The following is a 54783-nucleotide window of genomic DNA, read 5'->3' on the forward strand; positions in this document are numbered from 1 at the left end:
GCGCGACCTTCCTGACCTTCATGGAGTACATGCACAACGCCGTGCGCATGGCGGCGATCATGAATCAGCAGGCGATCTACGTCTTCACCCACGACTCCATCGGCCTGGGCGAGGATGGCCCCACCCACCAGCCCATCGAACAGCTCGGGGCACTGCGCTCGACGCCCAATCTGGCGACCTGGCGCCCCGCCGATGCGGTGGAGACCGCCGCCGCCTGGGATGCCGCCCTCAAGCGGCATAGCGGCCCCACCGCGCTGGTGCTGTCGCGCCAGAACCTGCCCCACCAGCAGCGCGACAAGGCACAGCTGGCCAATATCCAGCGCGGTGGGTACGTCCTCAAGGACAGCCAGGGCACCCCGGAGCTGATCCTGATCGCCACCGGCTCCGAGGTTGGCCTGGCCATGGACGCCGCCGCCGAGCTGGAGGCCAAGGGCCGCGCCGTACGCGTGGTGTCGCTCCCCTCCACCAGCACCTTCGACGAGCAGGACGCCGACTACCGCGAGAGCGTGCTGCCGCGCAGCGTGACCCAGCGCATCGCCATCGAAGCCAGCCATGCCGACTACTGGTACAAGTATGTGGGACTGGATGGCCACGTGATCGGCATGCGCACCTTCGGTGAATCCGGCAAGGCGGAAGACCTCTTCGCCCACTTCGGTTTCACCGTCGACCAAGTGGTCGCCGAGGTCGAGAGGGCGATGCGCGACACATGCTGACGACGAGTCAGTTGTCGCCTGAGGATATCAGTGTGGCGGAGATCACGACCTCACGGCCAGTGGCCGTGGGGTCCTCGATCTGTTCAAAGAGCATGCGGAACGCCTCGTGCCCTAAGCGGTAGGTGTCATGGGCAGCACAAGGCACTGATACTTCGAAGATGTCGGCATAAGGCAAACGATCAACACCCACTACCATCACCTCATCCCGGGACACACGGGCATCATGCAGGGCGCGCATGGCGCCCAAGGTAATCAACTGATTGAAGCCAAAAACGGCGTCGGGGAGCTTACCCTGGCGTAGGTAATCAGCCATGTCACGGTAGGCTGGCTGCAGGGTGTAGTCCCCGGGGCGCTGTTCCACCGTGAGAGAGACTCCCGCTGCGTCAAAGGCTGTCTTTAGGCCGCTCAGCCGGTCTTGGGTGATACGCGATCCACGCGGGCCCGTCAAAGCCAGCACCCGGCGAATATCCTTCTTCACCAGCAGCTCACCAAGCAGACTCCCGGCAAGGCGGTTGTCCAGCACCGCACGGCTGAAATCCGGCACGTTCAAGGTGCGATCCAGCATTACCACTGGCAAGCGGGTAGCACGCAACCGGTCGAGATACGCGGGGCGATAGTCGGCAGCGTCGGAGACGGGCGAGAGGATGATTCCAGCCACCTGATAACTGAGCAGGGTTTCGATCGCCACTTCCTCCCGCTCCGGCGAGCCATCGGTATCGATCAGCATGATGGTGTAGTCACGCTCCTCGGCCGCACGGGAAACTGCCTTGATCACCTCACTGTAGAAGGGATTATCCACGCTAGCCGTGACCAGGCCGATCAGTCTATTCTTGCGACTCCGCAGATGGCTGGCAAAGGCATTCGGTACATAGCCCAGTTCCCTTGCAGCAGCCAGTATCTTCTCACGTGTTTCTGGCTTGACCTTATCGGGTTTATTCAAGGCACGCGACACCGTCATGTTGGTCAGGCCTACATGCCTGGCAATATCGGTAATCGTTACCTGGCTGCGTTTAGTCATGTACTACCCGTATGTCAAGACGCTAGATTGATATGGTAACTGAAAAGCTTTATTCGCGTGCTCAGTTCCGTCAGTCACCTGGCAGGCGGTGAACCTCATGGCAGTGCCGAGCAAACAACGAGGTAGGCACGTAAAAGTCATAGAGCTCTTGCTCGCTCTGGCCTTATCCCTGGTAAGTGAATTCAGGCAAACCGGGTATCGACGATATGCCTTGCCGCCAGCTGATCGGTGACCAGTCCCCTGAGCCAGCCACCGCGCAGCGCGGCGAGAATCGCCGGTGCCTTTTCGCGTCCCCCGGCCAGCGCGACGATCGGCTGGCTGCGGAACATCTCCAGCGGCAGGCTGGTGACGCGACGGGTGATCGAACACTCGACCACCTCGCCGTCGGCGGTCATCGGCCAGCCCAGCAGCTCGCCTACCGCCTGCATGCCGAGCAGTTCGTCGAGCTCAGCCTCGGAGATGAAGTGATCCTGGAACAGCGTGGCCTGTCGGTCGATGCGCCCTACCCCGATGAACGCCGCCTCGGCCTCCAGGGCGACCTGGGTGATGGCCTGGAACAGCGGCTGCTGCTGCAGCGATGCCTTCTCCTCCACCGTGCTTGCCACCACCGGCGAGGGCAGCAGGAAGCGCTGGCCGCCGGTCTTGTCGGCCAGCACCATCACCCCGTCGTAGCGGTTGGAGGAGCCGTCGCGAGCGACGTTGCCAACCAGCGATACGAAGCGGTGCTGGGGGCGCTCGATGCGGCTTAGCGCTTCCACGGTGGCGCGCACCGAGCGGCCGGTGCCCAGCGACAGGGTCAGCGGCTCGCTGCGCTCGACCAGCCGAGCTACCCGCTCGGCGCCGGCCACCGCCAGGTAGTAGGCAGCACCTTCCGGGGCGCTGGCCTCGGCCGGCACCACGTCGCAGTAGTCGAGCCCGAAACGCTCGCGAATGGCGCTGGCCAGGGTCATGCAAGCGGCGATAGGGTGATCGATGTGCACCTTGATCAGCCCCTCCTGGCGCGCCAGCGCCAGCAGCCGCTGCACTCCCGGGCGCGACACTCCCAGCTGGCTGGCGATCTCGTCCTGGGTGATGCCGCCAACGTAGGACATCCAGGCGGCACGCGCCGCCTGATCCAGTTTCACCTCGAACTTGTCCACGGATCGATAACCCTCTAGGCCGGTGGATGCTTTGTCGTCATCATACAAAGCTGACCGATATCCACAACGCGCCAATGGTGCCAAGCACCGGCGCCCAGTAAACGAGGAGTCCTGTATGCCTATCGCCCTGATCACCGGCGCCACCTCCGGCTTCGGCCGCGCCACCGCCTATCGCTTCGCCGAGGCCGGCTGGTCGCTGATACTCACCGGCCGGCGCAGCGAGCGGCTGAAAGCACTCGAAAGCGAGCTTGGCACCAAGGTCGATATCCTTACCCTGACCCTCGACGTGCGCGACGCCGAGGCGGTAAAAGCCGCCATCGACGGCCTCGATGCCCGGTGGCGCGAGATCACCTGCCTGGTCAACAATGCCGGCCTGGCGCTGGCCCTGGAACCGGCCCAACGCGTCGATCTCAACGACTGGCACACCATGATCGACACCAACATCACCGGCCTGGTCAACGTGACCCACGCCGCGCTGCCGCTGCTGATCGCCACCGGCAAGGGCGCCAGCATCGTCAATATCGGCTCGGTGGCAGGCAGCTACCCCTACCCTGGCAGCCATGTCTACGGCGCCACCAAGGCTTTCGTGCAGCAGTTCAGCTACAACCTGCGCTGCGACCTCAAGGGCAGCGGCGTACGCGTCACCGACGTCGCCCCGGGCCTGGCCGAGACCGAGTTCATGCTGGTCCGCTCCAAGGGTGATCAAGAGGCCTCAAAGGCGCTCTACGACGGCGCCAACCCGCTGCAGGCCGAGGATATCGCCGCCCAGGTGTTCTACGTCGCCACCCTGCCCGAGCACATCAATATCAACCGCCTCGAGATCATGCCCACCAGCCAGAGCTGGTCGCCGTTCAGCATCGAGCGGGAGTGATTCAGGCCGAGCCGAAGTAGCGCTCGCGGTCCTCGGCGGTGACGTCGCTGATATGCAGCGGATAGACGCCGTCGCGGCGGTCGCTATAGAAGTGGCGCAGGGTGCGCTCGATGGTCGGGAAGGCCAGCTCGTCCCAGGGGATCTCGTGTTCCTCGAACAGCGCTACCTCGAGGCTCTCCGGACCGGCGTCGAAGCCGCCCTCGAGATCGGCACGGAACATCATGTAGACCTGGTTGATATGCGGCAGGTTGATCAGCGTGTAGAGGCCATGAATGGCCACCTCGGCGCAGGCCTCTTCGCGGGTCTCGCGGGCCGCCGCCTCGACGGTGGTCTCGGCGTTCTCCATATAGCCCGCCGGCAGCGTCCAGTACCCCTTGCGCGGCGAAATTGCGCGGCGGCACAGCAGCACCCGGCTGCCGCTAACCGGCAGGGTGCCGGCAACGATACGCGGATTCTGGTAGTGGATGGTGCCACAGGCGTCGCACAGGTAGCGCGGGCGGTCATCGCCCTCGGGAATCGCGAAGCGGACGGTCTGGCCACAGTGGCTGCAGAAGTTCATGGTTCTCCTTCATGGCGCGAGTCAGGCCAGCGGCGGCGCGGCGTAGAGGGCAACTCACCGTTGGGCGCAGCGCCTTGACGCCTGTGCGGGAGCTGGGTACAACACATGAAACCCAGCGGATGCCCCATGTTAGAGAAACTGCGCGAGCGCCTGCAAGCACACCGACCTCAACGCCTGACACTCGCCATGCCCGAGGCGGCGGTGCTGATCCCGATCGTGACCCGGCGTGAGCCGACGCTGCTGTTCACCCGCCGCGCCGACCACCTCAACACCCATCGCGGCCAGGTAGCCTTTCCCGGCGGCAAGCGCGAGCCCCAGGACCGCGACCTGCTGGACACCGCGCTGCGCGAGTCCCAGGAGGAGATCGCCCTGCCGCGGGGGCAGGTCGAGCTGCTCGGCCAGCTCAGCGAGGTGGTCTCGCTGCACGGCCTCAAGGTCACCCCCTACGTGGGGCTGATCCCGCCGGATCTGCCGCTGACCCCGGATCCCAACGAGCTGGATGCGATCTTCGAGGTACCGCTGGCGCTGTTTCTCGACGACTGCCGCAGTCACACCGACGTGATCACCGTCGATGGCCGCCCCTACTTCGTGCCCAGCTACCAGGCCCAGGGCCAGGTGATCTGGGGCCTCTCGGCGATGATGCTGGTGGAGCTGCTCAGCGAAGGCTTCGGCTGTCCGGTGAGCCTCGACCGCGCCCCCGAGGGCAGCATGCTGCGACATCGCGCACCGCGACGCGGGCCGCGTCAAACACCATCATCCACCCACCACCAACAAGACTGAGCCGTATGACCCAAGCCGTTCTGATCAGCCTCGCCGTTGCCGCCCTGCTGGTGTGGTTCTTCATGCGTACCAAGGCCAAGGGCTTTCAGCTGATGCGCTGCGCCCTCTATCTACAGAACCTTCAGGAGGTCATCGAGGGCCACCCCGGCGACGACGACCTGGTGATTACCCAGGAGCAGGCCGAACAGGCCTACCAGACCGCCCGCGAGGAGTTTGCCGGCATGGCCACCCGCCAGGGGCAGGCCTACTGCGTGCATGTCACCCAGGCCCAGCTCAAGGCCTATGGCAACAAGAAGAGCGTGATGCTGGCCCGCGCCCGCGCCCATGGTTTCCCGGAGTGAAGACGCCATGAACCGCCCCGCCTTCGACCCGCAGCGGCTGGCGCCGCTGGTCGATGCCCTGGTTGCCCAGGGCTGGTTCGTGGGCGAGGCGTTCATCGACGCCGAGCTGTGCCAGGCGCTGTTCGCCGAGGTCAGCCAGCTTGCCGAACTCGACGCCCTGGCTGCCGCCGGTATCGGCCGCGGCAGCGAGCACCACCTGCGCCGCGACGTGCGCGGCGATGCCATCCACTGGCTCGACCGCCAGAGCCTGGCCCAGCGCCGCTACCTGGCGGCCATGGGCGACCTTCAGCAGAGCCTCAATCAGGCGCTCTATCTCGGGCTGTTCGAATTCGAGGCACACTTCGCCCGCTACCCGCCGGGCAGCTTCTACAAGACCCATGTCGACAGCTTTCAGGGCCGCGCCAACCGGGTAGTCTCCACGGTGCTCTACCTCAACCCCGAGTGGCCCACCGACGGCGGCGGCGAGATGGCGATCTACGCCAGCCAGGACTCGCAGCGAGAGGTCGCTCGAGTGCGCCCGGAGGCCGGCACCTTCGCCTGCTTTCTCTCCGAGACGGTGCCCCACGAGGTGCTGCCGACCCGCCTGCCGCGGGCCAGCATCGCCGGCTGGTTCCGACGCAACGCCTCGCTGGGCGGCCGGATCGACCCGGCAAGGTAGGTATTGGCCTCAGGCCTTGAGCACGTAGCGCAGGATCTCGACCACCTGGTCGGTGCTGGTGGCCCAGGCCATCGCCTGGGCGTCGACCTCCTTGAGCGGGTGCACGATGTCTTCGCCGTGCAGGGTCACGTAGGGCTTGCCCAGCGCCGCGCAGTAGCCGGCATCGAAGGCCGCGTTCCACTGCTTGTACTTGTCGCCAAAGCGCACCACTACCAGGTCGCTCTGTTCAATCAGGGTCTTGGTACGGATCAGATTGACCTTGGAGGACTTGTGGTCGCGCCAGAACGGCTGGCTCTCCTCACCCAGGTGGTCGCCGGCGGCATCGCTGGTGGCGTGGTCGGTCACCGCCGAGGTGAATACCACGTCGAGGCCCAGCGCCTCGGCGCCGCGCTGGATCTCATCGCGCCAGTCGGTGTGGATCTCGCCGGACAGGTAGACGTAAAAGCTCATCGGGGGCTCCATGGCATGACAAAAGGTCGGCCATCATAGCCCAGCGAGGCAGACGATCAAAAATCCCGCGACAGGGTCACGGCACCGAACACGTCGTGGCTGGTCTGGCCCTCGAACTCGTGGCTACGCCGCACCGCGGTGTAGCTCAGCTGCCAGGCGTCCCAGGCCAGCGCCGCGCCCCCCACCAGATCGCCGACCCATTCGCGGCGCTCCACCGAGTGGCTGCTCTTCACGGTGTTGCCGTCGAGGGTCAGGTTGTGGGCCATGTAGTAGCCCTCGATGCTGGCGAACAGGTACCAGCGCAGCCCCGAGCGCTGGGTGAACGCCTGGCGACCGCCCGGATTGGGCGTGACCGTGGGAATACCCGCGGCATCATCGCCGAAGCGCACCCCGTACCCGCCGCTGGCGTAGGTATAGAGGTTGCCCAGCGCCAGCCCCGCGCTGGGGCCATGGGCCAGGGTCTTGCCGGCCAACGGCGACTCGTGCCACCACTGGCGGCGCAGCGTGGCGTTGACGATCGGCTCATCGGCGAGCTGGTTGTCCCAGCCCCGCGGCCGGTCGCTGCGCGAGAAGCGGTGCGCCTCGCGCTGGATGCGCTCGGCCTGGGACGAGCGCCCCACCATGCCCACGTCGAGGTGCAGATCGGTGGCCTGGCGCCAGTCGCCGCGCGCCACGTCCTCGTAGAACGACACCCCGCCAAACACCAGCCCGGCATAGGGGCGGTCCTCCTCGATCAGCCCACGCTGCTCAATGTCATCCGGGGTATAGATCTGGTGGATCAGCCGGTAGGCTACCGCATCGGCCTGGCCGATCAGCGTATCGGGCAAGCGCGCGGCAACCCGCTGGCTCCAGTGCTCAGCGTCAGGCCGAAACGTCCAGTTGAGTTCGACGCCGCTGGTGAAGTGGCCATCGTCGCTGCTGGCCAGGAAGTCGTTTTCTACCTTGAGGGTAAAGGTGCCGTTGGCGGCGGCCGTCACAGGCAGCGCCGCCAGGGCTGCCGCTGCCAGCCAGCAGCAGAGTCTGCGATAGGTCATGTCTCGATCCTTGAGCATGCGAGTTAGAAACGGTAGCTGAGGAAGACCCCGGCTACCGGCTGCAGCGCATCGCCGAGGTCGTCGACAATGGGGCTGTCGGCGGCGTCACCGCTCAGGTAGGTAACGCCAGCCAGTGCGGTGAGCGACCAGGCCGGGGTCAACGCGTAGTTGATGGTGCCGCTCAGCCCATAGCGCAGGTAGCCGCTGCCGGGGTCATAGGCTTCAACCCCCGAGCGCGCGCTATCGTCGGCCGAGACGCCAAACATCGAACGCGTCCAGCTCGCGCTGGAGTAGCTCACGCTGGGGCCAAGGGTAACGAAGGTGCGCGCGTCGAGGGGCGCTCGCCAGCTGGCGCGGGCCTGCCATTCCGAGCCATTGACGTCACCGCTGACCGCCGACTCCCCGGACAAGCTGTAGCGCCACGCCCCCTGGTCGTAGCTGACGCGCAACCCCAGGGTGGCACCGCCGTCGACCTCCTCGAACGCCGCCAACTCGCCGCGATTGTCGCGACCGAAAGCATAGCCGAGATAGGGTGACACCACCCAGTTGCCCTCCCTCACCGCGTTCCAGCCAAGGCCTTCACGCGGATTGAAGTAGAACGCATCGCCGTAGCGCAGCTCCAGCGAGGGCCAAACCCGGGTGCGAAAATCATCGCTGCCCAGGTACTCCGGCGTTACCAGCACGCCGGCGCCGACGCTGCCCTGCCACGGGCTTTCCGCCATGGCCGGCGTCGCCGCCAACCCCACTGCTGCCACCGCCCACCATCCGCGCATCACCATGTGATTTCCTTGCAGTTATCGTCACAATTTAGCAAACATTTTTGATTGTATGTAATTGTGCAGTGACAGCGCAAGCATCGCGTGGCCGCCTTGCGCACGACGGCGCCATCTCACTGCTCGATACGGCGGATATCCCGGCAAGGGTTGCCGGCGGCGAAAACGTCGGCGGAAAATAGGGTGCGTGGAGGGCTTGCCTCCCTGCGGTGATAGCGGACCAAACGCCTGCGGGCGGCACTCGGCCGCCCGCACTGTACTGCCTAAGAGTATCCTCAGCCCGCCTGGATCGCTACCTTGAGCACACCATCGCGCTGGTGAGAAAACAGCTCGTAGGCGTCGACGATATCTTCCAGGGCGTAGCGGTGGGTGACCATGGGGCCAAGATCGAGGCGGCCGGCGGCGATGATGCTCATCAGCCGGCGCATGCGCTCCTTGCCGCCGGGGCACAGCGAGGTGACGATCTTGTGGTCGCCGAGGCCGGCGCAGAAGGCCCCCAGCGGGATGGTCAGGTCCTCGGAGTAGACGCCGAGGCTCGACAGGGTGCCGCCGGGCTTGAGCACGCGCAGCGCGGACTCGAAGGTTTGCTGCAGGCCGAGCGCCTCGATGGCGGCATCCACGCCGCGCCCGCCGGTCAGTTTGAGGATCTCCTCGACCACGTCGACCTTACGGAAATCCAGGGTCACGTCGGCACCCATCTGCTTGGCCATGGCCAGGCGCTCGTCGACCCCGTCCACCGCAATGATCAAGCCCGCGCCGCGCAGCCGCGCGCCGGCGGTGGCACACAGGCCGATCGGGCCCTGGGCGAACACCGCCACCGTGTCGCCAATCTTGATGCCCGCCGCCTCGGCGCCGGCGAAGCCGGTGGACATGATGTCCGGGCACATCAGCACCTGCTCGTCGCTCAGGCCGTCGGGCACCGGCGAGAGGTTGGCCTGGGCGTCGGGTACCAGCAGGTACTCGGCCTGGGCGCCGTCGATGGTATTGCCGAAGCGCCAACCGCCCATCGGCTTGTAGCCGTGGCCGTGGTGGCCGCCATCCTGGGCGCAGCAGTCGTCCTGGCAGGCGTAGGAGGTAAAACTCGGGCAGATCGCGCCGGCGATCACCCGCTGTCCTTCGCGGTAGCCCTTGACGTTGGCGCCGAGCTTCTCGATCACCCCCACCGGCTCGTGGCCGATGGTCAGGCCACGCTCCACCGGATACTCGCCCTTGAGGATATGCACATCGGTGCCGCAGATGGTGGTGGTTGTCACGCGCATCAGGGCGTCGTTGGGGCCAATCTCGGGGACTGGCTTGTCGTCGATCTCGATGCGGCCGGGCTCGACGAAAATGGCGGCTTTCATCATGGCGGGCATGGGGCAACTCCTCTGTGACGTGAGTCAGGGCACACCACCATCAAGCCACACGCCAGCGCCACGGATATTGCCCTGGATCAAGCCCGGGCGTTACGTTCAGGAATACCCCCAGAGCGACTGCATATCGAGCCTGAGCGACACGTCAGGCTGCTCAGCATGAGCCCGAGGCGCTATGCTGCTTCAGCATGCCACCGGGGAATGGAGCCCTCATCGCCATGTCGCGAACAATGCGTATGTTCGACCTGATGCAGTTGCTACGTCACCATCGGCGACCCGTGAGGGGCCAGCTGCTCGCCGAGCAGTTGGGCGTGTCGCTGCGCACCCTGTACCGCGACATCGCCGATCTCAAGGCGATAGGGGCCCAGATCGACGGCGAACCCGGTCTGGGCTATGTGCTTCAACCGGATTTCATGCTGCCACCCCTGATGTTTTCTGCCGACGAGGTGGAAGCCCTGGCACTGGGACTGACATGGGTCGAGCGCCGGGCAGACAGTGAATTGGCTGCTGCCGCTGCCGAGGTGCTAGCGAAAGTCTCGGCAGTACTGCCACGCGAACTGCACCTCCGCCTGGAAGATCAAGCCCTGCTGGTCGGGCCGGGCTGGGATAAACCCCAGGCGGTCGCATTGCGGGACCTCCGTCAGGCCATCCGCGAGGAGCGTAAGCTGCAGATCGACTACCACGACGAAGCCGGCAGAGCCTCGACTCGCGTCGTCTGGCCGGTCAGCCTGACCTTCTTCGAGTCGAGCCGCATCCTCGCAGCCTGGTGTGAGCTGCGCCATGACTATCGGCATTTCCGCACCGACCGCATCGCAGCGGCCACAACGTTGCCGGAGCACTATCCACGCCGGCGCTATCTGCTCCGACGCGAATGGCTGGCGACGCTCCCCTCACCCGCACCCTGCTGACAATACCTGTCAGCCGGTTCGCCTATGCTGGAAGCTCCCTCAACGGCTGACAGGAGTCGATCATGCAAACAACCATCACGTTTTACACCAATCCCTTCTCGCGCGGCGGCATCGTGCACTGGATGCTGGAAGAGATCGGGGTCCCCTACCGAGTGGAATATCTTGAATACGGTGCCTCGATGAAGGCGCCGGACTACCTGGCGATCAACCCGATGGGCAAGGTGCCTGCCATCCAGCATGGCGAGGTCGTGGTCACCGAGGCGGCGGCAATCTGCGCCTATCTTGCCGACGCCTTTCCCGAGGCCGGCTTGGCTCCCCCACCGGCGAATCGGGGCGACTACTACCGCTGGCTGTTCTTCGCCTCCGGACCACTCGAGGCCGCCATCGGCCTCAAGAGCTGCAACCTGGAGATGACCCCCGACCAGGAGATGCAGCTAGGGTGCGGGCGTATCGAAACGGTCCTGGACGTACTGGCCGACGCGGTGCGGGGGAAACACCATATCGCCGCCGACCGCTTCTCGGCAGCGGACATCTACGTTGGCAGCCATATTGGCTGGGGCATGCAGTTCGGCACCATCGACCGACGCCCCGAGTTCGAGGACTATTGGCAGCGACTGGAGCAACGACCTGCTCACCGCAGCAGTATGCAGCAGATCGAAGCGGCAATGGCCAAGTACCCGCTACCCAGCGCCATGACCTGAGTTGGTGCAAGGCCTCGAATCGGCGGCTATTCGGCGTAGTCAGCTTTTCTGCGTAACTGCTATATTGCCTCGACCACACTGCCGACGAGACTGGGCCATGACCAAACCGCCGCACGACGCTCCGGGCCAGCATTGGAACGCCGACGATTACGCACGCCACGCCGACTTCGTGCCCACCCTGGGGAGTGACGTGGTCAAGCTCCTGGCGCCCCAGGCCGGCGAGCGTATCCTCGACCTCGGCTGCGGCGACGGCGCCCTCACCGAGCGCCTGGCCAAGCTCGGCGTCGACGTTCTTGGCGTCGACGCCTCCGAGGCGATGGTCGAGGCGGCCCGTGAACGGCGTATCACCGCCCAGGTGATCGACGCTCACCAGCTGCCGTTCGACCACGAGTTCGATGCCGTCTTCAGCAACGCCGCGCTGCACTGGATGCTCGAGCCCCAGGCAGTGATTGCCGGGGTCAAGCGCGCGCTCAAGCCCGGCGGTCGCTTCGTCGCCGAGTTCGGCGGCCACGGCAACGTCGCCGCCATCTGCACCGCACTGCTGGCCTCGCTGCAGTTCCGCGGCATCAGCGCCCGCGGCCGCCACCCCTGGTACTTCCCCACCGCCGAGGAGTACCGCCGGTTGCTGGAGAACGCCGGCTTCCGGGTCGAGGAGATCGCACTGATACCGCGCCCAACAGCGCTGCCCACCGGCATGGCCGGCTGGCTCGAAACCTTCGCCAATCCCTTCCTGCACGGTCTCGACGAGGACGTGCGCGAGGCGATTCTGGAGAACACCCTGACGCTGCTCGCGCATAGCCTGCGCGATGACACCGGCCACTGGAGCGCCGACTATGTGCGCCTGAGAGTACGTGCCCGGGTGTGACAAGACGCCGCGAAATCAGCACAATATCGGCTCGATTTCTCGATTCGACCCAAGCGAGGCACTCCAGGGCATGGCATTCAAGGTCTACGTAGACGGGCAGGAAGGCACCACTGGCCTGCGGCTGTTCGAATACCTCAACGCACGCACCGACATCGAGCTGCTGCGCATCGACAGCGACAAGCGCAAGGATCCGACCGAGCGAGCGCGCCTGCTGAATGCCGCCGACGTGGCCTTCCTGTGCCTGCCGGACGACGCCTCCCGCGAGGCCGCGGCGATGGTCGACAACCCCGATACCTGCCTGATCGACGCCAGCACCGCCTTCCGTACCGACCCCACCTGGGTCTACGGGCTGCCCGAGCTGGCACCTGGCCAGCGCGACGCGATCCGCGCCAGCAAGCGCATCGCCAACGTCGGCTGCCACGCCAGCGCCTTCATCCTGCTGGTACGCCCGCTGGTCGACGCCGGCCTGCTGCCGCCCGACTACCCGCTCTCGGCCTTCTCGCTGACCGGCTACAGCGGCGGCGGCAAGCAGCTGATCGCCACCTACGAGGCCGACCGCGACGGCCGGCTGCAGGCACCGCGTCCCTATGCCATGGGCCTGGCCCACAAGCACCTGCCGGAGATGCAGCAGCACGGCCGGCTGGCCCAGCCGCCGGTGTTCTCACCGGTGGTCGGCCCCTTCCTCAAGGGGCTGGCGGTCACGGTGCCGCTGCAGTGCTCGCACCTGAAGCGCGGGGCCAGTGCCGAGCAGCTGCTCGATACCTACCGCGAGCGCTATGCCGGCGAGCCCTTCGTGCGCGTCCACGGCGTCGACGACATGGCCAACCTCGATAGCGGCTTCTTCGACGTCCAGGGCAGCAACGAGACCAACCGCGTCGACCTGTTCGTGTTCGGCAGCGCCGAGCGGCTGTGCCTGGTCTCGCGCCTCGACAACCTCGGCAAGGGCGCGGCCGGCTCCGCGGTACAGAACATGAACGTCCACCTCGGCCTAGACGAGAGCATCGGGCTCGACGCCTGACCCGCTGATTCGGTTCGTCACTCGGGCCGCGGAGATTACGCCGCGGCCCAGTCGTTAGCGCGCTTTCTTTCTCACCGCGCGGGTCGTAAGCTGAGTCGTTTCCGATTCACAAGGACACCGCATGTCTCCCGCCGATACCCTGCGCCTGCTGCTGCTCTCTTCGCTGTGGGGTCTGTCGTTTATCTTCATGCGCGTGGCGGTGCCCGAGTTCGGCCCTGTCCCGCTGGTGCTGGTGCGCATGGGCATCGGCGCCCTGCTGCTGATGCCGCTGCTGCTCGGGGCGCGCTACCTGAGCCTGGTGTGGCAGCACAAGCGTCAGCTGTTCCTGCTCGGCTTCGTCAACCATGTGCTGCCGTTCTGCCTGCTGGCGCTGGCCACCACTCGGCTGGAGGCCGGCTTCACCTCGCTGATCAACGCCACCACACCGATCTTCACCGCGCTGATCGGCGCGCTGTTCTTCACCACACCGGTGCGCCGCCAGCAGTACCTGGGGCTGGCGCTGGCCTTCGTCGGGGTCTATGTGCTGTCGGCCAATCGGCTCGATTTCGCGCTGGGCGGCGATGGCTGGTTCATTCTCGCGGTGCTGGGTGCCACCTTCTGCTACGGCATCGCCGGCAACTACTCCAAGACCCACCTCTCGCACCTACCCGTGCGGGTGCTGGCCGCGGGCAGCTCGGCGATGTCGGCGCTGATCCTGCTGATCCCCGGCTTGCTGCTGTGGCCCAGCGAGCCGATCAGCGGCCTGGCCTGGGCCAACGGCCTGGCGCTGGCGGTGCTAAGCACCACCGTGGCCTTCCTGCTCTACTTTGGGCTGCTCTCCAGCGCCGGCGCCACCGCCGCCTCCACGGTGACCTTTCTGGTTCCGGTCAGCGCCCTGCTGTGGGGCTATCTACTGCTCGGCGAAGTGCTCAGCGTGCAGATCCTGATCGGCATGGCGATCACCCTGACCGGCACCGCCGTGGCCACCCGCATGGTGCGCTTCAGGCGGCGGGTCGTGCCGACGCCGCCGCCCTAAAGGGCGCCGACACTCAGAAGGTGCCGGGATAATTACCCCCATCGATGAGCAGATTCTGACCGGTGATATAACTCGCCTGGGCACTGCACAGGAAAGCGCAGTAGCTGCCGAACTCTTCGGCAGTGCCAAAGCGCTGGGCGGGAATCGCCTGGGCGCGCTTTTCACGCACCGTCGCCAGCGGCTCGCCGGAGGCGGCCGCCAGCTTGTCGAGGGTGCCGGCCAGGCGCTGGGTATCGAAGGCGCCGGGCAGCAGGTTATTGATGGTGACATTGCTGCCGGCCAGCTGGGGCTGGCGGGCCAGACCGGCGACGAAACCCGTGAGGCCGCAGCGGGCACCGTTGGAGAGCCCGAGGATATCGATGGGCGCCTTGACCGCCGAGGAGGTGATGTTGACCACCCGCCCGAAGCCGCGCGCAGCCATGCCGTCCACCGTGGCCTTGATCAGCTCGATGGGCGTGATCATGTTGGCGTCCACCGCACCGACCCAGTCGTCGCGCTGCCAGTCGCGAAAATCTCCCGGCGGCGGGCCGCCATTGTTGTTGATCAGGATGTCCACCTGCGGGCAGGCATCGAGCAGCGCCGTGCGCACCTCAGGGGTGCCGATATCGCCGGCGACGCTGCGCACCTCGATGCCGGCGTTGAGCTGTCGCAGCTGCTCGGCTGCCGCCTCGAGCTTGTGCGGGTCGCGCGAATTGATGGCCAGATTGACGCCTTCCCGCGCCAGCGCCGCGGCACAGCCGAAACCCAAACCCTGGCTGGCTGCACAGACAATGGCCCAGCGGCCGGCTATGGCTAGATCCATGTTGCTCTCCTGTCGTCGTCATGGGGGTAGCACTATCGCTAGCCGAGCCTGCACCTCAACACCGCCTAGCGACAATTATCCTTTGCACTAACCGCCTGCTCGATCAGCTCGGCCAGCGCCCAGGCCGGCTCGCTGATCTGGCCGGTGGCGCGCTGCACCAGGCCGATGTCGCGATGGAAGGTGTCGGCGCCGAGATCAATGGCGCGGACCCCGGCGGGCCAGTGGCGTAGCGCCGCGGTCTCCGGCACCAGCGCCACGCCGACGCGGTTGGCGACCAGCTCGACGATGGCCTCGAGTTCGTCGACTTCGCACACCTCTCGCACGCCGAGGCGCCGTTCGCGCAGGAAGCGTTCGACCTGGCGACCGCCGAAGGAGGCGCGGTCGTAGCGCACGAAGGGCCGGTCGCTCAAGCACTCGCGCCAGTCGCTGCCGGCCTGGCCGGCGGGCACCAGCAGGCGGAAAGGTTCCCTCGCCAGCGTCGTCCAGCGCAGGTCGCTCTGCAGCGAGAACGGCGGCCGGATGCTGACCGCCATGTCGAGTTCGCCGGCATCGACCAGATCCACCAGCTGCATCGAGAGCCCCGGCATCACTCGCGTACGGCAGCCAGGGAAGTGGCGATGAAAGCGTGCCAGCACGCCGGGCAGCAGGCCGCGCTGCACCGAGGCAATCGCGCCGATGGAGACCAGCGCCGCGGCGGCCGGGCCAGCGTCGTCGGCGCCCAGGCTGGCATAGAGCTTGACCAGCTCCTGGGCCTGCAGCAGGGTGTGGCGCCCGCGGGCAGTGAGCCGCGCGCTGCGTCCGTGGCGCTCGAACAAGGCAACGCCCAGCGCCGCTTCCAGGCGCTTCATCTGGGCGCTCACCGCGGCCTGGGTCAGGCCGATGCGCTCACCGGCGGCGGCGAAGGTGCCGACCTCGGCCACGGCGATGAAGGTCTGCAGCTCACGAAGCATTCATCAATACTCTTTGTGTTTCTAACAAATATATATTGATTTTATTATGACTTCGCCTCTCCTAGGCTGTAGCTGATCCACTACATCCCACAGGAGCCGACCATGAGCCTCTCGCCCTTCCATCTGGCCATTCCCGTTCACGACCTGCCCGCCGCCCGCGCCTTCTACGGCGAAGTCTTCGGCCTGGCCGAAGGCCGCTCCAGCGAGCAGTGGGTCGACTTCGATTTCTACGGCCACCAGCTGGTGATCCACGAGCACCCCAAGACCTCCACCCAGGAGAGCGCCCACACCAATCCCGTCGACGGCCACGACGTACCGGTGCCGCACTTCGGCATCATCCTCGAGTGGGATCAGTGGGAGGCCCTGGCCGAGCGCCTGCGCGGCCGCGACACCCCGTTCGTGATCGAGCCCTATGTGCGCTTCAAGGGCGAGGTCGGCGAGCAGGCCACCATGTTCCTGCTCGACCCCTGCGGCAACGCCCTGGAGTTCAAGGCGTTCAAGGACATGAGCCAGCTGTTCGCCAAGTAACCCGCGCCGTCACGACACCTGCAGCGCACGCTCCTCGCGGCGGTGCTGCAGCGGCGAGGCGCCGAAGTAGCGTTTGTAGTCGCGGCTGAACTGCGACACGCTGCGATAGCCCACCGCCGCCGCGGCTCGATTGACGTTGCAGGCCTCCTGCATCAGCAGCTGCTGCGCCTTGATCAGGCGCAGCCGTTTGACGTACTGCAGCGGCGATGAGTGGACGATCTGCTTGAAGTGCTGGTGAAACGTCGACAGGCTCATGTTGGCCTGTCGGGCCATCTCCTCCACCGAGATGTCCTCGGCGTAGTGCACCTGCAGCCGCGTCAGCACCTGCACGATCCGCGCATAATGGCCCTGATGCAGCACCAGGGCGCGCAGCGCCGGCCCCTGCTCGCCCTTGAGCGCCTCGAACACCACCTCGCGCACTCGCGCCTCGCCCATCGCCGCCGCCGCACCGGGCTCGTGCAGGCTCTCCAGCAGACGCACCACGGCGCCGTGCATGCCCGCCGCCATCGGCACCGAAGCCATCGGCACCGGATCCGCTGCGCTATCGTCGACCAGCGACTCGCCCATCGCCGTTACCAGCTCGCCGAGCAGGGTCGGCTCCAGGCGCACCGACACGCCAAGCAGCGGCGCCTCAAGGCTGGCGTGGGTCTGGCACTCGAAGGGCAGCGGCAGGGTCTGGACCAGATAGTGGCCGGGGCCGTAGTGGATCTCCCGCGCGCCGAGATAGCCCACCTTCTGGCCCTGGGCGACGATGATTAGGCTCGGGTCGTAGATCAGCGGCGCCGGCCCGTGGGCGCGATGCATGGCCATCAGCGACACGCCGGGCAGCGGCGTCGCGGTGTAGCCGTCGCGCTCGATCAGTGGCGCCAGCAGGTCGACCAGTGGGTCGGGCAGCGTCGATGATGGCGGCATGACAAGCTCCTCGTAGCAGCAGTATCAGCGAATTATGCCAATTTTTGGCAGCTGTGGAGCCCCCGGGGCCAGGCTTCTGGAGAAATAAGCAAAAACCCCGGAGAAACGACGGTCGTACCCTGCCCCCGATCGGCCAATAATACCAACATGGCCTCGCCACGAGGCATGACCGATCGAGAGGAGATGTACATGAGCCAGACCCACGCCTATGCCGCCTACGCCGGCGACCAGCCGCTCGCCCCCTTCACCTTCGAGCGCCGCGCCCCGCGCCCCGACGACGTGGCCATCGAGATCCTCTACTGCGGCGTCTGCCACAGTGACCTGCACTTCGCCCGCAACGACTGGGGCATGACCACCTTCCCCCTCGTGCCCGGCCACGAGATCGTCGGCCGCGTCACCGCGGTGGGCAACGCGGTGACCCAGTTCAAGGCCGGCGACCTGGTCGGGGTGGGCTGCATGGTCGACTCCTGCCACCACTGCCAGGCCTGCGAGGACGGCGTCGAGCAGTTCTGCCTCAACGGCTTCACCATGACCTACGGCAGCGAAGATCGCCAGGACGGCACCCTGACCCAGGGCGGCTACTCCGACAGCATCGTGGTCAGCGAGCACTTCGTGCTGCGCATGCCCGAGGGGCTCGACCCGGCCGCCGCGGCCCCCATCCTGTGTGCCGGCATCACCACCTACTCGCCGCTGCGCAAGCACGGCGTCGGCGCCGGCCACAAGATCGGTGTGATCGGCATGGGTGGTCTCGGTCATATGGGCGTCAAGCTGGCCAAGGCGCTGGGCGCCGAAGTCACGGTATTCACCCGTTCAGAGGCCAAGGTCGAGGAAGCCAAGCGCAACGGTGCCGACCATGTGGTGGTCTCCGGCAACCCGGCGCAGATGGAGGCCGTGGCCGAGACCTTCGACTTCATGCTCGACACCGTGCCGGTGCAGCACGACCTCAACCCCTACCTGGCGGCGCTCAAGTACGATGGCACCCATATCCTGGTGGGACTGCTCGATCCCATCGAGCCCGCCATCGAGGGCTTCAACCTGGTGTTCAAGCGCCGCGTGCTGGCCGGCTCGCTGATCGGCGGCATCGCCGAGACCCAGGAGCTGCTCGACTTCTGCGCCGAGCACGGCATCACCTGCGATATCGAGATGCTCGATATCCACAATATCAACGCGGCCTACGAGCGCATGGAGAAGGGCGACGTGCGCTACCGCTTCGTCATCGACATGGCCACCCTGAAGGCTGATCAAGCCGCCTGAACGGGCCAAGCGATGCCCGGCAATGAGCGCGGGCATCGACTACCCTTGCCAGGACATGCGCATTAGCGCAGACCCACACAATAACGACGCTGTAAGGAGATAGCGCATGATCACCCTGACAATCAACGGTCAGCAGCACGAGCTCGACGTGCCCGACCAGATGCCCCTGCTGTGGGCGCTGCGCGATGTGGCGCGGCTCACCGGCACCAAGTTCGGTTGCGGTATCGCCCAGTGCGGCGCCTGCACCGTGCATCTCGACGGCGAGGCGGTGCGCTCCTGCGTCACACCGGTATCCCAGGCCCAGGATCGCGACGTCACCACCATCGAAGGCATCGCCGATGACGCCGTTGGCAGCCGCGTACAGCAGGCCTGGCTCGAGCTCGGCGTCGCCCAGTGCGGCTACTGCCAGAGCGGCCAGATCATGGGCGCCTCGGCCCTGCTCAAGCAGACGCCGTCACCCAGCGACGCACAGATCGTCGAGGCCATGGACGGCAACCTGTGCCGCTGCGGTACCTACTCGCGTATCCGCCAGGCGATCCAGCGCGCCGCCGAGCATGGGGAGCAGCAGGCATGACGACCCTCAACAACACGCTGCTACTGGCCAACGTCAGCCGTCGCCACTTCCTCAAGGGCCTGGCCGCCGGCGGCGCCCTGGTCATCGCCGCCCGCTGGGCGCCGCTAAGCGCCGACGAGCAGACAAGCTATGGCGCCGAGGCCATGCCCCACGGCTGGGTCGACGACCCCAACGTCTTTATCCGCATCGACGAGGATGGCACGGTCAGCGTGGTCAACCACCGCGCCGAGATGGGCCAGGGCATCCGCACCAGCCTGGTGATGGTCGCCGCCGATGAGCTGGGCGCCGACTGGCAGCGAGTGCGGGTCGAACAGGCCCCGGGCGACGAGCAGACCTACGGCAACCAGAACACCGACGGTTCGCGCAGCATGCGCCACTCCTTCGACCCCATGCGCCGCGCCGGTGCCGCGGCGCGCCAGATGCTCGAACAGGCCGCCGCCGAGCAGTGGGAAGTACCCATTGATGAGTGCCAGGCCGGCGTGCATGTGATCGTTCACACCCCCAGCGGCCGCGAACTCGGCTTCGGCGAGCTGGCCGCCGCGGCCAGCCAGCTGGCGGTGCCGGAACGCGACAGCCTGACGCTCAAGCCCCGCGACGCGTGGCGCTACATCGGCCGTGACAATGTCCGCGACGACGCGCCGCTGGCCATCGACGGCGAGGATATCGTCACCGGCCGCGCCCACTACGGCGCCGACGTGCACCTCGACGACATGCTCTATGCGGTAATCGCCCGGCCGCCGGTCTACGGCGCGCAGCTCGCCAGCGTCGACGACTCGGCGGCACTCGACGTCCCGGGTGTGGTGCGCGTGATCAAGGTGCCGGGAACCGGGCAACCGGGCGGCTTCGCCCCGCTGGGCGGGGTGGCGGTACTCGCCGAGAACACCTGGGCGGCGATCCAGGGCCGCGATGCGCTCGAGATCGAGTGGGACCTGGACGTCGCCGGCGACAACGCCGACTACAGCAGCCCTGCCTACCGCGAGGCGTTGGAACAGGCCGCCACCGAAGCCGGCCGCGTGATTCGCGAGCGTGGCGATGTCGACGCCGCCCTGGACGACGCCGAGCAGCGCCTCGAGGCGACCTACTATATGCCGCACATGGCCCAGGCCCCCATCGAACCGCCCGTGGCGCTGGCCCGGCTGGTCGACGACAAGGCCGAGGTGTGGGCGCCGGTGCAGCATCCCCAGGCCGCCCGGGAGGGCGTCGCCGAGCAGCTCGGCATCCCGCTCGAGGATGTCACCATCAACGCGACCCTGCTGGGCGGCGGCTTCGGTCGCAAGTCCAAGCCCGACTTCATTCTCGAGGCCAGCTACCTGAGCCAGGCGCTGGACGGCCGCCCGGTGCGCGTGCAGTGGACCCGCGAAGACGACCTTCACCACGCCTACTTCCACGCCGTCTCGGTGGACCGCCTTGAGGCCGGCCTCGACGGCGAGGGCAAGGCGCTGGGCTGGCGTCACCGCACCCTCTCGCCGAGCATCGCCTCGCTGTTTGCCCCCGACCCGGAGCACAAGCAGGACTTCGAGCTCGGCATGGGCTTCACCCCGGTGCCCTTCGATATTCCCGCCATGCGCCTGGAGAACCCCGACGCCTCGGCGCATGTGCGCATCGGCTGGTTCCGCGCCGTCTACAACCTGCCCCACGCCTTCGCCATCCAGAGCTTCGCCGCCGAGATGGCCGATGCCGCGGGCCGCGATCATCGCGACTATCTGCTCGAGCTGCTGGGGCCGGCGCGCCAGATCGACCCGCGCGACGTCAACGACACCTGGAACTACGGCGAAGACCCCGACCGCTACCCCATCGATATCGGCCGCCTGCGCGGGGTGATCGAGCGCGCCACCGAGGCGGCCGAGTGGCAGCGTGAGCGCCCCGCGGGTCGCGGCCTGGGGCTGGCCGTGCACCACAGCTTCGCCGCCTACGCCGCGGTGGTGTTCGACGTGGAGGTCAACGACGACGGAGACGTGACGATTCATAGCGCCGATATCGCCTTCGACTGCGGACCGCAGATCAATCCGGAGCGCATTCGTTCACAGATGGAAGGCTCGTGCATCATGGGCATCGGTATCGCCCTGCACAGCGAGATCAGCGCCGATCAGGGTCGCATCGAGCAGGACAACTTCCACCAATTCCAGATTCCGCGCCTCTCCCACACCCCCCGCGAGATCCGCGTGCACCTGATCAACGACGACCCCGAGATACCGCTGGGCGGCGTCGGCGAACCAGGCCTGCCGCCGGTGGCACCGGCGCTGTGCAATGCGATCTTCGCCGCCACCGGCAAGCGTATCCGCCGTCTGCCGGTCGGCGATCAGCTGGCGGGGTGAGCATGCAGCACCTCGACCTGCAGGTGATCGAGCGGGCCCTGGGTTGGGCCCGCGATGGCGAAAGCGTGTGGCTGTGCACGGTGCTGGCCACCTATGGCTCGTCGCCCCGCGCGCCGGGGGCGCTGCTGGCGGTGTGCGGCGACGGCCGGCAGGTCGGCTCGCTGTCCGGGGGCTGCGTCGAGGAGGACTTCCTCGAACGCCTGCAGCGCGGTGAGTTCGACTCAGCCGTGACCACCCTGCGCTACGGCGGGGGCAGCGGCAGCGTCGATGCCCCCGGCGTCAGCCTGCCGTGTGGCGGCACCCTCGACGTGCTGGTCGAGCGCCTGGCAGCGGACGCCGAGACCCTGGTCCATCTGGAGGTATTCCACGCCACGCTGCTCGGGCAGCGCGGGCTACTGCGCTGCGTCGATCTCGACTCCGGACGCAGGCACTTCCTCAGCGATGACGGCACCGGGCCGAGGGTGGTACGCGACCCGCAGCGGCGCACGGTCCAGCTGCGCATCGGCCCCGCGGCGCGGCTGATCATCGCCGGCATCTCACCGGTCTCGGAGGCCTGCGCCCGGTTTGCTCTGAGCCTCGGCTTCGAAGTGATTGTGTGCGACCCCCGTGACGAGCAGCATCGCGACATCGAGCTCGACGGGGTCGAACTGCAGCGGGTGCTGCCGTCGCAGTTCATCGCCTCTGGCGCCTGCCATGCGGCCACCGCCGTCGTCGCCCTGACCCATGACCCGCGTATCGACGACCTGGCGATGATCGAAGCGGTGCGCACGCCGGCGTTCTATATCGGCGTGATGGGCTCGCGGCGCACTTCTGACGCGCGCGCCGAGCGCCTGCGCCGTTCCGGCGGTCTCAGCGACGAGGAGGTTGCCCGCCTGCACATGCCCATCGGCCTCGACCTGGGCAGCAAGGCACCCGCCGAGATCGCCCTGGCGGTGATGGCCGATATCCTGCGCGTGCAGCGCGGCAAGGCCCGCGATGAGCTATGAGATGAACGGTGAGTCGCCCCGCGCCAACGCCTGCGTGGCGATCATCATGGCCGCCGGCTATTCGCGGCGTTTCGGCGCCCATGACAAGCGCAGCGCTCCTCTGACAGGTGAACAGACTCTGCTGGCCGCGACCCTGGCGCGTGCTCAACAGGCCTTTGCCCTGCTGCGGGTGGTGCTGCGCGAAGACGACGACCCGCACGCCCTGGGGCTAGCCGCGACCACGCCGATCATCCGCGCTCCCCGCGCCGAGCGCGGCCTGGGCGCGAGTCTCGGCGATGCCATCGCCGCGCTTGGCCGCGACCCCGAACTGGCCGACGTTGCCGCCGCCGCCGTACTGCTCGGCGATATGCCGGCGATCTCCCCCGCCACGCTGAGGCGCCTGCAGGACCACGCCGATGCCGCAACGATTCTGCGCCCCTGCCATGCCGGCCGACCCGGCCATCCGGTGATTTTTGGCCGGGAGATGTGGTCCGAGCTGGCATCGCTGGACGGCGACCAAGGCGCCCGCGAGATCATTCGCCGTCACCGCCACTGCTATCGGGAGATCGCCGTCGAGGATGGCGGGGTCTGTCGGGATATCGACACCCCCGCCGAGCTGGAGGGCTTCATGGGGCAAGCTCGCCGCTAAGCGATGTGCTCCGATCAGAAGTTCGGCTTGCGCTTGTCGACGAAGGCGCCCATGCCTTCGCGCTGCTCGTAGCCGGCAAAGGCCAGGGCAAACAGTCCTGTTTCCAGCGCCAGGGCGCTGTCGAGGTCCTGGTCGTGGCCGTCGTGGACCGCCTGCTTGGCGCCACGCACCGCCTGGGGACCGTTGCCGCCGAGCTGCTTAGCGAGCCGTCCGACGTAGGCGTCGAGCTCGGCCTGGGGCAGCACCTGGTTGACCAGGCCGATGCGCAGCGCCTCCTGGGCGTCGATCTTGCGCCCGGTGGTGACCAGGTCCAGCGCCATGGCCGGGCCGACCCGGCGCGGCAGGCGCTGGGTACCGCCGAAGCCAGGGATCACCCCCAGCGCCACCTCGGGCTGGCCGAAGATGGCGTTGTCGCTGGCCACCGCCCAGTCGCAGGCTAGCGCCAGCTCGCAACCACCGCCGAGGCAGAAGCCGTTGACCAGCGCCACCACCGGCACCGGCAGTGCTTCCAGCCGCTTCAGCGTGGCCAGGCCGCGCTGGGCGAAGTCCCGCGCCTGGGCGGCGCTTAGCTCGCGCATCTCGGTAATATCGGCCCCCGCCACGAAGGCCTTGTCGCCGGCACCGGTGATCACTACCCCGCGCAGGCCGGGCTCCGCCTCTAGTGCATCGAGCTCGGCGGCCAGGGCGTCGAGCACCGCGCTGTTGAGCGCGTTCAGCGCCTTGGGCCGATTGACGGTCAGGCAGACGAGGCCGTGGCGTTCGCTGCGTTCGATCAGGTTATCGCTCATCACTCGCTCCACTCAGTCGTAGACGTGGAAACCGCGGCCGCTCTTGCGGCCCAGATAACCGGCGGCGACCATGCGCCGGAGCAGCGGGCAGGGGCGGTACTTGGGATCGCCGAAGCCCTGCTGCAGCACCTCCATGATCGCCAGGCAGACGTCGAGGCCGATCAGGTCGGCAAGCTGCAGCGGTCCCATGGGATGGGCGGCGCCGAGTTTCATGCTGGCGTCGATATCGTCGGCGCTGGCCACGCCCTCCTGGAGCAGGAAGGCGGCCTCGTTGATCATCGGCACCAGCAGGCGATTGACGGCAAACCCCGGGGCGTCGGCGATCAGCACCGCGGTCTTGCCGAGGCGCTCGGCGAGGTCCTGCACCGCCTCGACGGTGGCATCCGAGGTCTGTTCGGCGCGAATTACCTCGACCAGCTTGAGAACCGGCACCGGATTGAAGAAGTGCATGCCGACCACCCGCTCGGGGCGTTCGCAGACCGCCGCCAGCCGGGTCAGCGACAGTGACGAGGTGTTGGAGGCAAGGATGGCATCCGGCGCCAGGGCGTCGAGGTCACGGAACAGGCGCTCCTTGAGCTCGGGATCCTCCGGCGCCGCCTCGATGATCACCTGGCAGCCGGCCAGGCCATCCAGCTGGGTCGTGCTGGTCAGCCGCGCCAGGGCCGCCTGGCGCTCGGCGTCATCGAGCTTCTCCTTGTCGACCAGCTTGGCCAGGCGCTTGTCGATGGCCGCCTGGCCGCGTTCGAGGGACGCCTCGACAACATCACACAGCACCACCTGGAAACCGCTGGCAATGGCCACCTGGGCAATGCCCTGGCCCATGGTGCCGGCGCCGACCACGCCGATCGTCAATTCACTCATCGCTCGCTCCTGTTGCGCTGCACATAAGGCCTATACGGTGCCTGGCAAGCGCCACCACGGCAAGCCATTAGCCGCGCGACGGTGAGTCATCACCATGCGGGCCGGCTTCGGCGTCGACGTCGAAGTAGTCGATGTGCGCGGCGTCTTCACGCGGCGGACCGACCAGCGGTTCGGCCACCTCGACATCGGGCACCACCGCCGAGAGATCCTCGGCGTGCTCGTGCTCGATGGCGCCCTGCATCAGTTCCTCGGTCACCCCCAGCTCGGCACCCACCGAGGTCATCGGCGTGCTCGGCGCGAACGGCGCCACCGGCAGCGGCGCCGGGCGCACGCTGCGACGCCAGACAAAGAACGCCACCAGCATCAGCCCCAGTGCGCCCAGCGACCAGAACAGGCCGCCGTCGCCCACAGCGCTCATCACCGGCGTGATCAGCGGCGGGCTGAGCGTCGAGCCGATGGCGTTGATCAGCAGCAGGCCCTGGCTCATGCGCACCAGCGCGCCGGCCGGGGCGCGGTCGGCGGCGTGGCTCACTGCCACCGGGTAGAGCGCGAACACCCCACCGCCGAGCAGGAACAGCAGACCGGCCAGCAGCCAGGTATTGAGCGGCAGCCACAGCATGCCGGCCGAAATCACCACACAGAAGGCGCCGATCAGGATCAGCACCTGCTGGCGATCGTGACGATCCGACCAGCGGCCAATGGGGTACTGCAGCAGCATCGCACCCACTACCACCACTGCCATCATCTGGCCTATCTGGTTGACCGACAGGCCCACCCGCTGCAGATAGAGCGGCAGCAGGCTGTAGATCGCCGCCACCAGCAGGCCCGAGCCGAAGCTGCCCACGACGCCAGTAGGAGTAACGGTGATCAGCCGCCACGGCGACAGCGGCTCGGCGTGCTCGATCAACGGCGAGACCCGCGGGATCATCGCCATAGGCAGCACCGAGAGTGCCGCCAGCATGCCGATCACCATGAACGGCTGGGTGACCCCGGCGGCGTCGGTGACCCCGAGCAGCAGCTGGCCAATGGCGCCAGCGGCGTAGAGCGAGATCATGTACATCGCCAGCAGCCGGCCGCGCACCTTCTGGTCGCCGGAGGTCAGCAGCCAGCTCTCGATGACCAGATAGACGCCCACCGTGGCCCAGCCACCGATCAGGCGCAGCAAGAACCAAGCGTAGGCATCCAGCCACAGCCCCTGCAGCAGCACGGTGACCGCGACGATGGAAGCAAAGCAGCCGTAGGCGCGGATATGGCCAATGCGCAATAGCAGCCGGTCGTTGAACACCGCGCCCAGCGCCAGGCCGATGAAGTAGGCCGAGGAGACCCAGCCGATGACCACCGGCGAGTAGCCGGCATCATCGAGACGCAGGGTGATCAGGGTGGCGAGGAAGCCGTTACCGATACCGAGGATGAACAACCCCAGCAGCGGCGCCAGCGCCATAGAGAGTAGTTGCCGCGACATGAATTCAGCCTCACAGGCATGAGAATCGACAGGAAAAAGCGTGGCAGAGATTGCCAATGAATGCCTGCCGGGTCAGCCGTATGCAGGGAGACGCGGGGAATATACACCCGGCCATAGAGAAGTCAATGGCTGTTTAGAAGCCGCTCATCGAGCGGCCCCCTGGGCATGGCTTAGCGCTCAATGGTGAAGATGGCGCTCATCCGGCGACACCGGCGTCGCCTGGATCCCCGCATCATCGAGATCCACCCACGGCTCGCGTGGCGCTTCGGTGCGCGCCCCGGTACGTGCGGCAAAACGCTCGCCGTGCAGCGCCTTTAGCAGCCCCACCACCATCAGGATCACCACCACCGAGAACGGCAAGGCCGCCATGATCACCGCCGACTGCAGCGTTTCCAGCCCACCGGCGAGTAGCAATACCGCCGTCAGCAGGCCCAGCACCACGCCCCAGATGATGCGATGCCCGGTAGGCGGCTCGGGATCACCGCCGGCAAGAATGGTGTTGATCACCAGGGTCCCGGCATTGGCGGAGGTGATCAGGTAGGTGGCAATCAGCACCACCAGTACCGCCGATACGCCGACGCCAACAATGCCCAGGTCCATGGCGGCCACCGTGGCGAACAGCGCGGTGGCCACATCGTCGTCAACGGCCTGGATGATTCCCCCTGCGCCAAAAAGCTCGTGATAGAGCGCGGTGCCACCGAACAGGCCAATCCAGATAATGGTGATCACCGTGGGCACCAGCAATACGCCCATCACGAACTCGCGAAAGGTGCGCCCCCGCGAGACCCGCGCAATGAACATGCCGACGAAAGGCGACCAGGCCAGCCACCAGCCCCAGAAGAACACCGTCCACTCGGACTGCCAATCATCGGCAATGGTGGCATTGGTATGAAAGGTCATGCCCAGCAGGTTTTGCAGATAGTCGCCGGCGGATTCGATGGTCAGGGCAATCAGGTACTGGGTCGGGCCGAACAGCAGCATGAAGACCACCACCGCGATACTCAGCCAGAAGTTGGCCTCCGAGAGCAGACGCACGCCGCGCTTGACGCCGGAGACCACCGACAACGTTGCCACGCTCATGATGACGGCGGTGATGACCAATTGGAGGGTGACCGATGACGACAGTCCGAATACCGCGTCCAGTCCAGCATTCATTTGCTGGACACCCAGCCCCAGCGTGGTGGCGATCCCGAATACCGTGCCGAACACCGCCAGCAGGTCGACCAGGTCCCCCAGCATGCCATGGGTGCGCTTACCCAGGATCGGCTCCAGCCCGGAGCGCACCGTCAGCGGCAGATTGCGGCGATAGGCGAAGTAGGCCAGCACCAGCGCCACAAACGAAAAGATCGCCCACCCATTGAGCCCCCAGTGAAAGTAGGTCAAGCGCATTGCCAGCCGCGCCGCCTCCGGGCTCATTCCATCGGCCACAAAGGGGTTTTCCTGAAACTGCATGATCGGCTGGGCCACCGCCCAGAACAGAATCCCCACCCCCGTACCGGCGGCAAACAGCATCGAAATCCAGGAGAAGAAGGTGAACTCTGGCTGCTCGTTATCCCCTCCCAAGCGGACGTTCTTGAAGCGCCCGACGCCCAGCCAGATCATGAACAGCAATAGAAAAGCCACCAGCAGGACGTAGTACCACTCGAGAAAGGGGTTCACCAATCCACGCACACGCTCGAGGAGCTCGGCCAGATGCTCGGTAAAGAAGGCCCCGTACACCAGGGCTGCCCCCACCATGATGATGGCGATCAGCGTAACCCGAGCATTCATCCCCTTGAACAATCCCGCAGAGGCTTGGCGATACATCACGTCTCCTCGCTTATCAATCGACTGTCCACTCGACCAGCTCACCGGCGAGCCTTTCAGTGGCACGCCAGAGCGCCATCACGGCCTGTTCGACGGCAGCGTCGTCGAGCGCCTCGCGCACCTCGAAGCGTTGACTGCGCACGATGCGGTTGCGCGCGATATCGACCAGATGAGCATCGAAGACGATCATGGCGAAGGGTTCACCCTGCTCATACTGGACCCGGTAGGCGCGCAGCTGCCCGCCTAGCTGCAGGTCCGCGGCAACGCCCTGCTGGTCGGAGACCACGCGCGCCAGGCGGCCGTCACGCAGGAAGGCCTCCATCAGATGATCGCGCAGCATCACTGGCACAGGGGCGTTCCAGCGCGCCTGGCCATAGCTCTGGAGGGTGATCGGGTCGGGCGCCACCACGATGTCCATGCCGCCCTGCACCTCATCGACGGCAGGCCTGGCGACTCTCAATACCCTCTCGCTTGCCGGCGCTTGACTGGCCGCGAGCTGCGATGCCGGGAGCTGATAGACCTGGCGCGGCTCACGCTCGGGAAATACCGTACACCCCACGAGCAGCAGCAGTGTCGCCAGGACGCTCAGTTTAGCGGTGACATGTCTCATGGATTGAACTCCGGTAAGCGCTCGCGTCCCAGCATGTAGCCGGCCGGGTCGCTATCGAACTGGCGGGTGGTGCGTTCGATCGTGTTGACCGCATCGCGAAAATCGCGAATCGCCGGCTCGAGAGCATTGACCCCCTGCAGCCCCTGCTCGATGGAGCCGCGATTGTCGTTGAGGATCTCTTCCACCGAGGTCATTACGACATCCAGGCGGCGCATGACATCGGCCACACTGCGCATCGTCTCTTCGCCATGCACGTCCAGCATCCGGCTGGTATCGATGACCAAACTATCGAGACGCTGGAACACCTGGTCGGCAGAGTCGGTCGCACTGGCCAGGTTGCTCACGGCGTCTCCCACTTCCTCCTGGTTGTCGAGGGCAAAACGGCTTAGCGCTTCGACGTTGCCGAGGATCATGGCAATGCTATTGGCGTTCTCTTCCGAGAACATCTGATTGACATTGTCGACCAGCGAGTTAACGCCAGCCACGGACGCTTCCCAGTTGGTGCGCAGGCGTGCAAACGGCGAGGGCTCGGCAATGATGACCGGCACCTCGCCGTCCCGCTCGGCCACCAGCGGCGGCCCGCTCAAGGAGTCGGTACTCAGCTGGATATGCGATGAGCCGGTGATACTGGTCATGGCGATACGCGCCTGGGTATCGGTGGTCACCGGCGTATCGGCAGCCACCGTAATGCGCGCGATGACCTGGGTCGGATCATTCTCATCGATACGCAAGCCGCTGACCGACCCGACGCGCAGGCCGTTGTACTCGACGCGGCTGCCGTCGGATAGGCCGCTCACCGCCTCCTGGAAGACCACATCGATGGGACGCGTCTCGCGCTCATCGCCGAACCTGACCAGCCATAGGCCAAACAGCGCCGTGGCAGCGATGAGCAGCAGGGTAATGCCACCGATCATGATGTGATTGGCACGTGGCTCCATCGCTCAAGCCTCCCTTGCCGAGTGTTTGGCCAGCTGGGCACTGCGCCCACGAGGACCATGGAAATAGTCACGAATCCACTCGTCATCGGTCTGTTCGACGACGCTCAGAGTATCGGCGACCAGCACCCTCTTGCCGGAGAGCACGGCGATCCTGTCGCACGTGGTATACAGCGTGTCGAGATCGTGGGTCACCAGGAAGACCGTCAGCCCGAAGGCGTTTCTCAGCGTCAGCAGCAGCTGATCGAAGGCCGCGGCGCCGATGGGATCGAGCCCGGCGGTGGGCTCGTCGAGAAACAGGATGTCGGGGTCCAGGGCCAGCGCCCGCGCCAGGGCAGCGCGCTTGATCATGCCCCCGGAGAGCGCCGAGGGCGACAGCTCACCGGCATGCGCCGGTAGTCCCACCAGCGCCAGTTTGACCGCGGCCAGCTGCTCGGCCTCGGCACGCGGCAGGTTCAGGTGCTCACTCAGCGGCAGCGCCACGTTCTGGGTGACGGTCAGCGAAGAGAATAGCGCGCCCTGCTGGAAGAGCACGCCGCAGCGCCTCTCCAGCAGCACGCGCCGACGCTCGGATAGCTGGTCGAGACGCTCGCCCAGCATCACTACCTCGCCGCCACTTGGCCGCACCAAGCCGACGATGCTCCGTAGCAGTACCGATTTGCCGCTGCCTGAGCCCCCCACCACGCCGAGGATTTCCCCCTGCATGACGTCGAGATCGAGATGCTCGTGCACCACATGCTCAGCGAAGCGATTCTGCAGTCCACGCACCTGGATGATCGCGTCTCCGGGCTCAGGCAGGCGTTGCTGTTTATCACTCATTACCAGCCCATCTCCATGAAGAACAGGGCCGCCAGCGCATCGACCAGGATCACCACGAAGATGCTCTGCACCACGCTCGAGGTGGTGTGCTGGCCAACCGACTCGGCGCTACCGCTGACCCTGAAGCCCTCCCGACAGCCGATCACGGCGATCAGGAAGGCAAACACCGGCGCCTTGCCCATCCCCACCAGGAAGTGCTGCAGCGGCACGTCGCGGTAGATGGCCATGATCCGCCCCAGCGGGATCTCGAGGGACAGCAGCGCCACCAGTCCCCCGCCCACTAGCCCCGACAGCAGGCCGACGAAGGCCAGCAGCGGTAGCGTGATCAGCAGCGCGAGCACCCGCGGCAGCACCAGCCACTCGGCCGGATCGAAACCTTGCACGCGCAGCGCATCGATCTCCTCGTTGACCTTCATCGAGCCGATCTGCGCGGTAAAGGCGCTGGCGGTTCTGCCGGCCACCAGGATTGCCGCCAGCAGCACGCCAAATTCACGCATGAAGGAGTAGGCGACCAGGTCGACGGTATAGACGCTGGCACCGAAGGCGTCGAGCACCGTGGCACCCAGAAACGCCACTACCGCGCCGATCATGAAGGTCAGCAGGGCCACGATCGGTAGCGCATTCAGGCCGGTATTCTGGATCTGGCTCATCAGCGCATTGACCCGCCAACGGCCCGGTCGCAGCGCTACCCGCGCGGCGACAGTGAGCGTCAGCCCGATAAAGCCGAGCAGACCGACGAGGTTTTGCAGGTTCAACTGCACGGCCCTGCCGATGCCCGCCAGACCATCGCCAAGCAGCGTCGTCTGTTGCGCTACAGGCTGCTGCTCGGCCTTGTCGAGGGCATCGCAGACCATGCGCAGCAGCGCACGGCGCTCATCGCTGAGCGAGGTGTCGCTCGCGGCCAGGGCGCGCAGGCGCGCTACGCCAAGCAGGCGCGCAAACAGCACGACGCCGGCGGTGTCCAGCCTCTGGACCTGGGCAAGCTCGAGCGTTTCAGCTCCCCGCCAGCGCTCGACCTCTCGGCACAGCGTGGCGTAGTAGGCCAGTGTCCAGTCGCCGGTCGCTACCAGGCGCGGGGGGCGCTCACCGTTGGTCTGCTGCAGAGAGCCCGGACTACCTTCCGATTGCATCGCTATTCCCTTAGGCGTTGCGCGTGGTGATGATTGGCAGAGACCTACACTACCACGCTGGAAGGAGGGAAAATCTGCGTCAGGTCATGCGGCGATAGCGTTTAGGGTCGCGGCGCATCATCACCACGTCAGCCGCCGGAAATACCACCTGCATCCCCAGATGCTCGGCCAGCCATTCGAAGGTAGCTTCACTGTAGAAGCACACATGGGTGGGGTCGAGGATATAGTGCCAGCTGGCGAAGGCCGCGCGGTCGCGCGGCCGCTTGGTCATCAGCCCCAGCCAGCCAGCAGGTCGCAGCAGCGCCACCAGCCGCTCGAGTTCGCGGCCGGGGGCCGCCAGGTGCTCGACCACCTCGGTGGCGGTGATGAAGTCGTACTCCCCCGCCAGCACCGCGCTGTCCGGCGCATAGTAGGGATCATAGATGCGCATCGGGTGGCCGGCCTCCTCGAACATTACCGACAGCGTCGGCCCCGGGCCGCTGCCGAAGTCGAGGCCGCGAGCCCCGGGGGCCAGCTCGGCGGCCAGCGGCGTGAACAGGCGCGACAGGAAACGTCGGTAGCCGGCGTCATCCGGCGAATTCTGGTGCTGGTCGTAGACCGCGCGCTCCTCTGCCGGCGCCAGGTGGTAGGCAGGCGGCACGAAGATCAGCGCGCAGCGCGGGCACTGCAGGTAGTCGCGCCGCTGGTCGCGGTGATAGTGGCTGCAGTGGGCGGCACCGCACAGCGGGCAGGTGGGGCTCTCGGTCATGACGGCGGCTCGGTGCTGGCATCGGCGGATAGGGCGGGTATCATGAAGGCCCATATGGTAACGCCTCAAGGATGACCCGATGAATGATACCGTCACTCCCGAGCCCAATCCGGTCGAACCGTCGAATGGGCCGGATACCACCATCCCCATCGTGGTCTATGTGCTGCATCTGGCAGGAATCGCCACCGGCGGGTTGACCTCGCTGATCGGCGTGGTGATCGCCTACGTCTACCGCGGCAAGGGCCCCGACTGGCTCGACGAGCACTACCGCTTCCAGATCCGTACCTTCTGGATCTCGCTGGTCTACTTCCTGCTGGCCGGCATCCTGACCCTGATCGCCATCGGCTTCGTGCTATGGCTGGTGGTCGTGGTGTGGCTGGTGATTCGCTGCGTCAAGGGTATCAAGGCCCTGCAGGCCCAGCGCGCCCCGGACAACGTCGACACCTGGCTGTTCTGAACCATGAGCCGTAAGCCACGCTCCAGCGCCTCGCCGCTTCAGGCCAAACTGATTGCCGGGATCTGGCGCAGCCTGGCCGGCTGCCGCCTGGGCCTGCTGTGGCGGCTGGCGCGCATCGCCGGACCGCTGGTACACCGTTTCAGCCGTCGCGAGCGCGAGGTCACCGAGATCAACCTGGCCGAGGTCTACCCCGAGCAGAGCGACGCCGAGCGTCGCCGGCTGGCCCGCAGCAGCCTCGCTCACTCCACCGCCACCATGCTTGAGCTGGGCTTCGCCTGGATGGCCGAGCCGGGCCGCGTGGAACGCTCGATCATCGATGTCCACGGTCGCGAGCTGCTCGATGACGCCCGCGCCGAGGGCCGCGGGGTCATCGTGCTGGCGCCCCACTTCGGCAACTGGGAGGTGCTCAACTTCTGGCTGTCGAGCCACTTCCCGTTCACCGCCATGTACGAGCCTCCCAAGATCGAGCGCCTCGACCCGGTGATTCGCCACGGCCGCGAACGCATGGGCGCCAGCCTGGTGCCCACCAACCCGCGCGGCGTGGCGGCGCTGCTCAAGGCGCTCAAGCGCAGCGAGGCGGTGGGCATCCTGCCCGACCAGGAGCCGGACTGGGGCAGCGGCGTGTTCGCCCCCTTCTACGGCCGCCTGGCCTATACCGCCACCCTGCTGCCCAAGCTGGTCGCCCGCACCCAGGCGCGGGTGGTCACCGGGGTGGCGCAGCGGGTGCCGGGCAAGGGCTTCGTGATCCACTTCCTGGCCGCCGACACACGGGTCTACGAGACCGACGAGACCGCCTCGGCGGCCGGCGTCAACGCCTGCGTGGAGGCCGCCATTTCCTTGGAACCGGCCCAGTACCAGTGGGAATACAAGCGCTACCGCAAGGTGATCCAGGAGCAGCAGGGGCATCCCGACCACCCCTCATTCCGACTTTATTAATCTCCCGAGAAACGCTGAATAAATCGTCGAGCGGGATGAAGCGGCTAGGTTCGTTCCCGACGAACCAACGCACTTCCCACATCCCTGTGGGGCGCAAAGCGCACGGAGCACAGTACCGAGCGAAGCGACAAACATCCGGAGGATGGTCCCGAAGGGGCGAGAAGCCGAAGGCTGCGAGTCAACCGGAGCCTATGGGGTATAGGTGAGGATTCCGACCGGGCTGGCGCACCAGCACCGCGCAACGCCGTGATTCGCCCGCGCAGACATTTATGCAGTGTTTCTTAGCCGCGGCCGTAGAGATCCTCGAACCGCACGATATCGTCCTCACCCAGGTAGCTCCCCGACTGCACCTCGATCAGCTCCAGCGGGATCTTGCCGGGGTTCTCCAGACGGTGGGTGGCGCCGATGGGGATATAGGTCGACTGGTTCTCGCTGAGCATGAATTCGCGCTCATCGAGGGTCACCCTGGCGGTGCCGCTGACCACCACCCAGTGCTCGGCGCGGTGATGGTGCAGCTGCCGCGAGAGGCGCCCCCCCGGCGCCACCGTGATGTGCTTGACCTGGTAGCGCTGGCCGCGCTCGATGGCCTGATAGCTACCCCAGGGCCGATGTACCCGAGGATGCTCGATCGGCTCCTCGCGCCCCGCCGCCAGCAGCCCCTCGACCAGCGTCTTGACCTCCTGGCTGCGCCGACGATCCGCAACCAGCACCGCATCCTGGGTCACGACGATCACCAGGTCCTCTACCCCCAGGGCACTGACCAGGCGCTGCTCGGCGTGTACCAGCAGCCCGCGGCAGTCGTGCAGCTGCACATCGCCATGCACGGCATTACCGCGCTCATCCTTGGCGCTGGCCTCCCACAGCGCCTGGAACCCGCCGATATCCGACCAGCCGGCGTCCAGCGGGACCACTGCCGCGCGACTGGCATGCTCCATCACCGCATAGTCGATGGAGTCGGCAGGACTTGTCCGGAACGCCTCGGCGTCGAGGCGCAGGAAGTCGAGGTCCTCGCGGGCAGCGTCCAGCGCGGCACGGCAGGCGGCGAGCATGGCCGGCTGGCGCGTCGCCAGCTCGTCGAGGTAGCGCGAGGCGCGGAACACGAACATGCCGCTGTTCCACAGGTAGTCGCCGCTGGCCAGGTACACCTCGGCGGTGGCGCGGTCGGGTTTCTCGACGAAGCGCGACAGGCGGTACCCCGACTCGCCCAGCGCCGCACCTCGCTGCACATAGCCGTAGCCGGTCTCGGCGTATTCGGGCACCACGCCGAAAGTCACCAGCTCACCGCTTGCCGCCAGGCTCGCCGCCGCCGCCACGCTCGAGCGGAACGCCTGGTCATCACGGATCAAATGGTCGGCGGGCAGCACCAGCAGCAGCGGATCGCTGCCATCGCGACATGCATGAAGCGCCGCACAGGCAATCGCCGGGGCGGTATTGCGCCCCTCCGGCTCGAGCAGCAGGGTGGCATCGCCGACCCCGGCCTCGCGCAGCTGCTCGGCGAGCAGGAAGCGATGCGGCTCGCTGCCCACCACCAGCGCAGGCGCCAGGCGCAAACCAGCCAGGCGCGCCAGGGTCTGCTGCAGCAGGCTGCGGGGAGCAGCGTCGGGGGCCTGCCCACCCGGCAACCCGCCCAGGGTCAGGAACTGCTTGGGGTAGTGCTGGCGCGACAGCGGCCACAGCCGGCTGCCGCTGCCGCCGGCGAGAATCACCGGGGTCAAGGACTCGCTCATGGCGTGGCTCCTGGGCGTCGTTGATCGTTATCCAGCGGGGCGAGCTCGGCGCCGGGTTCTCCAAAGTCTTCGTGCAGCCAGCCGCGCAGGCGGTCCATCCCTGCCGCGCCCTCCGACGGCGGCGGCACGCTGCCCGGCACGAAGCCGCGTTCGAGGAACGGCGCCAGCAGCGCGGCGTCGCCGCTGATGATATGCACCGGCACGCCGAGGCTGGCGCCCTCGCCGGTGATCAGCGGCGCGGCCTGATGGTCGCCGAGCATGATCAGCAGGGTATTGTCGTCCACCGCCCGTTCGGCCCAGCGAGCGGTAGCCTTGACCGAGTAGTTGACCGACCAGGCGTAGTGATCACGGATGCGCTCGATATCCTGCCACAGCACCTCGGGCGGGTCGCCGGCATGCTCCCAGGGGGCGAACAGGCTGCCGTCAGCGATCAGCTCCCAATCCTCGAGCACCGGCAGGATCGGCGTCCAGGGCGCATGACTGGAGATCAGCGCCATCTGGGTAAACAGCGGCGCAGCTTGCGGCCCGCGAATGCGCCGCTGGTAGTAGTCGAGCACGAATTGGTCGGGCATGGTCACCCAGTGTAGCGGCGGGCCGGCGTAGTCGATGTCGGCGGCGGCGTAGATGTCGTCGAAACCGTAGGCCTCGCCCTCCGGCCAGAGCATGGTGATGGCCGGCATCAGCGTCTGGGTTCGCTGGCCGGTGGCGCGGAAATCATCCACCAAAGTGGCCTGTTCGCTGTCGAGCAGCAGCCGGTACCACAGCTGGTTGTCGATCCATAGCCCGCTCAGCGCGGTGGCATGCGCCAGCCACGACTGGCCGCCGCGAATCGGCGCGTCGAGCACCCCGGACACCACCGAGAGTCCGGCCGCGGCCAGTCTCTCCTCCATCTCGGCCAGGGTCGGCAGCAAAACATGCGAGTAGCGTGCATCCTCCAGCGCGGCAACGCCGTATGACTCGATAAAGGCCAGGATCACATCGCGCTCCTCGAGCCCCGGCAGCGGCCGGGCCGGGCTCGGCGATTCGGCGAGTCGCTCACTAAAGGCCTGGCGGGCGCGGTGGGTGGCCACCACCTGCTCGGCCTGGTAGCGCCAGGTATCGATCAGCGGCGTGCGTGCCGCAGGCAGCAGCCGGGTGCCGGCGATCTCCAGCCCGGCAAGCAGCGTGACGCCGGCCAGCAGCGAGGCCAGCAGCCAGCGCCACGCTCCAACAGGCCGCGCTGCCAAAGCATTCGCCAGCAGCCGCGCCACGCCCCAGGTCACGATCGCGATCAGCAGCGCGCCGCCGACCATGGCCAGCACGGCGGCGACCTGGCCGAGGTTGCCCTGCAGCAGATGGTAGACGGCGCGCAGCAGCGGCAGGTCAAGGTAGACGTTGAGCGAGCGCCCCAGCGCCAATTGGGCGGCGGCCTCGCCGAGCCCGGCCAGCACACCGGCCATCACCAGGGCCACCGCCAGCCCGCGCAGCGCAAGGCTCCAGGCAGCCAGCGGCAGCAGCGTGAACAGCGCCGCCAGCCACCACGCCTCCCAGGCGATCAGTCGCGGCGTGACCTCGGTATACCGCCACCACAGCGGAATCAGCACTAGGATGTTGAGTAGCAGGCCGCTGATCAGCCAGCGCATGGGCACGAAATCCTTTTTTTATAGGTGGCAGCTGAATAAAACATGTACTGTAATTGAAATATGTACAAGTTATGTCTCGTTTTAATTTCCCTCACCCTGCCAAGGAGACGCCGTTGAACCGCATGACACGCACCGCCCTGGGATGCGCCTGCTGGTGGTTGGCGATGCCCTTGGCCAGCGCCGAGGAGAGCACTCAGCGCCACTTCGAAGCAGTCATCGAACGCGCCGCAGCGCTTGCCGACGAACCGCACGACAGCAGCCGCGCAACGCTGCCAGCGGCACTGCGCAATCTCGATTATGACACCTATCGCCAGATCCGCTTTCGCGGCGACCAGGCGATCTGGCGCGACGACGGGCTGTTCTCGGTGCAGCTGTTTCACAGCGGCTTCCTGTTCGATACGCCGGTGACCCTGCATCTGATTGAGGAGGGGGAGAGCCGTCGCCTGGATTTCTCCAGCGACGACTATAACTACGACGGCGACGCCGAACGCCTGCTCGACGCCGATCTCGAGGGCGCAGGGCACGCCGGCTTCCGGATTCACTACCCCCTCAACCGCGGCGACTACGCCGATGAGTTCGCGGTATTCCTCGGCGCCAGCTACTTCCGCCTGGTCGGCCGCGACCAGGGCTACGGGCTCTCGGCGCGCGGCCTGGCCATCGACACCGCAGCGCCGCACGGCGAGGAGTTCCCGGCCTTCCGCGAATTCTGGCTGGTAAAGCCGGATGAGGATGCCACTCAGATGAGCGTGCTGGCGCTGCTCGACAGCCCGTCGCTTGCCGGTGCCTACCGCTTCGACATCCACCCCGGGCGCGACGTGGAGGTGGAGGTCGACGCCCGGCTGTTCGCCCGTCGCGACGTGGCCAAGCTCGGCGTGGCGCCGCTGACCAGCATGTTCACCCACGGCGACACCAGCCCCTACGGCGCCGACGACTTCCGCCCGCGGGTCCACGACTCCGACGGCCTGGCGATGCGCACCGCCGCCGGCGAGTGGATCTGGCGGCCGCTCTCCAATCCGCGCCGGCTGCGCATCTCGGGGCTGCAGGACGAGTCCCCGGGGGGCTTCGGACTGGTACAGCGCGAGCGTGACTTCGACGCCTACCTGGATATGGAAGCACGCTACGAGCGACGCCCCAGCCAGTGGGTCGAGGCGCTGGGCGGCGACTGGGGGCGCGGCAGCGTCGAACTGGTGGAGATTCCTACCGACACCGAGACCAACGACAACATCGTCGCCTACTGGGTACCCGAGCAGCCGCTCAACGCCGGCGAGTCGCGGCGCTTTCACTACCGCACCCAGACCTTCGGCGCGCGCCTCGACGAACAGCGCCAGGCCAGCGTGATACGTACACGCAGCGGCTGGGCGGCGATCCCCGGGCAGAGCGACCCGCCGCCGCGCAGCCGGCGCCAGTTCATCGTCGACTTCCACGGCGGCGAGCTGTCCGGCCTGGATGCCAGCCAGCCGGTAGAGGCCGAGCTCTCGACCCTTCAGGGTGATATCCACCAAGTACAGGTCCAGCGCCTGCCCGACGGCGAGACCTGGCGCGCCAGCTTCCGCGTCCAGCCCCAGGGCCGCCAGCCGGCGGACATGCGCCTCTTCCTGAGCCTGCGCGGCTCGCCGATCAGCGAAACCTGGAGCTATGTCTGGTACCCCGATGAGCTACGCTGACCCGGCGCCGCGCCAGCCCTTGCTGTGGCTGCGCAGGCTGGCCCTGGCCGTATTGGTACTGGCCAGCACCGCGCTGGGCGTGGCGACCATGTTCCGTATCCTCTACGACGGCGGCCTGGGCATATTGCAAGCCGCGGTGCTGGGGCTGTTCGCGATCACCTTCGGCTGGATCGCACTGGCCTTCTGGACCGCCCTGATCGGTTTCGTGATCAGCCTCGCGCGTCGCGATCCGCTGACCCTGGCACGCCAGGCCCCGCCGGCAACAGCAGCGCTGGCCTCGCGCACTGCGCTGGTCATGCCGATCTACAACGAGGATCCGGCACGCGCCCTGGGCGGCCTCGAGGCGACCTGCCATGACCTGCTGGCCAGTACCGACCAGGACCTCCACGACCGCGTCGAAGCCTTCGTGCTCAGCGACACCCGCGACGACGCCATCGCCGCCGACGAACGCCGCCATGTCGCCGCGCTGCGCCAGCGCCTGGCCGGTCGGCTTGCGCTCCACTACCGGCGCCGCGCCGATAACGCTGGCCGCAAGGCCGGCAACCTGGCCGAGTTCTGCCGCCGCTGGGGGCGCCGCTATGACTACCTGGTGGTGCTCGACGCCGACAGCGTGATGGGCGGCCCTGGCCTGCTGCAGATGATCAGTACCATGCAGCGCGAGCCCGAGCTCGGCCTGCTGCAGACGGTGCCGATCCCGATCCGCCAGCACACCCTGTTCGGCCGCTTCACCCAGTTCGCCGCGGCGCTCTACAGCCCCATGCTGGCCGCCGGCCAGGCCTTCTGGCAGGGCGACTGCGCCAACTACTGGGGCCACAATGCGATCCTCCGCACTCGCGCCTTCATGGCCCACTGCGGCCTGCCACGGCTGTCCGGACGCCCGCCGCTGGGCGGCGAGATCCTCAGCCACGACTTCGTCGAGGCCGCGCTACTGCGCCGCGACGGCTGGCGGGTGCGCCTCGACGTGGGCATCCAGGCGAGCTTCGAGGAGCTGCCCGGCAACCTGCTCGACTATGCCCGCCGCGACCGTCGCTGGACCCAGGGCAACCTCCAGCACCTGCGCCTGCTGTTCGCCAGTGGCCTGCACCCGATCAGCCGCCTGCATTTCGCCATGGGCGCACTGGCCTACCTCTCCTCGCTGCTGTGGGTACTGATGCTGGGGCTGAGCAGCGCCGATGCCATGCTCAACGCCTTGAGCCGCGAGCGCTTCTTCAGCGACACCTACCAGCTGTTCCCCGACTGGCCGCTGGACACCAGCGCCATGGTCATGCCGCTGCTGGCGCTGACCGCCGCCATGCTGCTGCTGCCCAAGCTGTTCGGCCTGCTGCTGGCACTCTGGCAAAACCCGGCGGCGTTCGGCGGCCGCTGGCGGCTGAGCGCCAGTGCGCTGCTGGAAATGCTCCATGCGATCCTCATCGCACCGCTGATGATGGCCTTCCACAGCGCCTTCGTGATCGGCATTCTGGTCGGTAGCAGCGTCGGCTGGGACCCGCAGACCCGCGAGGGCCGGCCGGTGGCATGGCGCCAGGCACTCGCCCATACCCGTGCCGCGACGCTGCTCGGCGGCGCCTGGGCGCTGGCCATGTACCAGTTCACGCCGAGCTTCTTCTGGTGGCTGACGCCGGTGTGGGCGGGCCTGATCAGCGCCCCGCTGCTGGTGCGCCTGTCAGGCAGCCAGCGCCTCGGCAACGGACTGGCGCGAGCTGGGCTATTGGCGGTACCCAGCGACGTGCAGCCCGCCGCGGTACTGACGCGGCTCGACGCGCCCCTATCGCTCCCCACCCCCGCTGAAGCCGCCGGCGTGCCGCCCGAGCAGCCAGGCGACATGCCCCTCCAGCACCTGGGCTGGCGCCGCCAGCGACCAGCACGTCACCGACCACCGCTCAAGGAACCACACTGATGCCCCACGCCATCGCCTCTCCTCCAGCGCTGCTGGAGCGCGCCAAGGCCGCTATGGGCCTGGCTCGCTCACTGGTGGTGTACTGGCGCCCGGGGCGCCAGCGCGGCCTGCAGCGACTCTACGGAGAGTTCCTGGCCCCCGGCGACCTGGCGTTCGATATCGGCGCCCATCTCGGCGATCGCACCGCCGCCTTCCAGGCGCTGGGCGCCGAGGTGGTGGCGCTGGAGCCGCAGCCGGGGTTGTTTCGCTGGCTGGTACGCCTGATGGGCGAGCGCCGCGGCCTGGTGCTGATGCCGCTGGCCGCCGGCCCCGAGGAGGGCGAGGCCGAGATCGCCATCAGCGTCGCCAATCCCAGCGTCTCGACCCTGGCGCGCCACTGGCGCGAACGCATCGGCCGCGACAACCCCGGCTTTCGCCAGGTACGCTGGGAGCGCCGAGTGACGGTGACGGTGACCACCCTCGACGCCCTGATCGCGCGCTTCGGCGTGCCGCGCTTCATCAAGGTCGATGTCGAGGGCTTCGAAGCCGACGTGCTGGCCGGCCTCAGCCAGCCGGTAGAGGCGCTATCGGTGGAGTTCGTGGCCGGCGCGCTGGACGTTGCCGAGGCCTGCGTGGCACGCCTCGAGGCGCTCGGCGACTACCGTTTCAACGCCATCCAGGGCGAGCGCCGGGCGTTCCTCTGGGGCGAGTGGCGCAGCCCCGCGCAGATACGTGCCTGGCTCGCAGATGGCGCCGACGGCCTGGCCTCCGGCGATCTGTATGCCCGTCGACAGCCCAGCCCTATCTCCGGAGAGACGCCATGACCACCCTCTGCCACTGGGCCGACCTGACCAGCGCGGGCCTCCGTGCACTGGCCGCCGAGGATCCGGTGGCGATCCTGGTGCTGGGTGCCATCGAGCAGCACGGCCACCACCTGCCGCTCTCCACCGACCTCGATATCGGGCTGGGCCTGCAGCAGGCCACCCTCGACGCCCTTGCACGGCGCCCCGCCGAGACAGGCGCTGAGCGTCACGTGGTATGTCTGCCGCCGCTGGCGGTGGGCGCCAGCGAAGAGCACGCCAGCTACCCCGGCACCCTGAGCCTGCCGCCGGCCTTGGCCATCGCCACCCTGGAGGCCTACGGCGACAGCCTGGCCCGGGCCGGCATTCGCCGCCTGCTACTGCTCAACAGCCACGGCGGTAACAAGGCGGTAATGGACCTCGCCGCACTGGCCCTGCGCCGCCGCCACGCCATGCTGGTGGTCAAGGCCACCTATACCCGACTGGCGCCGCCGCCCAGCGACTGGCTGCCCGCCGAGGAACTGCGTCACGGCCTCCACGGCGGGGCCCTGGAAACCGCCATGATGCTGCATCTGGCGCCGCACAAGGTGACGCAGGCGGCAGCCGCTCACCCGCCGGCGAGCAGCGAAACCCTGGCCGCTGCGGGCAAGGTGGTGGGTCCCGAGGGCGAGGCGGCCTTCGCCTGGCTGGCCGAGGACCTGCACGCTGATGGCGTCGCCGGCAACGCCACCCTGGCCGACGCCGCGCTGGGCGAGCGGCTGGTGGCGCACTACGCCGAACGGCTGGCCGAGGTGGTGATCGAGACCCAGACGCTATCGCTACCCGGCTGGGCGCAGTAAGGGCTAACGCGACAACGAAGACCGGGGAAAGGCCGAAGAGGAGGTTTCGATGCCATGGATGGCATCGGTAGCGCCCAAGGATGGTTTACAGCGCCTCCTCGCAGGGCTTTCGCCCAGTCCCATAGCTATATGCAACAGGACTGAGGAGCCAAGACTACTTACAGGCCGAGGAGCGTGACGCATCGGCCTGCAGCACATCGTCCAGCAGGTGGCCAGAGCGCTCGGCCTTGGCACTCAGGTAGCGGCGATTGTGATCGGTGAGCCGGCCATACAGCGCCTGGCGCTCCACCACCTCGATGCCGCCGGCCTCCAGCGATGCGATCTTCAACGGATTATTGGTCAACAGCTGGACGCGCTGGATGTGTAGCGCAGCGAGCATGTCCACCGCCGCGCGGTAGTGCCGCTCGTCGTCGCCGAATCCCAGCACCTGGTCGGCGTCCACGGTGTCCAGGCCACCATCCTGCAGGGTGTAGGCACGCAGCTTGTTGGCCAGGCCGATACCGCGCCCCTCCTGGGCCAGATAAAGCAGTACCCCGCCGCCCATCGACTCGATGTCGGCCACCGCGTTGCGCAGCTGCTCGCCGCAGTCGCAGCGCAGACTGCCGAACAGATCGCCGGTCAGGCACGCCGAGTGCAGGCGCAGCGGCACTGCCGGCTGCCAGTCGCCGGGCTCACCGATCACCACCGCGACGTGCTCACGCAGCCCATCCGGCTCACGAAACAGGATGAAACGGCTCTCGGTGGCCTCGGCCAGTGGAATCCGCGCCTCGCTGACACGCTTGAGCAGGCCCGCCGCGCTGTCGAAGCAGCCCAGCGCCGCCTCGGCCTCGACGCTCAGCCACTCGCCGGCATCGATACGCGCCTGGGCGGCACTGCGCGCCGCGCCGGTCAGCTTGAGGGTGAGCGCTGCGGGAATCAGCAGCGCGCGGCGCATCAGCGCCAGGGCACCGCGCTCCCCGGCATCCGCCGGCTCGGCCAGTGCCGCCACCCGCGGCTCGGCCTGGGCGCCGAACGCCAGGCGCTCCAGGCGCGCCAGGTCCAGCGGACCGCAGCCGCTCAGCGGCAGTCGCAGCACCTCGGCCTGATGGGCGTCAGGCTCGGCGCCGAGTACCGCCAGACGATGCCGACTGACCACCAGCGCTGCCTCCGCCTGTAGCTCCTCCAGACGGCTCGCCTGCAGCCCTTCCAGCGGCTGAATCAGCGTCGCCGTGTCGGCGTCCTGCAGTACCACTGGTACGCCGCGGCGAAGATCGAAGATAGCGCGCTCGACGTGATGTCCTGTACGTGGCATGTAGCCTCCTTGTCGCCTCAACCGCGTAGGCGTATGGCACTGAGGGTAGTGAATCGAAGTACGGGCGCAACAGCGCCACGGATGCATGGGACTTGTGCCGCCCGCGGGGGCTGCCCATGATGAGGAACGTTTCTGATCGAGAGAGGCCGTGCATGAGCCAGCCCACCGCGCCCGCGGCGCCGCAACGCGACGACAGCCAGCTGAGCCTCGCCTGGCAAGCGCTGCAGACGGCGCGTGACCACCCCTGGGAGCGCGAGCCCAAGCTTGTCATCCACCGCGACAGCGCGCGTGTGACGCTGGTCCGCGGCGGCCAGTGGCATGCCGAGCCGGCATTGGGCAGCGCCGCCGGGGCCCTGCTCGACAGCCTGCTGCCGCTGGTCTGCGATGCCGGGCCGCGGGTGGTCGCCCAGCTCGGCCAGAGCCTCGACGGACGCATTGCCACCCACAGCGGCCACTCCCACTACATCAACGGCGTCGAGAGCCTGGTTCACCTGCACCGGCTGCGCGCCCTGGTCGATGCCGTACTGGTCGGTGCCGGCACCGCCGCGGAGGATGACCCGCAGCTCAGCGTGCGCCACGTCGAGGGTCGCCAGCCGCTGCGCGTGGTGCTCGACCCGCGCGGCCGGGTGTCCGCCGCGCAGCGGGTGTTCCAGGACCCGGCACTCGCCACCCTGCATCTGCTCGGCGAGGGCGTGGCGGCGCCCGACGGGGTCGGCGCTCATGTCTCCCGGCGCTGGCTGGCACGGGATACCGAGGGCCGTGTGGCCCCCCAGGCAGTCATCGCGGCGCTGCAGCAGGCCGGCTGCCGCAGGGTGCTGATCGAGGGCGGCGGTCAGACCGTGTCGCAGTTCATCGCCGCCGGCTGCGTCGACCGCCTGCATCTGCTGGTGGCGCCGCTGCTGATCGGCTCCGGGCGCCCGGGCCTGGTACTGCCGGTCATCGACACCCTCGACCAGGCGCTGCGCCCCGCGGCGCGGCGCTTCGACTGCGGCGCCGACACCCTCTTCGATCTCGCCCTGGGTCCCATCGCTGGCTGAGCCGGGCGCCACCGTGCGCTTTCGCTGCCACCAGCACAGCGCCCCGGGCAGGCTGGCCAGCAGCACCAGCAACCCATAGCTCATCGACACCGCGACGCCCTGCGCCGGCGGCAGCCCGACGCCCAGCCAGACCAGCGCCGCGGCACCCTCGCGAAAGCCCCAGCCGGCCACCGACAGCGGGATCAGCATCGCCAGCAGCACCGGCGGCAGCAGCGCCAGCAGGGTGGTGGCCGGCAGCTCGACGCCAATCGCCCGCGCTGCGCAGACGAAGATCGCGCCATAGCTCGCCAGTACCAGCAGCGAGCCGCCCACCTGAGCCGGCCAGGCACGGCGACTGAACAGCGCACGGTGCAGGTCGCCCCCCAGGCCCTTGGCCCAGGCCGGCGTAGTGAAATTCGCTCGACACAGCCCCCACCACAGCGCCGCGCCGAGCGCAGCCAGGCCGATTGCGACTGCAATTCCCATGCCCACCCCCGGGCGGGTCAGCAGTCGACCGAAGGCCGCATGCCACAGCGGCGACAGCGCCAGGATCAACAGCGTAACAAGCGCCAGCACCAGCTGGCCGGAGGCGCGCTCGATGACCACGCCACGCCATGCTGCGGCGCGCTGGCCGCTGGCCCGTGCATGGCGCCAGGCGCGGGCGGCGTCACCGATCACCGCGCCGGGCAGTACCTGATTGAGAAAGCTGGCCAGGTAGTAGTCGTTGATCGCGCGGCGCCAGCTCAGCCCCACCCCGAGGCGCGCTGCGGTAAAGCGCCAGCGCCACGCCGAGACCACCACCTGGGGCAGGCTGAACAGTAGTGCCAACAGCACCCAGCCGGGAGCCAGGCGCTGCACTTCGGCGGCCACCTCGGCGGCCTCCAGCCACACCGCCACACCCAACAGCATCGCCAGGCTGACCGTCAGACGCAGCAGGCCCTGCCGCCGCTGGCCGCGCATCAGGTGTCGCTCCCGGGGGGCGTCAGCAGCAGGTCGACGTGGCCGACCCATACCCCGCAGCGACCGTTGGCCAGATCCCGCTGGCGGGCCAGCTGCCAGGCCTCGGTGCGTGCCGCCTGGTCCGGGCACTGCTCGACCGCCGCCGCGGCCCAACCGGCCACCAGCGCCTGGCCCAGGGTCAGCGCCGCCTCGCTGCCCGGCGCCAGCTGCCACGGGCTGGCAGCACGCTCGACCCGATAGCCGTGCGCCTCGAAGGCGCTTGCCAGCGCCGCCGGAGCCTCTCCACCCAACGCCGCTCCCAGCCCCTTGTCGCGGCGCTGGTGGTCGCTGAACAGCCTGCGCACCCAGTCGTCTTCGGCGTCCTGGCGCGGCCCGCTGGCATCGCTGAACTGCCAGTCACCGTCGACGCTGAGGGTGAACAGCGCCGGCAGTCCACGGGACGCACAGGCCGCAGCCAGCGACTCGATCCAGGGCGTTGAGCAGAGATCGAACAGCGCCGAGGCGCAGACCAGCTCGACGCCGTCGAGCTGGTCTGCCAGCGCAGCGGCATCGGCCAGATCGATGCAGCGGCACTCGATGTCGGGACGCCGGCCGGCGGCATCTTCGCCACCGGCCAGCCGCTGGCGCGCCACCTCGAGCAACTCGGGGTCGTGGTCGACCAGCCGCCAGCGCTGGGGGCCGGGTAGCCGCGACGACAGATAGCCAGGATTGCTGGCCCGCCCGCAGCCCAGGTCGACCAGGGTCAGCGGGGCCGACGCCGAGACCCGGGCGCCGACCAGCCAGTCGCTGGCGCGCTCGGTTAGCGCGGCGCTGCGGGCGGCATGATCGGCCGCCTCGCGCAACGCCAGCCAGTCGTTGGCAAAACGGCTGCCCGGCGCATTCATTGAGACGGGCCTCCCAAGGCGGCGGCAAAGGCGTCACCCGCAGCCTGCCAGTCTGCCTGCTGGGCGCGTGCCGCGATGGCGCCACGCCGCAGCCGACGGCGCAGTCCGGCATCGTCTAGCCAGCGGCGCAGCTCGTCACGTAGCGCTTCGACGTCGCCCGGCGGCACCGCCAGCCCGGCCTCCTCGGGCAGGGTATGGCGCAGCGCGCCGCCGGTGGTGGTGACCACCGGCAGGCCGCGGGCCAGCGCTTCGGTGACCACCATGCCGTAGCCTTCGTAGTGGGAGGGCAGCACGAACAGGTCGGCGTCGCGGTAGGCCGCATCCAGGGCCTGGGGCTCACGCTCGCCGAGCAGCCGGAACTGCTCTGTCAGGCCATGCTCGGCGATGCTGGCGGCTACCCGCTCGACGTGGGCCGGATCGCGGTCGAGACCACCGATGCAGTCGCAGGTCCAGCGAGTGCCATCCAGCCCGGCCAGCGCCTCGACCAGCAAGTCGTGGCCCTTGCGCGGGGTCACGGTGGCCACGCACAGCAGCCGCTGGGGACGCCGGCTGTCTTCCAGATCGAGGGCACTGGGGGCAAGCGACGCCGGTTCGACGCCGGGCTCCACCACCTTAGCGGCGGCAATCCCGAAGTCGCGCAGTCGGCGGGCGGTGAAGCCGCTGGTACTGATCACCCGCGCCACCGCGGCCAGCGCTCGAGCCTCGCTGTCCAACAGCCGCACGCGAGTGGCTTCGTCGAGGCCGGTCTCGTCGGCCAGCGGATGATGCACCAGCGCGGTGAGGTCGAGGCGGGTGGCGTGCGCCGCAACCACCTCGGGCAAGCCGCCCATGGCCAGGCCATCGATGACGACGCGGCGATCGTCGGGCTGGGCGGCAAGCGCCGTCTCCAGGGCGTCCCGAGCACGCGCGTCAGGGTCGGGGAAGCGTCCCGCCAGGCCCACCACCTCGACCTGCCAGCCGCGCGCCTCGAGGGCGGCAACGATGCGAGCATCATAGACATAGCCACCGGTCAGCTGCCGCGGGTCGCCGGCGACGATCAGGCATAGATCGGGCGCTTGCGGCATTACAGCTCTCCTTCGTAGCTGGCCCAGGCGATATGCGATTCGTGGAGCGTCACCGTCAGCGCTTCCAGGCCACGCCCGCCCTCGCCGAGGCGCCCGTCGGCAATCGCCGCCGCGAGGCGCTCGAAGATGACCCGCGCCATGAATTCGGTGGTGGTATTACGCCCCTGGAACTCCTCCAGCTCGTCGAGGTTGTGAAAATTGAACTCAGCCAGCAGCGTCGACAGCGTCTCGCTGGCCAGGCCGATGTCGACGATCAGGTCATCGTCATCCAGCTCGCGGCGCTGGAACGTGACGTCGACCACGTAGGTGGCCCCGTGGGTGCGCTGCGCGGGGCCAAAGATATCGCCGCTAAAGCTATGGGCGATCATGAAGTGGTCACGAACGGTCAGGCGATACATGCATGGCTCCTCAGGGGAATCGAATCAGGTCGGTGCATAGCGAATACGGTGGCAGAGCACCCTGCCGCCGCCCTGCACCAGGCGCGGCATCTCGTCGGGAAGCGTATCGAACGGCGTCTCGCCGCTGATCAGGGCATCGAGCCGCGGATCGGCCAGCAGTCGTAGCGCCAGCTGCATGCGTCGGCTAAAGTCCCAGCGCGGCTGGCGCTGCGGTGCAATGCCGCCCACCTGGCTGGAGCGAAGCGTCAAGCGCTGCGCGTGGAAGGCCCCGCCCAGCGGCAGCGTCACCGTCTGCTCGCCATACCAGCTCATCTCGACCAGGGTGGCCTCGCGTGCGGTCACACGTAGGGCGGTTTCCAGTCCTGACGGGTGGCCGCTGGCATGGATCACCAGGTCGTTCTCGAGGGGCGCCTCCTCGGGCAGGGCAAAGGGTACGCCCAGCGCCCGGGCCAGGCCGGCGCGCTCGGGCTCGATGTCTACCAGGCACACCTGAGTGCCGGGAATGCCCTGGCATAGCCAGGCCACCAGCGCCCCCACCACCCCGGCACCGATCACGCAGATCCGGTCACCGAGCCCGGGGGCGGCGTCCCACACGCCGTTGATCGCTGTCTCGAGGTTGGCTGCCAGCACGCCACGCTCGGCGGGCACCTCCTCGGGCAGCGGATGCACGGCGCTGGCCGGCACCACATAGTGCTGCTGATGGGGGTAGAGGCAGAACACTACGCGCTCGCGCAGTTCTGCGGGCCCCTCCAGCACGCGGCCCACGCTGGCATAGCCGTACTTCAGCGGGCCGGGAAAATCGCCTTCCTGGAACGGCGCGCGCATGCGCTGATATTCACTGGGCGGCACCCGCCCGGTGAACACCAGCGATTCGGTGCCCCGGCTGACGCCGCTGTACAGCGCTTCAACCAGCACCTCATCGCGGCCTGGCGCCGCCAAGGGCTGGCGTCGCAGCGCCCCGTGGCCGGGGGCCTGCGTCCAAAAGGCCATGCTGGTCGTATAAGGCATATCGCGGTCCCGCTGATGAGTGGGGTCTACTCAAGACGCTTTTTCGACACTTAGGTTTCAATATCTATACAATATATGTACCAAGATAGATAGCTGCATCATTTTTCGCCATTGGCATCGCGCTGGTCTAGGCTAATAGCCAAAGGCCCCTAGACCAGCGTGATGCCAAACCTCCTCCTCCAGCTATAGCGCATAAGAGCCAAGCATGAGCCGGATACTTTCCTCCTCCCCCAGCGTTCAGCGCCCCTTTGCCGATCTAGCCGCAGGTCTCGCCGTGGTGCTGGTGTTGGCCCAGCTCACCCAGCATGCGCTGACTGCGCCGGGATGGTTGGCGCTGACCAGCGGCTTGAGCTACCTGATCATCGCCGGGCTGGTGGCAGCGGCCTGGACCGGTGAGCTGCGCCGCTTTGGCTGGGCCAACCGCGTGACGCTGCTGCGCGGCACACTGATCGCGCTGCTCGCCGGTAGCTTGTGGTGGCCCACCCTATGGCAGCAGCACACCGCCGCCATGGCCGGGATCGCTGGCGCCGCGCTGCTGCTCGACGGTATCGACGGCTGGGTGGCCAGGCGCACCGGATCCATCAGCGCTTTCGGTGCGCGCTTCGATATGGAGCTGGACGCTGGGCTTATTTTGCTGCTGTGCCTGGCGCTGGTGGTGCTGGGTAAGGTTGGCAGTTGGGTGCTGCTGATCGGCGCCATGCGCTACGCCTTCGTGTTCAGCGGCCACCGCTGGCCCTGGCTGCAGGCAGCGCTGCCGGAGAGCCTGCGCCGCAAGGCGATCTGCGTGGTTCAGGTGGTCGCCCTGATGGTGGCTCTGCTGCCCGGGGTGTCGGCCGCGCTGGCCAGCCTGCTGACAGCCACCGCACTGCTGTTGCTGAGCCTCTCCTTCGCCGTGGACGTTCGCTGGCTTTACCGCCGCCAGTGATTCAACGCTGAGCGATAGGCGCTGGCGAGAGGCCGGAGAGGGGGTTCTATGCCATGGATGGCATAGGTAGCGCCCAGGGAGGGGTTCACAGCGCCCCCTCGCAGGCCTCTCGCCGGAATCGCCTCGTGCTGCATCAGTAGGCTAGCAACTTTCCACTGGCCTGCTAGACTGGCACCACGCTTGACGGGGTGTCGGTGAATTCCGGCTGAGATGGCGCAGGGGTATGTCGAGCTCTCGACAGCACCCAAGCACTGGTCCCGTTGAACCTGATCCGGCTCGTACCGGCGTAGGAATCAAGCGGCGGCCAGGCACACCAGCATTACGCCCTTCGTGCGGCCCCTCCCCCTTCGCCCGTGCACCGGATTGCCATACCGCTTCCGGAGGCAAGATGGGCTACCGTTTTACCGACCTCACTGCAGCCTGCCAGGACGACTGGCGCGCCTATATCGAGCACGACTTCGTTCGCCAGCTGGGCCAGGGCCGCCTCGCCGATGACGCCTTTCGTCACTATCTCAAGCAGGACTACCTGTTCCTGATCCATTTCGCTCGTGCCTATGCCCTGGCCGCCTACAAGAGCCCGACGCTGGCCGACCTGCGCCAGGCCCATGAAGGCTTGAAGGCCATCGTCGACGTCGAACTCGAGCTGCACGTCGGCTACTGCCGGGAGTGGGGCATCAGCGAGCAGCAGCTGGCCGAACTGCCGGAAGCCCGTGCCACCCTCGCCTATACCCGCTACGTGCTGGACACCGGCAATCGCGGCGACCTGCTCGACCTGCATGTAGCCCTGGCGCCCTGCCTGGTGGGCTATGGCGAGATCGCCAACTGGCTGAATGCTCAGCCGGATACCCTGCGCGGCGACGCCAACCCCTATGACGCCTGGATCGCCATGTACGAGGGAGAGGAGTTCCAGGCCGCCATGCGCGCCGAACTGGCGTGGCTCGATGCGCGCCTGGCCGACGTCACGCCGGCCCGCTTCGACGCGCTGACGCGGATCTTCCGCGACGCCACGCGGCTTGAGATCGACTTCTGGCAGATGGGCTTAGATGGCGCGGACTAATCCAGTGGCCACGCTATCGCCGAGCTCTGCCGGGGAAAAGCCTTCGCGAGGGCGCTGTAAACCCTTCCATGTGCGCTACTTTTGCCATCTATGGCAAAAAACCCTCGCTCCGCCTTGTCCCCGGCGCTCGGCTCGCCTCGTGCCAGCCTTCGAGCAGTAATCACGCGTCGCCCTTGGTCAAGGCGGCACGTTTCACCGCGATACTCCGGTATCGCCGACCATCACGCTTGACGGGGTGCCGTTGAAAACGGCTGAGATCATGCAGCGCAGCGCGCCGAAGCATGGATCCCGTTGAACCTGAACTGGCTAGGACCAGCGTAGGGATCAAGCGACACGCAGCCAGGGCATTCCGCCTGGCTGCCCCTGTCCTCCCAGCTGTCCTCCCTGACAACGCACAACAGCCGCAAGCCCCTAGGGAGAACACTCCATGAGCAAGACCCAGCACTTCCTCGCCGATACCGCCATGGTCGACGAGGCCGCCATCCAGCCGCTGCCCGGCTCGCGCAAGGTCCATATCGAAGGCTCACGCCCCGACATTCGCGTGCCCTTCCGCGAAATCTCGCTGTCACCGACCAAGACCTCCGGGGAAGACGAAGAGAACCCGCCGCTGCTGGTCTACGATACGTCTGGCCCCTACACCGACCCCGAGATCAGCGTCGATCTGCGCCGTGGCCTCCCGGAGCTGCGTCGCGCCTGGATCGAGGAGCGCGGCGATACCGAATTCCTCGACGGCCCCACCTCCGACTACGGCAAGCGCCGCGCCAACGACCCCATGCTGGCCCAGCTGCGTTTCGACCTGAAGCGCACGCCACGGCGCGCACTCCCTACAAAAGATGGCCGGGTAGGAAACGTCACCCAGCTGCACTATGCCCGCCAGGGGATCATCACCCCGGAGATGGAGTTCATCGCCATTCGCGAGAACCAGCGCCGGCAGGCGCTCGGTACCGCGGAAGTCGAGCGCATTCTCGGCCACCAACACCCGGGCCAGGGCTTCGGCGCCCGCCTGCCGGAAGAGATCACCCCGGAATTCGTGCGTGCCGAAGTGGCCGCCGGGCGGGCGATCATCCCCTGCAATATCAACCACCCTGAGTCCGAGCCGATGATCATCGGCCGCAACTTCCTGGTGAAGATCAACGGCAACCTGGGCAACTCGGCGGTCACCTCCTCCATCGAGGAGGAGGTCGACAAGATGACCTGGGGCATCCGCTGGGGCTCGGATACCATCATGGATCTCTCCACCGGCCAGAACATCCACGAAACCCGCGAGTGGATCATCCGCAACGCCCCGGTGCCGATCGGCACGGTGCCCATCTACCAAGCCCTGGAGAAGGTCAACGGCGTGGCCGAGGACCTCACCTGGGAGGTGTTCCGCGACACCCTGATCGAGCAAGCCGAACAGGGGGTGGACTACTTCACCATCCACGCCGGCGTCTTGCTGCGCTACGTGCCGCTGACCGCCAAGCGTGTCACCGGCATTGTCTCCCGCGGCGGGTCGATCATGGCCAAATGGTGCCTGTTCCATCACCGCGAGAGCTTCCTCTACACCCACTTCGAGGAGATCTGCGAGATCTGCAAGCAGTACGACGTGGCCTTCTCCCTGGGTGACGGCCTGCGCCCGGGGTCGGTTGCCGACGCCAACGACGAAGCCCAGATGGCCGAGCTCAAGACCCTGGGCGAACTAACCCATATCGCCTGGAAGCACGACGTCCAGGTGATGATCGAGGGCCCCGGCCACGTGCCCATGCATCTCGTGAAGGAGAACATGGACAAGCAGCTGGAGTACTGCGACGAAGCACCCTTCTATACGCTCGGCCCGCTGGTCACCGACATCGCCCCGGGCTACGACCACATCACCTCCGGCATTGGTGCTGCCATGATCGGCTGGTTCGGCTGCGCCATGCTCTGCTACGTGACGCCCAAGGAGCACCTGGGCCTGCCCAACAAGGACGACGTCAAGACCGGCATCATCACCTACAAGATCGCCGCGCACTCTGCAGATCTCGCGAAAGGTCACCCGGCCGCTCAGCGGCGCGACAACGCGCTGTCCAAGGCGCGCTTCGAGTTCCGCTGGGAGGACCAGTTCAATCTCGGCCTGGACCCGGATACCGCCCGCGAGTACCACGACGAGACCCTGCCCAAGGACTCCGCCAAGGTGGCGCACTTCTGCTCCATGTGCGGGCCCAAGTTCTGCTCGATGAAGATCAGCCAGGAGGTGCGCGACTACGCTCGCGACAACGGCCTCGATGGCGATCAGGAAGCGGTGATGAAAGGCATGGAGGAGCAGGCGGATAAATTCAGGAAGGCGGGGGCCGAGCTCTACAAGGAGGTGTGACGAGCGCCAGTCACGACGCAGGGGCCTGATGGCCCCTGCGATATGGCAACGCGAGTGCGAGGTAAGGAACAGGCTACTTCTTGAGCTTTTCCTTGGCCTCGCCCTTGCCCTTCTGCAGGTCGCCCTTGGCCTGCTGCGCCTTGCCCTTGGCCTGGGTCTCGGTGCTGCCGGTGGCCTTGCCCGCTGCTTCCTTGACCTTGCCACCGGCCTTGTTGGCAGTACCCTTCACTTTGTCTGTCTTTCCATTGGTCATGATCAACACCTCGAATCCGTGAGTGCAGTGAAAACGCTGCATAACCGCCTGGGCCAACGGCACAGACGTGCAGCGCCACTCACAGCATAGGCGCTTTATGGCACTGGGCGTCGATAACCTGGGCTATTCGATGGCGTCATGGTCAGGACGAGACGCCGAACCCTCTGATGCTGGCGACGAAATCGCTGAAGCGCTCACCCTGGATCAGCACATGCTCGCGAAGCGTTTGCTCGGCGCTCTGGGCATTGCCCTGCTGGATCGCCGCAACGATCTCGCGATGCTCCCCCAGGGAGTTGCTCATGCGCTGGCGAACCTGCAGCTGCAGGCGCCGATAGGGCTTCAGGCGTTGCTTGAGACGGCGCGCCTCGTCGGCCAGAAAGGCATTGTGGCTGGCGGCATAGATGCACTCGTGGAAGGCCTCGTTCTCGTAATAGTACTCGTCGGTATCGCCCGCCTCTGCCGCCGCCTCGCAGCGCGCCAGGGTCGCGGCGAGCGAGGCGAGTTCGGTGGTCGTGATACGCCGCGCGGCCAGACGCCCGCACATGCCCTCCAGCTCAGCCATGACTTCGAACATCTCGATCAACTGATCGAGCCCCATCTTGGCCACGAAGGTCCCCCGCTTGGGCGACACCGTCAGCAGCCCGCTGGCCACCAATTGCTGGATCGCCTCGCGGACTGGTGTGCGCGAGACCTCGAAGCGGCGCTCGAGAACTTCGGGATCGACACGCTCTCCAGGCGCCAGACGCCCATTGATGATGTCGTCTTCCAGCGAATCACGCAGCCGCTGGGCATTCGAGCGTTTGCTGCTCACCATTCGTCTCCTCAAAGGCTTCCCCATTCTACTGGGAAGGGCCGTTGGCCATTCAACGCGACGCATTGACGCAAATATACATAGCAGCTATTGATGTATATATCAGCTTCGCTGATAAACACTACAAAACAAGAAATTCAGGAGCACAGCATGACACGCCAACTCAAGACTGCTGCTACGGCAGCCCTGGGGCTCGCCGTCGCCTTCAGCAGCGTCGCAGCCGCCGATACCGTCCTGCGCGCATCGCATCAGTTCCCCGGCGGCCAGGGGGACGTCCGCGACGAAATGGTCCAGTTGATGGCAAGGCATGTCGCCGATGCCGACGTCGGCCTGCAGATCCAGGTTCATCCCGGACAGTCGTTGTTCCGTGCCAACGAGCAGTGGGGTGCACTGGTCCGCGGGCGCCTCGACATGACGCTACTGCCGCTAGACTACGCCAGTGGCCGCCACCCCGAATTCTCCGCCACCCTAATGCCCGGCCTGGTGCGCAACCATGAACACGCGGCGCGCCTCAACGATTCCGAGTACATGGACATGATCAAGGAGGTCATCCTCGAGGG

55 protein-coding genes, 1 pseudogene and 2 riboswitches (1 of these 58 only partly in view) are annotated in these 54783 nt (G+C 67.2%); of the genes and pseudogenes, 27 read left to right on the forward strand and 29 right to left on the reverse strand.

Going from position 1 to position 54783, the window contains the following annotated elements:
* Positions 1-713, forward strand: a 713-nt coding sequence (locus QC821_RS16505; RefSeq protein ID WP_309723838.1) for a transketolase-like TK C-terminal-containing protein, incomplete at its 5' end; no start/stop codon positions are given.
* 7 nt (positions 714-720) lie between these two features.
* On the opposite strand, the gene QC821_RS16510 is transcribed toward QC821_RS16505, so the two are convergent.
* Both QC821_RS16510 and QC821_RS16515 read right to left on the reverse strand, forming a co-directional pair.
* Positions 721-1731 (reverse strand): LacI family DNA-binding transcriptional regulator, encoded by a 1011-nt coding sequence (locus QC821_RS16510; protein WP_309723840.1) that lies wholly within the window; start codon positions 1729-1731, stop codon positions 721-723.
* Positions 1732-1913: 182 nt separating this feature from the next.
* A complete protein-coding gene (locus QC821_RS16515; RefSeq protein WP_309723842.1) occupies positions 1914-2870 on the reverse strand; it encodes a sugar-binding transcriptional regulator in 957 nt (318 codons plus the stop codon).
* Between the two features lie 115 nt (positions 2871-2985).
* Here QC821_RS16515 and QC821_RS16520 point away from each other — a divergent pair, with 115 nt between their 5' ends.
* A complete protein-coding gene (locus QC821_RS16520) occupies positions 2986-3741 on the forward strand; it encodes an SDR family NAD(P)-dependent oxidoreductase (RefSeq protein WP_309723844.1) in 756 nt (251 codons plus the stop codon).
* A 1-nt stretch (position 3742) separates the two neighbouring features.
* Here QC821_RS16520 and QC821_RS16525 read toward each other — a convergent pair whose 3' ends face one another.
* Positions 3743-4300, reverse strand: a complete 558-nt coding sequence (locus QC821_RS16525) for an NUDIX hydrolase (protein WP_309723845.1) — start codon at positions 4298-4300, stop codon at positions 3743-3745.
* Positions 4301-4426: 126 nt separating this feature from the next.
* Here QC821_RS16525 and QC821_RS16530 point away from each other — a divergent pair, with 126 nt between their 5' ends.
* The 3 genes from QC821_RS16530 to QC821_RS16540 are packed head-to-tail and all read left to right on the forward strand — an operon-like array spanning position 4427 to position 6079.
* The gene (locus QC821_RS16530) at positions 4427-5080 is read left to right on the forward strand and encodes a CoA pyrophosphatase (protein WP_309723847.1); all 654 of its coding nucleotides are present in this window, start codon (positions 4427-4429) and stop codon (positions 5078-5080) included.
* Between the two features lie 5 nt (positions 5081-5085).
* The gene (locus QC821_RS16535) at positions 5086-5421 is read left to right on the forward strand and encodes a hypothetical protein (protein WP_309723849.1); all 336 of its coding nucleotides are present in this window, start codon (positions 5086-5088) and stop codon (positions 5419-5421) included.
* 7 nt (positions 5422-5428) lie between these two features.
* Complete coding sequence (locus QC821_RS16540; RefSeq protein ID WP_309723850.1) at positions 5429-6079, forward strand: 2OG-Fe(II) oxygenase; 651 nt, start codon at positions 5429-5431, stop codon at positions 6077-6079.
* Between the two features lie 9 nt (positions 6080-6088).
* Here QC821_RS16540 and QC821_RS16545 read toward each other — a convergent pair whose 3' ends face one another.
* From QC821_RS16545 to QC821_RS16560, 4 genes are all read right to left on the reverse strand, one after another.
* Positions 6089-6529, reverse strand: a complete 441-nt coding sequence (locus QC821_RS16545) for a YtoQ family protein (RefSeq protein ID WP_309723852.1) — start codon at positions 6527-6529, stop codon at positions 6089-6091.
* Between the two features lie 56 nt (positions 6530-6585).
* The gene (locus tag QC821_RS16550; protein WP_309723854.1) at positions 6586-7563 is read right to left on the reverse strand and encodes a lipid A deacylase LpxR family protein; all 978 of its coding nucleotides are present in this window, start codon (positions 7561-7563) and stop codon (positions 6586-6588) included.
* 23 nt (positions 7564-7586) lie between these two features.
* Positions 7587-8342 (reverse strand): MipA/OmpV family protein, encoded by a 756-nt coding sequence (locus QC821_RS16555; protein ID WP_309723855.1) that lies wholly within the window; start codon positions 8340-8342, stop codon positions 7587-7589.
* A 269-nt stretch (positions 8343-8611) separates the two neighbouring features.
* Complete coding sequence (locus tag QC821_RS16560) at positions 8612-9691, reverse strand: NAD(P)-dependent alcohol dehydrogenase (RefSeq protein ID WP_309723856.1); 1080 nt, start codon at positions 9689-9691, stop codon at positions 8612-8614.
* A 233-nt stretch (positions 9692-9924) separates the two neighbouring features.
* Here QC821_RS16560 and QC821_RS16565 point away from each other — a divergent pair, with 233 nt between their 5' ends.
* The 5 genes from QC821_RS16565 (at position 9925) to QC821_RS16585 (ending at position 14195) form a co-directional block, all read left to right on the forward strand.
* On the forward strand, positions 9925-10596 hold the full coding sequence (locus tag QC821_RS16565) for a helix-turn-helix transcriptional regulator (RefSeq protein WP_309723857.1): 672 nt from the start codon (positions 9925-9927) through the stop codon (positions 10594-10596).
* A gap of 62 nt (positions 10597-10658) precedes the next feature.
* On the forward strand, positions 10659-11297 hold the full coding sequence (locus QC821_RS16570) for a glutathione S-transferase family protein (RefSeq protein ID WP_309723859.1): 639 nt from the start codon (positions 10659-10661) through the stop codon (positions 11295-11297).
* A 97-nt stretch (positions 11298-11394) separates the two neighbouring features.
* Positions 11395-12162, forward strand: coding sequence for a class I SAM-dependent methyltransferase (locus QC821_RS16575; protein WP_309723861.1), 768 nt, complete (start codon positions 11395-11397; stop codon positions 12160-12162).
* Positions 12163-12232: 70 nt separating this feature from the next.
* On the forward strand, positions 12233-13180 hold the full coding sequence (gene argC, locus QC821_RS16580) for an N-acetyl-gamma-glutamyl-phosphate reductase (protein WP_309723862.1): 948 nt from the start codon (positions 12233-12235) through the stop codon (positions 13178-13180).
* 121 nt (positions 13181-13301) lie between these two features.
* Positions 13302-14195, forward strand: coding sequence for a DMT family transporter (locus tag QC821_RS16585; protein ID WP_076746827.1), 894 nt, complete (start codon positions 13302-13304; stop codon positions 14193-14195).
* A 13-nt stretch (positions 14196-14208) separates the two neighbouring features.
* Here the strand turns inward: QC821_RS16585 and QC821_RS16590 are convergent, their stop codons facing one another.
* Positions 14209-14997, reverse strand: a complete 789-nt coding sequence (locus tag QC821_RS16590) for an SDR family oxidoreductase (RefSeq protein ID WP_309723864.1) — start codon at positions 14995-14997, stop codon at positions 14209-14211.
* 65 nt (positions 14998-15062) lie between these two features.
* Entirely contained in the window at positions 15063-15947 is an 885-nt protein-coding gene (locus QC821_RS16595) for a LysR family transcriptional regulator (protein ID WP_309723866.1), read from the reverse strand.
* Positions 15948-16049: 102 nt separating this feature from the next.
* Here QC821_RS16595 and QC821_RS16600 point away from each other — a divergent pair, with 102 nt between their 5' ends.
* Positions 16050-16475 (forward strand): VOC family protein, encoded by a 426-nt coding sequence (locus QC821_RS16600; RefSeq protein ID WP_309723867.1) that lies wholly within the window; start codon positions 16050-16052, stop codon positions 16473-16475.
* A 9-nt stretch (positions 16476-16484) separates the two neighbouring features.
* On the opposite strand, the gene QC821_RS16605 is transcribed toward QC821_RS16600, so the two are convergent.
* Complete coding sequence (locus QC821_RS16605) at positions 16485-17387, reverse strand: AraC family transcriptional regulator (RefSeq protein ID WP_309723869.1); 903 nt, start codon at positions 17385-17387, stop codon at positions 16485-16487.
* 189 nt (positions 17388-17576) lie between these two features.
* On the opposite strand from QC821_RS16605, the gene QC821_RS16610 reads away from it, so the two are divergent.
* From QC821_RS16610 to QC821_RS16630, 5 genes are all read left to right on the forward strand, one after another.
* The gene (locus QC821_RS16610) at positions 17577-18641 is read left to right on the forward strand and encodes an NAD(P)-dependent alcohol dehydrogenase (RefSeq protein ID WP_309723871.1); all 1065 of its coding nucleotides are present in this window, start codon (positions 17577-17579) and stop codon (positions 18639-18641) included.
* Positions 18642-18747: 106 nt separating this feature from the next.
* Positions 18748-19215 (forward strand): (2Fe-2S)-binding protein, encoded by a 468-nt coding sequence (locus tag QC821_RS16615; RefSeq protein WP_309723872.1) that lies wholly within the window; start codon positions 18748-18750, stop codon positions 19213-19215.
* On the forward strand, positions 19212-21530 hold the full coding sequence (locus tag QC821_RS16620; protein WP_309723873.1) for a xanthine dehydrogenase family protein molybdopterin-binding subunit: 2319 nt from the start codon (positions 19212-19214) through the stop codon (positions 21528-21530). The genes QC821_RS16615 and QC821_RS16620 overlap by 4 nt, the downstream gene beginning before the upstream one ends.
* Before the next feature lie 2 nt (positions 21531-21532).
* Positions 21533-22516 carry an XdhC family protein gene (locus tag QC821_RS16625; protein WP_309723875.1) on the forward strand — a complete coding sequence of 328 codons (984 nt, stop codon included), beginning with the start codon at positions 21533-21535 and terminating at the stop codon, positions 22514-22516.
* Between the two features lies 1 nt (position 22517).
* The gene (locus QC821_RS16630; protein WP_309723877.1) at positions 22518-23144 is read left to right on the forward strand and encodes a nucleotidyltransferase family protein; all 627 of its coding nucleotides are present in this window, start codon (positions 22518-22520) and stop codon (positions 23142-23144) included.
* Between the two features lie 14 nt (positions 23145-23158).
* On the opposite strand, the gene QC821_RS16635 is transcribed toward QC821_RS16630, so the two are convergent.
* From QC821_RS16635 to QC821_RS16675, 9 genes are all read right to left on the reverse strand, one after another.
* Entirely contained in the window at positions 23159-23932 is a 774-nt protein-coding gene (locus tag QC821_RS16635; RefSeq protein WP_309723878.1) for an enoyl-CoA hydratase-related protein, read from the reverse strand.
* A gap of 12 nt (positions 23933-23944) precedes the next feature.
* Entirely contained in the window at positions 23945-24793 is an 849-nt protein-coding gene (locus QC821_RS16640) for a 3-hydroxybutyryl-CoA dehydrogenase (RefSeq protein ID WP_309723880.1), read from the reverse strand.
* 67 nt (positions 24794-24860) lie between these two features.
* A complete protein-coding gene (locus QC821_RS16645; RefSeq protein WP_309723881.1) occupies positions 24861-26255 on the reverse strand; it encodes an MFS transporter in 1395 nt (464 codons plus the stop codon).
* Positions 26256-26432: 177 nt separating this feature from the next.
* Positions 26433-28061, reverse strand: coding sequence for a BCCT family transporter (locus QC821_RS16650; RefSeq protein WP_309723882.1), 1629 nt, complete (start codon positions 28059-28061; stop codon positions 26433-26435).
* Between the two features lie 16 nt (positions 28062-28077).
* Positions 28078-28671 carry an ABC-type transport auxiliary lipoprotein family protein gene (locus QC821_RS16655; protein ID WP_309723885.1) on the reverse strand — a complete coding sequence of 198 codons (594 nt, stop codon included), beginning with the start codon at positions 28669-28671 and terminating at the stop codon, positions 28078-28080.
* Entirely contained in the window at positions 28668-29609 is a 942-nt protein-coding gene (locus QC821_RS16660; protein WP_309723887.1) for an MlaD family protein, read from the reverse strand. The genes QC821_RS16655 and QC821_RS16660 overlap by 4 nt, the downstream gene beginning before the upstream one ends.
* 3 nt (positions 29610-29612) lie before the next feature.
* Positions 29613-30425: an ABC transporter ATP-binding protein gene (locus QC821_RS16665; RefSeq protein ID WP_309723888.1), complete on the reverse strand. Its 813-nt coding sequence runs from the start codon at positions 30423-30425 to the stop codon at positions 29613-29615.
* Positions 30425-31555: an MlaE family ABC transporter permease gene (locus QC821_RS16670; protein WP_309723889.1), complete on the reverse strand. Its 1131-nt coding sequence runs from the start codon at positions 31553-31555 to the stop codon at positions 30425-30427. The genes QC821_RS16665 and QC821_RS16670 overlap by 1 nt, the downstream gene beginning before the upstream one ends.
* A 79-nt stretch (positions 31556-31634) precedes the next feature.
* Positions 31635-32303 carry a class I SAM-dependent methyltransferase gene (locus tag QC821_RS16675; RefSeq protein ID WP_309723890.1) on the reverse strand — a complete coding sequence of 223 codons (669 nt, stop codon included), beginning with the start codon at positions 32301-32303 and terminating at the stop codon, positions 31635-31637.
* A gap of 79 nt (positions 32304-32382) precedes the next feature.
* Between QC821_RS16675 and QC821_RS16680 the strand changes: the two genes are divergently transcribed.
* Both QC821_RS16680 and QC821_RS16685 read left to right on the forward strand, forming a co-directional pair.
* Positions 32383-32760 carry a DUF4870 family protein gene (locus QC821_RS16680; RefSeq protein WP_309723892.1) on the forward strand — a complete coding sequence of 126 codons (378 nt, stop codon included), beginning with the start codon at positions 32383-32385 and terminating at the stop codon, positions 32758-32760.
* A gap of 3 nt (positions 32761-32763) precedes the next feature.
* Positions 32764-33696, forward strand: a complete 933-nt coding sequence (locus QC821_RS16685; protein WP_309723894.1) for a lysophospholipid acyltransferase family protein — start codon at positions 32764-32766, stop codon at positions 33694-33696.
* A gap of 281 nt (positions 33697-33977) precedes the next feature.
* Here the strand turns inward: QC821_RS16685 and QC821_RS16690 are convergent, their stop codons facing one another.
* Positions 33978-35423 (reverse strand): mannose-1-phosphate guanylyltransferase/mannose-6-phosphate isomerase, encoded by a 1446-nt coding sequence (locus tag QC821_RS16690; protein ID WP_309723895.1) that lies wholly within the window; start codon positions 35421-35423, stop codon positions 33978-33980.
* Positions 35420-37045 carry an alkaline phosphatase gene (locus tag QC821_RS16695; RefSeq protein ID WP_309723897.1) on the reverse strand — a complete coding sequence of 542 codons (1626 nt, stop codon included), beginning with the start codon at positions 37043-37045 and terminating at the stop codon, positions 35420-35422. The genes QC821_RS16690 and QC821_RS16695 overlap by 4 nt, the downstream gene beginning before the upstream one ends.
* A 122-nt stretch (positions 37046-37167) precedes the next feature.
* Here QC821_RS16695 and QC821_RS16700 point away from each other — a divergent pair, with 122 nt between their 5' ends.
* From QC821_RS16700 to QC821_RS16715, 4 genes are read left to right on the forward strand one after another with little or no spacing between them, the layout of a single operon-like run.
* Positions 37168-38709, forward strand: coding sequence for an OpgD/OpgG family glucan biosynthesis protein (locus QC821_RS16700; protein WP_422720124.1), 1542 nt, complete (start codon positions 37168-37170; stop codon positions 38707-38709).
* On the forward strand, positions 38696-40606 hold the full coding sequence (gene mdoH / locus QC821_RS16705) for a glucans biosynthesis glucosyltransferase MdoH (protein WP_309723898.1): 1911 nt from the start codon (positions 38696-38698) through the stop codon (positions 40604-40606). The genes QC821_RS16700 and mdoH overlap by 14 nt, the downstream gene beginning before the upstream one ends.
* Positions 40606-41409 (forward strand): FkbM family methyltransferase, encoded by an 804-nt coding sequence (locus QC821_RS16710; RefSeq protein WP_309723900.1) that lies wholly within the window; start codon positions 40606-40608, stop codon positions 41407-41409. The genes mdoH and QC821_RS16710 overlap by 1 nt, the downstream gene beginning before the upstream one ends.
* Positions 41406-42224 carry a creatininase family protein gene (locus QC821_RS16715; protein WP_309723902.1) on the forward strand — a complete coding sequence of 273 codons (819 nt, stop codon included), beginning with the start codon at positions 41406-41408 and terminating at the stop codon, positions 42222-42224. The genes QC821_RS16710 and QC821_RS16715 overlap by 4 nt, the downstream gene beginning before the upstream one ends.
* A 154-nt stretch (positions 42225-42378) precedes the next feature.
* Here the strand turns inward: QC821_RS16715 and QC821_RS16720 are convergent, their stop codons facing one another.
* Entirely contained in the window at positions 42379-43515 is a 1137-nt protein-coding gene (locus QC821_RS16720) for a GTP cyclohydrolase II (protein ID WP_309723904.1), read from the reverse strand.
* A 152-nt stretch (positions 43516-43667) separates the two neighbouring features.
* Here QC821_RS16720 and QC821_RS16725 point away from each other — a divergent pair, with 152 nt between their 5' ends.
* Positions 43668-44552 (forward strand): RibD family protein, encoded by an 885-nt coding sequence (locus QC821_RS16725; protein ID WP_309724044.1) that lies wholly within the window; start codon positions 43668-43670, stop codon positions 44550-44552.
* A 66-nt stretch (positions 44553-44618) separates the two neighbouring features.
* Here the strand turns inward: QC821_RS16725 and QC821_RS16730 are convergent.
* From QC821_RS16730 to QC821_RS16750, 5 genes and pseudogenes are all read right to left on the reverse strand, one after another.
* Positions 44619-45542: pseudogene (locus QC821_RS16730) on the reverse strand (lysylphosphatidylglycerol synthase transmembrane domain-containing protein); the annotation flags it as partial.
* Positions 45491-46375, reverse strand: coding sequence for a class I SAM-dependent methyltransferase (locus tag QC821_RS16735; RefSeq protein ID WP_309723906.1), 885 nt, complete (start codon positions 46373-46375; stop codon positions 45491-45493). The gene QC821_RS16735 and the pseudogene QC821_RS16730, both read right to left, overlap by 52 nt.
* Positions 46372-47439: a glycosyltransferase family 4 protein gene (locus QC821_RS16740; protein ID WP_309723908.1), complete on the reverse strand. Its 1068-nt coding sequence runs from the start codon at positions 47437-47439 to the stop codon at positions 46372-46374. Before QC821_RS16740 ends, QC821_RS16735 begins: the two co-directional genes overlap by 4 nt.
* Positions 47439-47837, reverse strand: a complete 399-nt coding sequence (locus tag QC821_RS16745; protein ID WP_095621241.1) for a 6-pyruvoyl trahydropterin synthase family protein — start codon at positions 47835-47837, stop codon at positions 47439-47441. Before QC821_RS16745 ends, QC821_RS16740 begins: the two co-directional genes overlap by 1 nt.
* A gap of 24 nt (positions 47838-47861) precedes the next feature.
* Positions 47862-48845: a zinc-dependent alcohol dehydrogenase gene (locus QC821_RS16750; protein ID WP_309723911.1), complete on the reverse strand. Its 984-nt coding sequence runs from the start codon at positions 48843-48845 to the stop codon at positions 47862-47864.
* Between the two features lie 205 nt (positions 48846-49050).
* On the opposite strand from QC821_RS16750, the gene QC821_RS16755 reads away from it, so the two are divergent.
* From QC821_RS16755 to thiC, 3 genes are all read left to right on the forward strand, one after another.
* The gene (locus QC821_RS16755; protein ID WP_309723913.1) at positions 49051-49770 is read left to right on the forward strand and encodes a CDP-alcohol phosphatidyltransferase family protein; all 720 of its coding nucleotides are present in this window, start codon (positions 49051-49053) and stop codon (positions 49768-49770) included.
* A gap of 174 nt (positions 49771-49944) precedes the next feature.
* Positions 49945-50080, forward strand: a riboswitch (TPP riboswitch).
* A gap of 78 nt (positions 50081-50158) precedes the next feature.
* Positions 50159-50827: a thiaminase II gene (gene tenA, locus QC821_RS16760; protein WP_309723915.1), complete on the forward strand. Its 669-nt coding sequence runs from the start codon at positions 50159-50161 to the stop codon at positions 50825-50827.
* Positions 50828-51048: 221 nt separating this feature from the next.
* Positions 51049-51168, forward strand: a riboswitch (TPP riboswitch).
* Between the two features lie 86 nt (positions 51169-51254).
* Positions 51255-53159, forward strand: coding sequence for a phosphomethylpyrimidine synthase ThiC (gene thiC, locus QC821_RS16765; protein ID WP_309723917.1), 1905 nt, complete (start codon positions 51255-51257; stop codon positions 53157-53159).
* A 73-nt stretch (positions 53160-53232) separates the two neighbouring features.
* On the opposite strand, the gene QC821_RS16770 is transcribed toward thiC, so the two are convergent.
* Entirely contained in the window at positions 53233-53412 is a 180-nt protein-coding gene (locus QC821_RS16770; protein WP_309723919.1) for a CsbD family protein, read from the reverse strand.
* 142 nt (positions 53413-53554) lie between these two features.
* Entirely contained in the window at positions 53555-54226 is a 672-nt protein-coding gene (locus QC821_RS16775; RefSeq protein WP_309723921.1) for a GntR family transcriptional regulator, read from the reverse strand.
* 147 nt (positions 54227-54373) lie between these two features.
* Here QC821_RS16775 and dctP point away from each other — a divergent pair, with 147 nt between their 5' ends.
* Positions 54374-54783: the 5' end (the start) of a TRAP transporter substrate-binding protein DctP gene (gene dctP / locus QC821_RS16780; RefSeq protein WP_309723923.1), read on the forward strand. 592 nt of this gene lie beyond the right edge of the window; the window shows 410 of its 1002 coding nt (coding positions 1-410); the start codon lies at positions 54374-54376; the stop codon falls past the right edge of the window.

It is taken from the genome of Franzmannia qiaohouensis, from assembly GCF_031451695.1.
Lineage (GTDB): Bacteria > Pseudomonadota > Gammaproteobacteria > Pseudomonadales > Halomonadaceae > Franzmannia > Franzmannia qiaohouensis.

Coding starts and splice junctions, on each gene's coding strand:
- QC821_RS16510 (WP_309723840.1), bottom strand. CDS start 1,731: ATGACTAAACGCAGCCAGGTAACGATTACCGATATTGCCAGGCATGTA.
- QC821_RS16520 (WP_309723844.1), top strand. CDS start 2,986: ATGCCTATCGCCCTGATCACCGGCGCCACCTCCGGCTTCGGCCGCGCC.
- QC821_RS16525 (WP_309723845.1), bottom strand. CDS start 4,300: ATGAACTTCTGCAGCCACTGTGGCCAGACCGTCCGCTTCGCGATTCCC.
- QC821_RS16530 (WP_309723847.1), top strand. CDS start 4,427: ATGTTAGAGAAACTGCGCGAGCGCCTGCAAGCACACCGACCTCAACGC.
- QC821_RS16535 (WP_309723849.1), top strand. CDS start 5,086: ATGACCCAAGCCGTTCTGATCAGCCTCGCCGTTGCCGCCCTGCTGGTG.
- QC821_RS16540 (WP_309723850.1), top strand. CDS start 5,429: ATGAACCGCCCCGCCTTCGACCCGCAGCGGCTGGCGCCGCTGGTCGAT.
- QC821_RS16545 (WP_309723852.1), bottom strand. CDS start 6,529: ATGAGCTTTTACGTCTACCTGTCCGGCGAGATCCACACCGACTGGCGC.
- QC821_RS16550 (WP_309723854.1), bottom strand. CDS start 7,563: ATGACCTATCGCAGACTCTGCTGCTGGCTGGCAGCGGCAGCCCTGGCG.
- QC821_RS16555 (WP_309723855.1), bottom strand. CDS start 8,342: ATGGTGATGCGCGGATGGTGGGCGGTGGCAGCAGTGGGGTTGGCGGCG.
- QC821_RS16560 (WP_309723856.1), bottom strand. CDS start 9,691: ATGCCCGCCATGATGAAAGCCGCCATTTTCGTCGAGCCCGGCCGCATC.
- QC821_RS16565 (WP_309723857.1), top strand. CDS start 9,925: ATGTTCGACCTGATGCAGTTGCTACGTCACCATCGGCGACCCGTGAGG.
- QC821_RS16570 (WP_309723859.1), top strand. CDS start 10,659: ATGCAAACAACCATCACGTTTTACACCAATCCCTTCTCGCGCGGCGGC.
- QC821_RS16575 (WP_309723861.1), top strand. CDS start 11,395: ATGACCAAACCGCCGCACGACGCTCCGGGCCAGCATTGGAACGCCGAC.
- argC (WP_309723862.1), top strand. CDS start 12,233: ATGGCATTCAAGGTCTACGTAGACGGGCAGGAAGGCACCACTGGCCTG.
- QC821_RS16585 (WP_076746827.1), top strand. CDS start 13,302: ATGTCTCCCGCCGATACCCTGCGCCTGCTGCTGCTCTCTTCGCTGTGG.
- QC821_RS16590 (WP_309723864.1), bottom strand. CDS start 14,997: ATGGATCTAGCCATAGCCGGCCGCTGGGCCATTGTCTGTGCAGCCAGC.
- QC821_RS16595 (WP_309723866.1), bottom strand. CDS start 15,947: ATGCTTCGTGAGCTGCAGACCTTCATCGCCGTGGCCGAGGTCGGCACC.
- QC821_RS16600 (WP_309723867.1), top strand. CDS start 16,050: ATGAGCCTCTCGCCCTTCCATCTGGCCATTCCCGTTCACGACCTGCCC.
- QC821_RS16605 (WP_309723869.1), bottom strand. CDS start 17,387: ATGCCGCCATCATCGACGCTGCCCGACCCACTGGTCGACCTGCTGGCG.
- QC821_RS16610 (WP_309723871.1), top strand. CDS start 17,577: ATGAGCCAGACCCACGCCTATGCCGCCTACGCCGGCGACCAGCCGCTC.
- QC821_RS16615 (WP_309723872.1), top strand. CDS start 18,748: ATGATCACCCTGACAATCAACGGTCAGCAGCACGAGCTCGACGTGCCC.
- QC821_RS16620 (WP_309723873.1), top strand. CDS start 19,212: ATGACGACCCTCAACAACACGCTGCTACTGGCCAACGTCAGCCGTCGC.
- QC821_RS16625 (WP_309723875.1), top strand. CDS start 21,533: ATGCAGCACCTCGACCTGCAGGTGATCGAGCGGGCCCTGGGTTGGGCC.
- QC821_RS16630 (WP_309723877.1), top strand. CDS start 22,518: ATGAACGGTGAGTCGCCCCGCGCCAACGCCTGCGTGGCGATCATCATG.
- QC821_RS16635 (WP_309723878.1), bottom strand. CDS start 23,932: ATGAGCGATAACCTGATCGAACGCAGCGAACGCCACGGCCTCGTCTGC.
- QC821_RS16640 (WP_309723880.1), bottom strand. CDS start 24,793: ATGAGTGAATTGACGATCGGCGTGGTCGGCGCCGGCACCATGGGCCAG.
- QC821_RS16645 (WP_309723881.1), bottom strand. CDS start 26,255: ATGTCGCGGCAACTACTCTCTATGGCGCTGGCGCCGCTGCTGGGGTTG.
- QC821_RS16650 (WP_309723882.1), bottom strand. CDS start 28,061: ATGTATCGCCAAGCCTCTGCGGGATTGTTCAAGGGGATGAATGCTCGG.
- QC821_RS16655 (WP_309723885.1), bottom strand. CDS start 28,671: ATGAGACATGTCACCGCTAAACTGAGCGTCCTGGCGACACTGCTGCTG.
- QC821_RS16660 (WP_309723887.1), bottom strand. CDS start 29,609: ATGGAGCCACGTGCCAATCACATCATGATCGGTGGCATTACCCTGCTG.
- QC821_RS16665 (WP_309723888.1), bottom strand. CDS start 30,425: ATGAGTGATAAACAGCAACGCCTGCCTGAGCCCGGAGACGCGATCATC.
- QC821_RS16670 (WP_309723889.1), bottom strand. CDS start 31,555: ATGCAATCGGAAGGTAGTCCGGGCTCTCTGCAGCAGACCAACGGTGAG.
- QC821_RS16675 (WP_309723890.1), bottom strand. CDS start 32,303: ATGACCGAGAGCCCCACCTGCCCGCTGTGCGGTGCCGCCCACTGCAGC.
- QC821_RS16680 (WP_309723892.1), top strand. CDS start 32,383: ATGAATGATACCGTCACTCCCGAGCCCAATCCGGTCGAACCGTCGAAT.
- QC821_RS16685 (WP_309723894.1), top strand. CDS start 32,764: ATGAGCCGTAAGCCACGCTCCAGCGCCTCGCCGCTTCAGGCCAAACTG.
- QC821_RS16690 (WP_309723895.1), bottom strand. CDS start 35,423: ATGAGCGAGTCCTTGACCCCGGTGATTCTCGCCGGCGGCAGCGGCAGC.
- QC821_RS16695 (WP_309723897.1), bottom strand. CDS start 37,045: ATGCGCTGGCTGATCAGCGGCCTGCTACTCAACATCCTAGTGCTGATT.
- QC821_RS16700 (WP_422720124.1), top strand. CDS start 37,168: ATGACACGCACCGCCCTGGGATGCGCCTGCTGGTGGTTGGCGATGCCC.
- mdoH (WP_309723898.1), top strand. CDS start 38,696: ATGAGCTACGCTGACCCGGCGCCGCGCCAGCCCTTGCTGTGGCTGCGC.
- QC821_RS16710 (WP_309723900.1), top strand. CDS start 40,606: ATGCCCCACGCCATCGCCTCTCCTCCAGCGCTGCTGGAGCGCGCCAAG.
- QC821_RS16715 (WP_309723902.1), top strand. CDS start 41,406: ATGACCACCCTCTGCCACTGGGCCGACCTGACCAGCGCGGGCCTCCGT.
- QC821_RS16720 (WP_309723904.1), bottom strand. CDS start 43,515: ATGCCACGTACAGGACATCACGTCGAGCGCGCTATCTTCGATCTTCGC.
- QC821_RS16725 (WP_309724044.1), top strand. CDS start 43,668: ATGAGCCAGCCCACCGCGCCCGCGGCGCCGCAACGCGACGACAGCCAG.
- QC821_RS16735 (WP_309723906.1), bottom strand. CDS start 46,375: ATGAATGCGCCGGGCAGCCGTTTTGCCAACGACTGGCTGGCGTTGCGC.
- QC821_RS16740 (WP_309723908.1), bottom strand. CDS start 47,439: ATGCCGCAAGCGCCCGATCTATGCCTGATCGTCGCCGGCGACCCGCGG.
- QC821_RS16745 (WP_095621241.1), bottom strand. CDS start 47,837: ATGTATCGCCTGACCGTTCGTGACCACTTCATGATCGCCCATAGCTTT.
- QC821_RS16750 (WP_309723911.1), bottom strand. CDS start 48,845: ATGCCTTATACGACCAGCATGGCCTTTTGGACGCAGGCCCCCGGCCAC.
- QC821_RS16755 (WP_309723913.1), top strand. CDS start 49,051: ATGAGCCGGATACTTTCCTCCTCCCCCAGCGTTCAGCGCCCCTTTGCC.
- tenA (WP_309723915.1), top strand. CDS start 50,159: ATGGGCTACCGTTTTACCGACCTCACTGCAGCCTGCCAGGACGACTGG.
- thiC (WP_309723917.1), top strand. CDS start 51,255: ATGAGCAAGACCCAGCACTTCCTCGCCGATACCGCCATGGTCGACGAG.
- QC821_RS16770 (WP_309723919.1), bottom strand. CDS start 53,412: ATGACCAATGGAAAGACAGACAAAGTGAAGGGTACTGCCAACAAGGCC.
- QC821_RS16775 (WP_309723921.1), bottom strand. CDS start 54,226: ATGGTGAGCAGCAAACGCTCGAATGCCCAGCGGCTGCGTGATTCGCTG.